Below are 49,154 nucleotides of genomic sequence, written 5' to 3'. Positions count from 1 at the left end.
TCCGGTCGCCTGGAGGCCGGCACCGCGGTGCTGAACTCCGTCAAGGGCAAGAAGGAGCGCATCGGCAAGATCTACCGCATGCACGCGAACAAGCGCACCGAGATCGACTCGGTGGGCGCCGGCGACATCGTCGCCGTCATGGGCCTCAAGCAGACCACCACCGGTGAGACGCTGTGCGACGACAAGAACCCGGTCGTCCTGGAGTCCATGGACTTCCCCACCCCGGTCATCCAGGTCGCCATCGAGCCCAAGTCCAAGGGCGACCAGGAGAAGCTGGGCGTCGCCATCCAGCGTCTCGCGGAGGAGGACCCCTCCTTCCAGGTGCACACGGACGAGGAGACCGGCCAGACCATCATCGCCGGCATGGGCGAGCTTCACCTCGACATCCTCGTCGACCGCATGCGTCGCGAGTTCAAGGTCGAGGCGAACGTCGGCAAGCCGCAGGTCGCCTACCGCGAGACGATCCGCGGAACGGTCGACCGGCTCGACTTCACGCACAAGAAGCAGACCGGTGGCACCGGTCAGTTCGCCAAGGTGCAGATCGCGATCGAGCCCATCGACGGCGACGACTACGCGTTCGTGAACAAGGTCACCGGCGGCCGCATCCCGCGCGAGTACATCCCCTCCGTGGACACGGGCTGCCAGGAGGCCATGAGCCTGGGCGTGCTCGCCGGCTACCCCCTGACGGGCATCAGGGTCACCCTGCTCGACGGCGCCTTCCACGAGGTCGACTCCTCCGAACTCGCGTTCAAGATCGCCGGTTCGATGGCCTTCAAGGAGGCCGCGCGGAAGGCGTCCCCGGTGCTGCTCGAACCGATGATGGCCGTCGAGGTCACCACGCCCGAGGACTACATGGGCGAGGTCATCGGCGACATCAACTCCCGCCGCGGCCAGATCCAGTCCATGGAGGACCGGCACGGCGCCAAGCTGGTGACCGGTCTCGTGCCGCTGTCGGAGATGTTCGGCTACGTCGGCGACCTCCGCAGCAAGACCTCGGGCCGCGCCAACTACTCGATGCAGTTCCACTCCTACGCCGAGGTCCCGCGCAGCGTCGCCGACGACATCGTCGCGAAGGCGAACGCCGCGTAGTCCTGTACTCGCCCCCGGGGCGAACGACGGCCGTGGCGGGAGACCCGATCCGGGTCTCCCGCCACGGCGTTCGCGCGTGTCGTGCCGTGGCGCCCTCAGTCCCGTACCGCTCCCGACCGCGCGTCGAGCCGCAGGCTCTCCTCGAAGCCGGGCAGAATGCCCAGTTCACCGGCCTCGGCGAGCGTCGGAGCCGTGCGGTCGCGCTCCGACAGCACCAGGTCGAGACCGTCCGGGAAGGGCAGGCCGAGCTCCGGGTCCAGGGGATGGATGGCGTGCTCCCGCTGCGGCTCGTATCCGGTGGACAGCAGGTACGAGATCGTGGTGTCGTCCTCGAGCGCCACGAAGAGGTGGCCCACCCCGATCGGGATGTGGACCGACCGGCAGTTCACGGGGTCGAGCTCGACGGAGTCCCACATGCCGAAGGTGGGCGATCCGACCCGGGTGTCGATGACGAAGTCCAGGGCCCTGCCGCGTGTGCAGTAGGCGTACTTCCCCATGCCCGGCGGTACGGCGGTGAAGTGGATGCCCCGCACGACCCCCCGCTTGGAGACGCTGTAGCTGGACTGCGCCACGGGGTAGAGCGGCCGCCCCAGGGCCTCGGTGAACACGTCCTCCTGATAGGGGGAGAGGAAGACTCCCCGCGGGTCCCCGAACACCTGCGGGGTGAACTCGTAGGCCCCTTCGATCTTCAACTCGCGTACCTGCAACGGTTGCTCCTCACATCGTGTGACGTACTCGTGCGGTGGGGGAAAGGGCGCTCAGAACGGACCCTGGAAGCCGGCGCTCACACTGGCCAGTTGCGGCAGCGCCGCACCGGACTCGCCGCACACGTCCAGGCAGGCCGACACGATGCTGCTCGCGTTCGGGTGGAACGCCTCCTCCAGCGGATGCGACACCGGCGCGGGGCTGTCGGGCAGCGACACGCGACGGACCGGGGCGCGCAGCGCGTGCGGGACGTGCTCGGCCACGACCGCGGCCACCTCGGCGGTGAACCCGTACCGGGCCCAGCTGGTGTCGGCGACGACGAGCCGGCCGGTCTTGGCGACGGACTCGCAGATGATGCCCTCGTCCAGCGGGCGCAGACTGCGCACGTCGACCACCTCGACGCTGATGCCGCGCTCGGCCAGCTGCTCCGCCGCGCGCTCCGCCTCGTGCACCATCAACGACGCCGCGACGACGGTGACATCGGTGCCCGCGCGCGCGATCCGGCCGACCCCGAACGGGATCGGCACCGGCTCCTCGGGCACCTCGCCGACGAGCGGGTACAGGTTGCGGTTCTCGATCAGCACGACGGGGGTGTCGCCTGTCAGGGCCTGCACGAGCATGCCCTTGGCGTCGGCGGGCGTGGCCGGCGTGGCCACGTGCAGGCCCGCGTAGTGGGCGAACGTCGCGTGCGGACTCTGCGAGTGGGTCGAGCCCTGCCCCCAGCCCCGGCCGACGACGCCACGGGTCACCACCGGCACGCCCCCCTTGTCGCCGCCGTAGGTGTAGCGCCACTTGGCCGCCATGTTCACCAGGGCGTCCATCGCCAGGAACATGAAGTCCGCGCGTACGTGCACCACGAGGGGGCGCTGGCCCGCGGCGGCCGCGCCGACGGCGATGCCGGCGGTGGCGTTCTCCGCGTTGGGCATGTCCACCACCCGGCCGGGGCCGAACCGGCGGAACGCCTCCTTCGTGGTGCCGAACGCCCCGGCCACGTCGTCGACGCCCTCACCGGCGACGAAGATCCTCTCGTCGCGTTCCATGCACTGCACGGTGGCTTCGCTGATCGCCTGCCAGTAGGTCAGGGTGCGCATGTCCGATCTCCTCTTGCCTGGAATGTGCCGGGGTCAGCGGGCCGCGGGCAGGTACGCGCCCGAGAGCAGCCCGGCGGTGTCGGGGAAGGGCAGGGCCTTGGCGCGGTCGACGGCCGCGTGGACCTCCCGGCGGAACTCGGCGCGCCAGGACTCCACCAGCGAGTCGATGCCGGGCGTCTCCCCGCGTACCGCGTCCGCGGCGCGCACGAGGGGGCAGGCCGCCGTCCAGGAGTCGATCTCCTCCTGCGAGCGGTAGCCGTGGTCGTGGTCCAGGCCGGGACCGACGTGCGCACGCCAGCGGTACGTGGCGAGTTCGAGCAGGACCGGGCCCCGGCCGTCGCGCGCGTGCTCCACCGCGTCGCGGGCGGCGTCCCGCACGGCGAACACGTCGTTGCCGTCGACCGCGAGCGACCGCACCCCGCACGCCTCGGCGCGACCGCGCACCGAGGTGCCCGGGGCGTGCCGGACACCGAGCGGCGACGAGATGGAGTACCGGTTGTTCTCGCAGACGAAGACCACGGGGATGCGGTGCACGGCGGCGAAGTTCAGCGACTCGAAGAACACGCCCTCGTCCGCGGCCCCCTCACCGAAGTAGGTGAGCGCGACCCTCCGCTCGCCGGCCCGGGCGAACGCCCATCCGGCGCCCACGGCCGCGGCGATCATCTCGCCGAGGATGGCCGCCGATCCGGCGAACCCGGCGGCCTGGTCCATCACGTGCATGGAACCGCCCCGGCCGCGCGAGCAGCCGGCCTCCTTGCCGTACAGCTCCGCGACGAGTGCTTCGAGGTCGCCGCCCTTGGCGAGGTAGGGGGCGTGCGAGCGGTGCCCCGAGTAGACCCAGTCCCGCGGGGTGGTCACCGAGCACACGCCCACCGCGGTCGCCTCCTGCCCGATGGAGAAGTGCGTGGGGGTACGCATCTCCTGCTCGTCGCGGTAGTAGTCGGCGAGCACCTCCTCCACGGTGCGGATGCGCACCATGTCCCGGATCAGCCGGGCGCGGGAAGACATCATCGTCACGTCCTTTCTCTGTGATGTCGTCGTGGGCGTCACTGCGGCACGACCAGGAGGCTGCGCAGGCACGCGATGAGGCTGCGGGCTTCCACGTCGAGGTAGTAGCTGTGGCGCAGCAGGGCGGTGAGCTGCCGCAGGGTCATCCAGCGGAAGCCCGGCGGCTCGCCCTGGTCGTCGTCCGCCTCGACGATCAGGTAGCGGTTGCGGGTGTGGTGGAAACGGCCGCCCTCCTCGGAGAGGGTGGTGTCGAACCTGATGCGCTCCGGTGCCGCGGCGAGCACCTCGTCGAGGAACGCGGGCCGGGCCGCGGGCGGCAGGACGGAGTAGTTGCGCGGATTGCACTGCACCGTCGGCGCGAGTTCGACCGTGTCGTTGTGCCCCGGCTCGTCCTTGGCCTGCACCAGTACGTGCAGCACGCCGTCGACGCTCCGGGTCAGGAAGGCGATGAGGCCCCTCCCCCCGGCCGCGACCAGGGGCTGGGTCCACCGGTCCACCTCGCGTCCGCGGGTCCGCACCCGGACGCCCATCACGTCGAAGAAGAGGCCGCTCTCGTGGCTGATCCTGCCGCCCTCGGTGCGCCAGCCGGCGGCCTGGTCCAACGGCACCGTGCGGGCGCGCAGTTCGGCGGCACTGCGGGCGTCCGTGATCCAGTGCAGGACCGAGGACATCGTGTGCGCGCCCTCGTCGACACCGGCGCCGCAGGACCTGAGCAGCGCGGAGCGGAACGTGTCCAGGCCCGCCGGCGCGTCCTCGTGGAGGCCGGGGCCTTCGAAGGGCAGACAGGACAGCACGGTGCGCGCATCCATGTTGACCACGTCGTCCAGGGCCAGCAGCCGGTGGATCTGCCCGAGCGTCATCCACCGGAACCCGTCCCGTACGACGACGCGTTCGCGGACCTCGACGACCATGTTGCGGTTGCGCTTGCGGTAGAACCAGGCGCCCTGCTCGGACTGGCGCACGTCCGCGAGGACCGTGTGCCGGGCGGCGTCGCGGAAGTACTCGACATAGGGGACCGGGCGGCCGCGGTGCGCGCCGGTGTAGTTGCTCCGGGTGGCCTGCACGGTGGGCGACAGCTGGACCCCGTTGTGGTTGCCCGGCTCCATCTTGGCCTGCATCAGGAAGTGCGCGACCCCGTCGATCTCCGTCATCAGCAGCCCGAGGATGCCGGTCTCCGGCTGGTTGATGACCGGCTGGCACCACCGGTCGACGGCCGCCCCCGGACGCTCGACCGACAGGCCCTCCACGGAGAAGAAGCGCCCGCTCTCGTGGACCAGGTCGCCTGTGTCGGGCCTGCGGTGCCAGCCGGCGAGCGCGTCCAGCGGCACGGGCTCCACCTCGGCGGCGAGACGCTCCGAGCACTCGGCGAGCCAGCGGGCGCAGTCCGCGTCCGTGCCCGCGCTCGTCGACAGGGTCGCGGCCGAGCGCGTCAGACGCAGGGCCTGCGCCGTGTGCGCCGGGAGGGCGGCGGGCAGCGCGGACACGGTCATCGGGCCGCCTCCGCCCACTCCTCGACCCGGCGCTCCAGGACGGCGACGAGGTCGGCGGGGGAGGGCTGGGCCAGCAGCTCGTCCCGCATGCGTGCGGCGCCGGCCGCGAAGCGAGGCTCGTCGAGGAGCCGCGCGACGTGGTCGCGGACGGAGCCGGCCGTGGCGTCCGCCGCCGCCAGGGCGAGCCCGGCGTCCAGCTCCTCCTGCCGCTGGGCGATCATCCACGTGTCGTAGCCGTAGCCGAGGACCAGCTGGGGCACGCCGTGGTGCACCGCGGTCAGCCGCGAACCGATGCCCCCGTGGTGCACGACGGCCGCGCAGGTGGGCAGCAGGTCGTGCAGCGGTACGAAGTCCACCAACCGGACGTTGTCCGGGAGCGGGCCGAGCCCCGCGGCCTCCTCGGCGCCGAGCGTGGCGACGACCTCCACGTCCAGCGAGGCGAGCCCGCCGAGGATCTCGACGACCGTGGTCCCCGTGTTCTCCAGCTCGTTGGAGCGCCCCAGGGTCAGGCACACGCGCCTGCGGCCCGCCGGCTCGCGCAGCCACTCCGGGACGACGGAGGCACCGTTGTACGGGACGTAGCGCAGCCCCTCGACGGGTCCGCCGGTGTCGAGCCGGGTGCTGGGCACCGACGTGTCGATGGTGAACCCGCCGGTGCGCAACCGCTCCGTCCAGGAGCCGCCGTGCCGGAGCATGACCGGCTCGAACCACTCGCGGGTGGGGTCCTCGCGGTGCGCCTCGGGCTGCTCCTCGTACCGCCGCAGGAACGCCTCGCGGGCCCGGCCGATGAAGTCGAGGCCGTAGACGAACCGGGCGTGCGGCACGCCGAGGAGCTCGGCCACCACCGCGCCCGCGACGGTCAGCTGCTCCCAGACGACCAGATCGGGCTGCCAGTGGCGGGCGTACGCCAGCAGCTCCTCGATCATCGGGTCGTTGTTGATCCCGGTGTACAGGGCGGGGACGAGCACCTTCTCCAGGCCCAGCAGCCCCTCCCAGCCCCAGACCGACGCGTCGGACATCGGCCAGTCGAACGAGCCGAGGAAGTCGGACGCGCCCGCGCCCATCAACCGCCCGTACAGCGCCGGCTCGTAGGGGTCGTCGGCGTACCAGGCGGGCGTGCCGACCGGCACCGCGGTCATGCCGGCCCCGGTGGAGGTCTCCGTCAGGTCCGGGTGCCCGGCGACCCGTACCTCGTGGCCGGCCGCGCGCAGCGCCCAGGCCAGGGGCAGCATCGGCTGGAAGTGCGTCGGGTGGGGCATGCTGACGAACAGGATCTTCACGCTGGGTACTTCCTCACTGGGACCGTCCGGTGGAGACGGGCCGTCGGCGATCAGCCCGTGACGACGGGGCAGGCGAGCAGGGACGGGGACACCGGGGCAGCGCTGCGGCGGAGCAGGGGTCCGGTGGCGGGGCGGGGGCGGAGCGCGGCGAGCGCGAGCAGGCCCCGCGCGGCGCACGTCACGGCGAAGGGCAGCGCGGCCGCGCCGGCCGCGCCCGGCACCAGTACGGCGGCCAGTTCGTCCCCGGAGCGGTCCGGATCGAAGCGATCCGGGTCGGTGAACACCTCGGGATCGCGGTTGGCGGCACCCAGGTGCGACACGACCCGCTCCCCGGCTTCGATCTCCTCGCCCGCCAGGACGCACCCGGTCTCCGCGGTCGCCGCTTCCAGGCGTACGGGCGGGGCCAGGCGCAGGGTCTCCAGCACCGTGCGCCGCGCGCGGTCGGGGTCCTGGTCCCACAGGTTCCGGGGGAGGCCGGGTGCGCCGCCCGGGGGGAGGCCGAGCGCGACGGCGCCGGTCACCAGGTCGGTCACCATCGAGGTCCCCGCGACGGCGACGGCCAGGCCCCCGGCCGCACCCTCGGGAACGAGTCGCCGCAGGAGCGCCACGGCCTGCGCGATCTCGCGGGTGCGGGCCTGGCTCTGTGCGTAGAAGGGGGCGTCGAGTGCTCCGGCGGCCCCCGCGACGGCGGTGCGCAGGGTCTGTTCGGCGTCCGCGCCGAGCCCCCACACGGCCGCCAGGGTGCCGACGGCCGCGTCGCGCGCGACGGCGACCAGGTCCGGCTCTTCGCCCGCCCGGCTCAGGGCCCGCTGCCAGGCCTGATCGGCGTGGTGCGCGGACGCCGCCTCGGCATCCGGCCACGGCGCGTCCTCGGGACCGCGGGTCAGGTCCGCGAGCGGGGCGAGGCGCAGGGCGGGGGCCGACTGCGCGGCGCTGACGGACGCGTGGCGCGCGGCGACACGATCGCCGGTGGCGCTGCGCGTCAGTGGGCGCTCGCGCAGCCGCCGCCAGTGGGCGCGGGGGTCGTCGTCGAGCCCCCGCAGCAGCGCCGCGTGGCTGTCGCCCCGCGCGGCCTCGAGCCACACCAGGGCCTGCCGCAACTGCAGTCGGCGCGCCGGACCGCGCTCGGTGGTGTCCACGCTGGGATGTCCTTTCTGGCGGGGCCCGGGAGCCCCCTGGTCATGGCTTGCGGAAAGGGCGGGCGGCCCCGTCGTGGTCACGACGGGCCCCGCGCGTCAGGTGAGTACGGCCGTGCGGGCGGTGCCGCGGTGGGCCGGGCCGCCGACGTCGTGGCCGTGGAGCCAGTCCACCGCCGCCATCAGGTCGTCCGGGGACAGCGCCGCGAGCATCGCGTCGCGCTCGGCGGCCGCGGCGCCCCGCGGGTGGTAGAGGGCGTGCCCCATCCACGAGGAGACCTCCTGGACCCGTGAGGCGCGCTCGCCGCGCAGGGCGGCGAAGCGAGCCAGGCACCCGGCCACGTCCGATGACGCGCCCTCCAGCACCTCGCCGAGCACGACCGCGTCCTCCAGGGCCATGCAGGCGCCCTGCGCGGCGTACTGGAGCATGGCGTGAGCGGCGTCGCCCGTCAGGCAGACGCGGCCCTCGGCCCAGGTCCCGGTCGGCGGCCGGTCGCACAGCACCCAGGTCCGCCAGTCCCGGCCGAGGCCGAGCAGGGCCCGGGCCTGCGGGTACAGGGCGGGGAAGCCCGCCAGGACCTCGTCGCGGCTGGTGGGGACGCCGGCCACGGCGGTGCGCGCACCGTCGTCGCGGGTGACGGCCAGGTTCAGCTTCTCGCCGTTCGCGATGGGGTAGTGGACCATGTGCCAGCCGGGACCCGCCCACAGGTTCACCGTGTTCCAGCGCAGTTCGGCCGGTACCTCCGTCATCGGTACGACGGTGCGGTGGATGGTGTGCCCCGAGACCCGCGGCGGCCCGTCGCCCAGCATCCGGGCGCGCACCCGGGAGCGGATGCCGTCCGCTCCGACCAGGGCGTCGGCCACCACGGTCCGTCCGTCCGCGGTGGTCACGTGGACCGCGTCGGGCGTGTCGCGGTAGCCCGTCACAGCCGTGCCGGGGTGCATGACGACCCGCTCGTGCTCCTGGCAGGCGCTCAGCAGCGCGCTGTGCAGGTCGCCGCGCTGCACGACGGCGTACGGATCGCCGAACCGCTTCAGGTAGGCGTCGCCCAGGGGCATCTCGGTCAGCAGCGCGCCCGAGCCCGCGTCCAGCAGGCGCAGCGCGTCCACGCGTACGGCGCGCGCCTCCACCGGACCGGCGACGCCGAGCCGGCGCAGTGCACGGAAGGCGTTGGGGGCCAGCTGGATGCCCGCCCCGAGCTCGGCGAACTCGGCGTTGCGTTCCAGTACGTGGGCGGTGTGCCCGGCCCGGGCGACGGCGAGGGCGGACGCGAGGCCGCCGATGCCGCCGCCCGCGACGGCGATGTTCAGCACGATGTCCACCTCGTGGTCGACGGTGACGGATGTGAGGATGCGAGGGCCGGCCCGCCCGTCGGGCCCTGGGCCGGCGGGGCGAGCAGGGCGGCCACCGTCTCGGTCAGGACGGCCACGCCGTCCCGGCTCAGCAGCGACTCCGGATGGAACTGCAGTGAGGCGAAGCCGGGTCCGCGCAGCCCGTGGACCTGCCCGGTGTCCGGGTCGCGGCTGATCTCGACGGGGGCGTCGAGCCCGGGGACCTCGACCACGCCCTCGGCGCTGCTCAGGGCGAAGGTGTTGTAGAAGCCCGCGACGACGGGCTCGCCGAAGTGGCTGATCTTCTTCTGCACGCCCTGGTTGGGCCGTTCGCGGCGCACCAGTTCCAGCCCGAGCAGCAGGCCGAGCACCTGGTGGCTCAGGCACACCGCGAGGAAGGGCGCCGAGGTGTCCAGCAGCCGCCGGATCGAGTCGCGCAGCGCGGTGATGCGGGCGCTTCCGGTGTCACGGGGGTCGCCGGGGCCCGGCCCCATGACCACCAGGTCGTACCCGGCGGTGCCGCCGGGGTCGTCGTACCGCCGTACGTCGACGCGGAGTCCCAGCGAGCGGAGCACCACGGCGATCATCGCCGTGAAGTCGTCCTCCGCGTCCACGACCAGGATGCGCCGGCCCTCGTACGGCCGCAGCGGGGCGGGGACGGCGGTGGTCGGCGAGAGGTCCAGCCAGAACGGCGCGAGATCCGCGTTGCGGTCCTCCAGGGCGGCGCGCACCAGCGGGTGGTCGGAGAGCCCGGAGCCCGTCGCCCGGCGGGTCGCCGAGGGCCCGGCCACGCCCAGGGCGCCGAGCACGCCGCGCGCCTTGGCGTGCGTCTCGGCCACCTCCGAGAGCGGGTCCGAGTCGCGCACCAGCGTCGCGCCGACCGCGAGGCGCAGTCTGCGGCCCGTGACGGCCGTCGTGCGCAGCATGATCGCCGAGTCCAGTGAGGGGTTGCCGTTGACGTCCCGGCTGATCAGGGCGACGGCGCCGCTGTAGTAGCCCCGCCCGCGCGGCTCGTACTCCCGGACGACCCGGCAGGCGCTCTCCAGCGGGCTGCCGATGACCGTGGGGGCGAACATCGACTCGCGGAGGATCTCGCGGACGTCCCGGGTGGTACTGCCCTGGATGAGGTACTCGGTGTGGGCGAGGGTGGCCATCTCCTTGAGGTACGGACCGACGACCCGACCGCCCCCGTCACAGATGCGGGCCATCATCTTCAGTTCCTCGTCGACCACCATGCGCAGCTCGGCCGACTCCTTGGGGTCGGCGAGGAAGCGCATCACGTCGTCGAGGCCGGGGCCTCCGGGCGGATAGCGCAGGGTGCCGCTGATGGGGTTCATGACGGCGGTGCCGTCGAAGAGGCTGATGTGCCGCTCGGGGGTGGCACCGACGAAGGTCCGGTCGCCGGTGTGCACCACGAACGTCCAGTACGCGCCGCGTTCGGCGCCGAGCAGCCTGCGGAACAGGCTGAGCGCCACGGTGGGCGACCAGTCGGTGAGGTCGGCGGTGAAGGCGCGGCTGATGACGAAGTTGGCCCCCGAGCCGTTGCCGATCTCCTCCTCCAGGACCCGGCGCACGAGCGAGGCGTACGCCTCGTCGTCGATGTCGAAGCGTCCGTTCGACAGATGGGCCGGTACGTCGGGCAGCAGGGCCAGGGCCTCGTCGAGAGGGTGGGCGGCCTGGTCGGAGATGCTCAGGGCGAGCAGGGGGGAGCCGTCGTCGTGGCAGACGAAGCCCCGCTCGACGACCTGGCGGTAGGGCACCAGGACGAGCGTCTCGTGGCCCGGTCCGGCCTCCCGCGGCCGGGGGGTCAGCGGGATGTCGGCGAGCCGGGTCACCTCGCTCACGTCTCCGAGCAGGAGCTCCACCTTGTCGCCCACGGCCTCGGGGCGGTGCAGCAGGGCGAAGTCGGGGGCGTCCCCGGTAAGCACGCGGCCCAGGAGCTCGCTGAAGCGACGGTCCTCGGATGTCATCGCCTCAGCCCTGTCCGACGAGTTCTGCCGCACCGAGTCCGGCGAGGACGGAGTCCGTGGGGAGGACCACCGAGCACCGGGCGGCGGCGTACTCCAGGGCGGACCGGTGGTGGGCCTCGGAGAAGTCGGCGACCGCGTCCGCGACGAGGAAGGTCTCGACGTCGTGGGTGAAGGCGTCCACCGCCGTCATCAGGCAGCCGACGTGGGCGTACACGCCGCAGATGATCAGCTGGTCGCGGCCCAGGCTGTCGAGGTGGTCCCGCAGGCCGTTCCCGTGGAAGGCGCTGTAGCGCCACTTCGTGAAGACGGAGCCCGGCGCGTCCTGCGGGGCCGGCGCGACCTCGTCGATGATCGCCCGGTGCTCGGGCGCCGTCTGCATGCCCGGGCCCCAGAAGTCCTTGAGCAGACCGCGCTGGCTCTCCGTCATGTCCCCGGGCTGCGCGGTGTAGACGACCGGGATGCCCAGGCTGCGGCTCCGCTCGACGAGCCTGCGGGTGTTGCCGACCAGACTGAGCGCGGGCTCCTGCCCGGCGGGGAAGGGAGCCACGAAGTAGCGCTGCATGTCGTGCACCAGGACGGCGGCACGTCGCGGATCAGGGCGCCAGGAGGCCGTGTTCGCGGGGAGTTCGTCCTGCTGCGGCATGGGGTAGGGGGCGATGCCGGGTATGGCCATGGGGATGTTCTCCTGGGGGAGTCGGACCGGATGTCGTACGGCCGGCGCGGACGCGGACCTGGGGTGTCCGGAAGGTTTCGCCGTCCGCCCGCGAGCCGGGCGGGACCTTTCCGGACACCTCCTAGGCCCTGTCGTCGAACTCCCGTCGTCGCCCGCGGGCCAGACGGGAGTTCGACGACAGGGCCTAGCGCCCCAGCGCCGCGCCTCCGTCGACCTGGAGGTCGTGCATGGTGATGTGCGCGGCCCGCTCGGACAGCAGGAACGCCACGGCGTCCGCGATGTGCTCGGGGGTGGCGAACCTGCCGAGCGGGATGCCGACGCGGAAGTCCTCCAGGGACCCGTGCAGCGACCGTTCGGGACCGCTGTCGTCCGACCAGAGGGAGCGGAGCATGGCGGTGTCGGTCGAGCCGGGGCAGACGGCGTTGCAGCGCACGCCGTGGCGGGCGAGTTCCAGACCGAGGTTCTTGGTGAAGGCGACCGCGGCGGCCTTCGACGCGGCGTACGCGGCCATCCCGGCCCGGGGGACGACGGCCGCGTTCGACGCCACCGTCACGATGGAACCGCGGCCGCGCCCGGCCATGCGGCGCGCGACGGCGGTGGAGACCCGGAAGACGCCGGAGGCGTTGACCGCGAAGGTGCGCTCCCAGTCCTCCTCGCTGAGCGCCAGCACGGGTGCGGCGAGCATCACGCCGGCCACGTTGACGAGCCGGTCGATCGGGCCCAGCCGTTCCTCCGCCGCGGCGACGACCGCCTCCACCTCGGACGGCGAGGTGACGTCCGCGGCGAACGCGGTCACCGCAAGGCCTTCGTCCCGGGCCGCCCGCTCCAGTTCGGCGAGGGCGGGGGTGTCGAGATCCAGGGCGGCCACGTGGACGCCCGCCTCGGCGAGGGTGCGCACCACGGCCTCGCCGATGCCACCGGTCGCGCCGGTCACCAGCGCGACGCCGCCGGCGAGTCCGGCGTCCGGTCGCTTCCCGGTGTCTTCGCTGTTCTTCAAAGCTGCTTCTCCTCACATCACTTGGGGCCGGCCGGGGGCCGGACGGGCTGCCGGCCGACGCCGTGTCAGGCGTGCCAGGACCTGGCGAGGTGGCCGGCCTGGGTCAGGTTGAGCCGGGGGTCGCAGAGCGTGGTGTAGGGACCCGCGGGTGCCTCGCCGGGGTACCACACGCACTCGGCGACCTCCCGGGCGGTGGCCTCCAGATGCAGGCCGCCGGCGACACCGCGCTCGGCGAGCACCACGTCCTGGAACGCCTCGACCTCGTCGACGAGCTCCGCCACGACGCGCGTCTTGCGGCCGTCGGCGGCGGTCACGGTGTTCCCGTGCATGGGGTCGCACAGCCAGATCACCGGGTGTCCGGCCGCGCGTACCGCCCGTACCAGCGGGGGCAGCGCGGTGCGGACGCGACCCGCGCCCATCCGGGCGACCAGGGTGAGCCGCCCGGGGCTGCGACCGGGGTCCAGCGCGTCGCACAGGGCCAGCAGTGCGGCGGCGGTCGTGGTGGGGCCGACCTTGCAGGCCACCGGGTTCACGACCCGGGAGAGCAGCCGGACGTGGGCGCCCTCGGGCTGCCGGGTGCGTTCGCCGATCCACGGCAGGTGGGTGGAGGCCAGGAGCAGTGCGCCGTCCGGTAGTTCGCGGAGCATCGGCTGTTCGTAGTCGAGCAGCAGCGCCTCGTGGCTGGTGTACACGGACGCGTCGCCGGCCGGAGCCGGGGCGCGTCCCTGCGCGGCCAGGGCCGAGTGGACGGTGGCGGCGAGGTCGTAGCACCGGAGCAGTCGGCGGGGGTCGGGGCGGCGTGCCGACGGATCGGGTTCGGGCGCGTTCACCATCGGCCCCCGGTAGGAGGGAAGTTCGCGGTCGCCGACCCGTTCCACGGGGTGCGAGCGCGGCTTGGCGAACTGGCCCGCCATCCGGCCGATGCGCAGGACGCCCCGCCCGGTACCGTCCTCCATCGCGGCGGCCAGCCCGTCGAGCAGGCGCACGGTGCCGCGTACCCCGTCCGGGGTGCAGTGCGCGGGGTCCTCCGCGCAGTCGCCCGCCTGCAGAACGCGCAGGTTCCCCGCGGCGACCTCGCCGAGCAGGGCCCTGAGCCGGGCGGTGTCCTCGGCGGTGACCAGGCCGGGGCGTCCGGCGAGCGTCGCGCGGACGTGTCCCAGCAGCCGTCGGTCGGGCCAGGCGGGCTGCTGTTCCGCGAAGGGGTGCGGGGCCGACTCTTCGGTTCTCACCGTGTGGACCCCGGCCGTACTCTGCCCCACCTGGTTTCCCCTCCTGGATATGGCGACGTGGCCGTGCGGGCGTCTCTTGCATTCGAGTCAGAAGAAATTCAAATCGAATTCCGGCCGCGACTTCCGCCGGTGCGACACGCAATTGATCCGCAAGGTACGTGCCCCTCGCGGCTTCGGTCAAGTGTCCATAGCTGCACGTCAGGTGCTATTTACTTGCATTGTCGATGCGGTTGTCTGCAACGATTCCAGGAATGTGTGGTTACACGCATCGCTTTAGCTCTAATTGTTTCCGGGCTCAACTGGACGGGGCTTTACAGGCCTCTTCCGGTTGATTTATGTTCCTGCCGTCGCGCTGTTCTCTGGCGGCCGGTCGCCATGCTCGATTCCCAGGAGGAGTACATGAAGAAGGGCACGCACCTGCTCGTCACCGGGGGCGCGGGCTTCATCGGCTCCCACTACGTCCGCATGCTGCTCCGGTCGGCCGACGCGGAGGTGAGCGCGGTCACCGTCCTGGACAAGCTCACCTACGCGGGCAACCCCGCCAACCTCGCGGACCTGGCCGGCGACGACCGGCTGCGCTTCCGGCTCGGCGACATCTGCGACCGCGACACCCTCGACGCGGTGCTGCCCGGCGTCGACACGGTGGTGCACTTCGCGGCGGAGTCCCACGTCGACCGCTCGATCGAGGACAGCGGCGCGTTCCTGCGGACCAACGTCCTGGGGACCCAGAGCCTGCTGGACGCCTCGCTCCGCCACCGGGTGCGCACCTTCGTGCACATCTCCACGGACGAGGTGTACGGGTCGATCGAGCACGGCTCCTGGGACGAGGACCACCCCGTACGGCCCAACTCCCCCTACTCCGCGTCCAAGGCGTCGTCCGACCTGCTGGCCCTGGCCTGCCACCGCACCCATGGCCTCGACGTGCGCGTCACCCGCTGCTCGAACAACTACGGGCCGATGCAGCACCCGGAGAAGGTCATCCCCCGCTTCACCACCCGGCTCCTCGACGGACTCTCCGTGCCGCTCTACGGAGACGGGGCCAACGTGCGCGACTGGCTGCACGTCGAGGACCACTGCCGCGGCATCGACCTCGTGCGCCGCGCGGGCCGCCCGGGCGAGATCTACCACCTCGGCGGCGGACGGGAACTGAGCAATCGCGAGCTCACCGGGCGGCTCCTCGCCGCCACCGGGCGGACCTGGTCCTCGGTCGAACGGGCGGCCGACCGCAAGGGCCACGATCTGCGCTACTCCGTCGACTGGAGCAAGGCGCGGGACGAGCTCGGCTACCGGCCGCTCCACGACTTCGACACCCAACTCGCCGCCACCGTCGACTGGTACCGGGACAACCCCGGCTGGTGGCGCCCCGGTGCAGGCCTGCCGCCCCGTACCCGACGACCCGACGTGCCGGCCGGCACCGTCGACTGACCGCTCCCAGGCAAGGAAACCCATCGCGATGCGCGGAATTCTGCTGGCCGGCGGCTCCGGAACCAGGTTGCTGCCGCTGACCACCACCAGCTCGAAGCAACTGCTGCCCGTCTACGACAAGCCCCTGGTGTACTACCCCCTGTCGGTGCTGATGCTCGCCGGCATGCGCGAGATCCTGATCATCACCACCAGCAGCCACCTCGAAGCCTTCCGATCCCTGTTCGGCGACGGCAGCCACCTCGGCCTCGACCTGCGGTACGCGGTGCAGGACGAGGCGCGCGGCATCGCCGAAGCGCTCGTCATCGGACGGGAGTTCGCTGGTGACGAGGACGTCTGCCTGATCCTCGGCGACAACATCTTCTACGGCCAGGGCCTGCCCGCCACGCTGCACCGGGCCGCGCAGGACGTCGACGGCTGCACCGTCTTCGGCTACCCGGTCTCCGACCCCGAACGCTACGGCGTCGCCGTGCTCGACGCCGACGGCGAGCTCGTGGACATCGTGGAGAAGCCCGCGGAACCACCGTCCAACATCGCCGTCACCGGGCTGTACATGTACAGCAACGACGCCCTGGCCTACGCCGAGAAGATCTCGCCCTCGGCCCGCGGCGAACTGGAGATCTCCGACGTCAACCGCCTGCTCGTGCAGGAGGGGCGCAGCCGGATCGTCCAGCTCGGCCGGGGCAACGCGTGGATCGACGCGGGCACCCACGACAGCCTGATGGAGGCGAGCCAGTACGTACAGGTCCTCCAGAAGCGCCAGGGCATGCAGATCGCCTGTCTGGAGGAGACCGCCTTCCGCATGGGCTTCATCGGCATGGACCAGCTCAGGGAGCTCGCCGACCAGCTCACCGCCGGCTCCGTGTACGGCAGGCACGTCAGAGCCCTCGCCCGGGTCTGACCCCCCACCACCCCGATTCAGGAGATCCCATGGACAGCGCCACGGGTGCCGTGCGCCGCTCACGACTCGATTCCCTCACCGGAGCCCGGTTCATCGCCGCGGCCCTGGTGTTCGTCTGCCACCTCGCTACGGCCGGCATCTTCGCCCCGGGCACCGGCGCCGCCGAGGGGCTGATGACCGCAACGAAGACCGCCGGGACCATCGGCGTCTCCTTCTTCTTCGTCCTCAGCGGCTTCGTCCTGACCTGGTCGGCGCGCCCGGGGGAGTCGTACGCCCGGGTGCTGCGCCGCCGCCTGGTGAAGATCTTCCCCAACCACGTGGTGACCTTCGCCCTGGCGATGGCCGTGTACGCCGCGGCCGCCACCCCCGTCGGCACGGCCGTGCTCAACCTGCTGCTGCTGCAGTCCTGGTCGTCCGACCCCGCGGTCTTCCTCAGCGTCAACGGGGCCAGCTGGTCGCTCTCCTGCGAGCTGCTCTTCTACGCCCTGTTCCCGCTGCTGCTCCCTCTGGTCGGCCGGATTCGCGCGGGCCGTCTGTGGTGGTGGGCCGCGGGCTTCGCCGCCGCCGTCATGCTGCTGCCCCTGGCGGCCGCCCACCTGCTGCCGTCGTCGCCCGCCTTCCCTGCGGTGGGGGCGTGGCTGGACGGTGTGTCCGTCGAGGGCCTGTGGTTCGTCTACATCTTCCCGCTGTCCCGGCTGCTGGAGTTCGTCCTCGGCATGCTGATGGCACGCGTCGTCCTCAGCGGCCGGTGGATCGGCCTGGGCGCGCTGCCCGCCGCGGCGCTGACCGTGGTGGCGTACGTCGTGGGCCTGTACACCCCGATGCTGTTCACCGCCGCGGCCGTGACCGTCGTCCCGCTCGCGCTGTTCATCGCCGCGCTCGCCGCCGCCGACGCCGAGCACCTGCGGACGGGCCTCACGTCCCGCGCGATGCGTCGCCTGGGCGAGGTGTCGTTCGCCTTCTACCTCCTTCACGGCATCGTGCTGGCCTCCATCGGTGAGCAGATCGCCGGAGCGGCCCACCCGTTGACGATCGCGCAGAGCGTGCTCGTCTCGCTGGCCGCCCTGGTGGTCAGCCTGCTGCTGTCCCTGGCCCTCTACCACGGGGTGGAGACGCCGGTCATGCGCCGCTGGGGCGGACCCCGGCGCGTCGCGGACGCCGCGCCGCCCGTGGCGGCGCAGCTCCCCGAGCCGGCCGGGGAAGGCGCCCTGCCCCGAGCCTGAGAAGGCCGCGCGCCCCGGGGCGCGCGGCCGACGGCACGCGCCGCCGGCCACCACCGAGGACCGCGCCCCCGGGCGCCCCAAGGCCTCTTCCCTCCCCCCACCCGTTCCCTTCCGACTCCGAGTGAGGTTCTCCCTTGCGCATCCTCTTCGTCACGGGCGGCAGCCCTGCCACCGTCTACGCGCTCACCCCGCTGGCCACCGCGGCCCGCAACGCCGGTCACGAGGTGCTCGTGGCCTCCAACCGGGAGACGATGGCGGCGATCGCCGGCGCGGGGCTCGCCGGTGTCTGCGTCTCCGACGTCCCCATCCGCCACCACATCACCACCGACCGGGACGGCACGCCGGTCCCTCCGTCCGACGACCCCGACGTACGGATGCGGTCCATCGGCCACGCCTTCGGCCGCATGGCGGCGCTCTACCAGGAGCCCCTCCTCGAACTGGCCCGCACGTGGCGCCCCGACGTCGTCGTGGGCGGCACCCTCACCTACTCGGCCGCCGTCCTGGCCGCGCGCATCGGCGTGCCCTACGTACGCCAGGCGTGGGACTCCGGCGAGCCGCAGGCCGTCGACGTGGCGGCCGGGATCGAGATGCGCCCCGAACTCGAGGCCCTGGGCCTGGACGGCATCCCGGCCCAGTCGCTGTGGATCGACGTCTGCCCGCCCAGCGTGCGCGACCCCGAAGCCCCGCAGGGCGTCTCGATGCGGTGGATCCCCTGCAACGAACAGCCCCTGATCGAGCCGTGGATGTACACCAAGGGGGCGGCGCCCCGGGTCGCCATCACCGCCGGCACCAAGACCGCCCCCGGCTACTTCTTCGACTACCTGGTCGAGCTGGTCCGCAAGCTGGCACCTCTCGAAGCCGAGCTGCTGGTCAGCGCACCGGCCGCGGTCGCCGACGAGCTGAGCGCCGCGACCGGCACCAAGGTCGGCTGGCTGCCCTTCGACACGGTGGCGAGGACATGCGACCTGCTCGTCCACCACGCGGGCGGCGGCACCGCGCTGACCGGCATGGTCTACGGCATCCCGCAGCTGCTCGTCCCCAACATGCCGAAGCTGGTGGCCCCTTCGGAGCGACTGGCCGCCTACGGCTCCGCGCGCTGCGTCATGCCGGGCGACGACACCCCGGACGCGCTGGCCGGCGCGGCGGAGGACCTGCTGACCCGGGAGACCTACCGGGAACGGGCCAGGGCGCTCGCCGACGAGGCCAGGGCCATGCCCGTACCCGCCGAGGTGCTGAACGTGATCGAGAAGCTGGCCTGAGCCGTGTTCTACCACGTGTGCTTCGTCGTGCCCGACATCGAGCGGGCCATGGACGACCTGACGCGCGGCGTCGGTGCCGAGTGGTCGGGAATCCTTGAGGACTCGCTCGGCGAGTGGGACTACCGGCTCGCCTTCACCCGGGGCGGGCCGCCCTACATCGAACTCGTCCAGGGCCCCGAGGGCAGCCCGTGGGACTCGACCCTGGGCGCCCGCTGCCACCACCTCGGCTACTGGACGGAGGACGTCACGGCGAGCTCCGCGCGACTGACCGAAGCGGGCTTCGCCCAGGAGTTCAGCGCCTGCCCGCTGGGCCGGCCGTACACCTACCACAAGGTCGAGAGCCTCGGCGTCGGCCTGGAGATGATGGACGCCTCCCGTCAGCCGCGCTTCGTCGCCTCCTGGGACCCGGGCGCCCCGCACATGCCCGCCTTCGACGCGGCCCCCGCCACCGAACTCCCCTGACCGGAACGGAACACCCATGCCCAACGAGAACCCCGGCGTACTGGTCGTCGGGGGCAGCACGGTGGGGCTGTGCACCGCCTTGTTCCTGTCCCGGGCAGGCATCCCCTGCACGGTCGTCGAACGGCGCCAGGCCCCGCCCACCCACCCGCGCGCGATGGGGATCGGCCCGCGCACCGTGGAGATCCTGCGTGCCGCGGGCCTCGCCGACGCCGTGGACGCCCAGTGCGTGGACATGACCGGCAGCCGGCTGCAGATGTTCGCCGCGCCCACGCTCGCCGAAGCCGCCCTGGACGAGGAGGCGCTGCGGACCCCGCCCCGCGACGACCCCTACGCCGGCCTGACCCCGCAGAGCCTGCGCGGCACCTGCCCCCAGGGGCGGCTGGACCGCGTGCTCCTCGAGGCGGCCCGGGAGGCCGGGGCCCGCATCGAGTTCGGCACCGCGATGCGGGCCTTCACGCAGGACGAGGACGGGGTCACCGCACAGGTCACCGACGACCGGGGGACCCGCGAGATACGAGCCCGGTACCTGGTCGCCGCCGACGGCGCGCGCAGCGGTGTACGGGAGCGGCTGGGGATCGGCAGCAGCGGACCCGGCGTCATCGGCGACCCGCTGATCAGCGTGCTCTTCCGGGCCGACCTGTCCGCCGTGACGCGCGGTCACACCTTCGTGGTGTGCGACATCACCACCCCCGAAGCGCCCGGCGGGCTGCTGCCCGTCGACGGCGACACGGAGTGGATCTACCACTTCCGCTACCCCCGGGACTCCGGCGCGAAGGCCGCCGACTTCACGCCCGAGCAGTGCGCCGAGCGCATCCGGGCCGCGATCGGCCGCGGCACCGGTGTGACCCCCGAGGTGGTGAGCATCCTGCCCTGGCAGGTCCGGGGCCTGGTCGCCGACCGGTTCCGCTCCGGGCGCGTCTTCCTCGCCGGGGACGCGGCCCACGCCATTCCGCCCGTCGGCGCCTTCGGAATGAACACGGGAGTGGCGGACGCCCACAACCTCGCCTGGAAGCTGGCCCACGTCCTGCACGGGACGGCGCACGAGGCGCTCCTCGCCACCTACGAGGCCGAGCGCCTGCCCGTGGCACGGTCCGCGCTCGAACAGTCGACCCTGCGCCTGGGGGACCCCTCCCTGCACTGGGCGACGGGGCCCGGGGGACGCGAGCGCAGGGCGGCGGCCGGGGCGCTCAACGCCCCGGTGGTGCACCTCGGTTACCGCTACTCCTCCGCCGCCGTGCTCGACGCCGTGGCCGAGCCGCCCTCCACCGAGGACCTGCTCCGCAACCTCGACGGGGCGCCGGGCTCGCGCCTGCCGCACCGCTGGCTGCCCGGCCAGGAGGGCGTCCGCTCCACCCTCGACCTGGTCGACGGACGGTTCACCCTCCTGACCGGCCCCGCGGGCACGCCCTGGCTCGACGCGCTCGGCAAGGCCGCGGCCTCCCTGGGGGGCGTACCGGCCGACGGGCACCGCATCGACGACCGCTCCTGGGCCGCCGAGGCGGGCGTCCGGGACGGCGGGGCGCTGCTCGTGCGCCCGGACGGCTTCGTCGCGTGGCGGGCCGAAGACCTCGCCCCGGAGCCGGAGGCGTGCCTGGAGCGCGTCCTCTCCGCGCTCCTCGCCCGCCCGTGACGACGCCCGTCGTCCTCCCCCTCGACAGGAGGCACCCTGTGACAGCGGACACCGCACCGCGCACCGCACTGGTAACCGGTGGCAGCCGGGGCATCGGCCGGGCCGTCGTCGAACGGCTCGCGGGACCGGGCCGCGTGGTGGCCGTCCACTACGGACAGGACGACGCGGCGGCCGAGGACACCGTGGAGGCGGTGCGCGCCGCCGGCGGCGACGCCTTCGCGGTGCGCGCGAACCTGGCGGACGAGGACGCCATCGCCACCCTCGCCGCCCGCGTCGAGGAAGGCCTGGTGGAACGCACCGGGGACCGCGGGCTCGACGTCCTCGTCAACAACGCGGGCATCGGCTGCCGGGCCGACATCACCACCCTCACCGGCGCGGACCTCGACCGGGTCTTCGCCGTCAACGTGAAGGCCCCCGTCTTCGTCGTCCAGCGGCTCCTGCCGCTGCTGCGCGACGGGGCACGGATCGTCAACGTCTCCTCGGTCGCCAACCGCATCGCCCACCCGCACGTCCTGCCGTACGCCATGAGCAAGGGGGCGCTGGAGGCGTTCAGCCGCTCCCTCGCGGCGCAGCTCGGCCCGCGCGGCATCACGGTCAACACCGTCGCCCCCGGGCTGATCGAGACGGACTTCCACCGCGCGCGCATGCGCGCGCACCCCGAGGACGCCGCCGCGGCGGCGGCACTGACCGTCTTCGGACGGCTCGGGCAGCCCGAGGACGTGGCGGACGCCGTCGCCTTCCTCGCGTCGGAACAGGCCAGGTGGATCACCGGGGAGCGACTGGAGACCACCGGGGGGGCCTATCTGTGAGGCACTCCGCGCGGCGGACCGGTCCCACCGGCCCGCCGCGAAACCACCGTTGCACGTCCGAAAGGTCCCCACATGATCCTCAACGACATCTACCTCACCTCCCTGGGTGTACGGCTGGGCCGCCGTCTGGACCTCGAGGAGGCGGTACGGGACGGGCGCTATGCCTCCACCGAGTACACCGCCAACGCTCTCCTCGGGGTCACGGTCTCCGATGACACGTTCGCCCCCGACCTGGCCGTGGCCGCGGCCCGCCAGGCCCTCGAACGCGCCGGGGACGCGACGTCACCGGACGACGTGCGCCTGCTGCTCCACGCCAGCGCCTACTTCCAGGGCCAGGACATGTGGACGCCCTCCTCCTACATCCAGCACCACACCGTCGGGGGAAGCGCCCCGGCCGTCGAGGTCGACCAGAAGTCGAACGGCGGAATGGCGGCGCTGGCACTGGCGGCCGGGCACCTCGCGGGACACGACGAGGACGCCACCGTACTGATCACCACGGGCGAGCGGTTCTGCGCGCCCGGCTTCGACCGCTTCCGCACCGAGAGCGGCACGGTGATGGCGGACGGCGGCACGGCGCTGCTCCTCGGCCGCAAGCCCGGCTTCGCCAAGGTGCTGTCCTGTGCACTGACCTCCGACTCCACGCTGGAGCACATGTACCGCGGCCGTGGCCTCAAGGACGCCCCGGCCTCCGGGGACAAGCCGCTGAACATGCGGGCCCGCAAGACGGACTTCATGCGCAGGAACCTGGACGACCTGGAGGCGATCTCCCTGCGGATCGCCGGCGGCATCGGCGGCTGCATCGAGCAGGCCCTGGACGAGGCGAAGACCGACGTCGCGGACGTGCGCAGGTTCGTGATGCCCCACAACGGCCGGACCGTGCGCTGGTGGAACATGCTGGCGGATCTGGGCGTGGGCCAGGAGCGGACCACCTGGGAGTTCGGGCGCCAGGTCAGCCACCTCGGTTCCGGCGACCAGGTCGCGGGCCTGAACCACCTGCTCGTCACGGACCAGCTGCGGGCCGGGGACCGCGTGGTGCTCGCCGGAACCGGCTACGGCTTCAACTGGGGTGCCGCCGTGCTGGAGATCCTGCACGTCCCCGCCTGGGCCGCCGAGGCCGACGACCAGCAGCCGTGACCGCTCCCGGACACCCACAGGAGACCCGCATGCCGCTTCACCCGCTGGCGCGACCCGCCACCGGCCTCCCGGCCGACGAGACGAGCCGTCAGGCACACCAGTTGATCCTCGCAGGACACGGGTCCGAGGGGCAGCGCCGGCTGGCCGGAGGCCGGGTCCTGGTCGTCGGCGCCGACGAGATCGGCGCCCCGCTCATCGCCCATCTCGCCGACTCCGGCGTGGGTTCGATCGGCATCGCCGACGGCTCGCCGATGAACCCGTGGGACCGGTACCTCGGACTGCCGGACGCGGAGCCCGCGGACCGGGCCACGGCCTGGACCCGCGCGCTCGGGCGCACCCATCCGTTCGTGCGCACCGTCGCCGAGGGCCGCTTCGAGCTGCCCCGTGCGCGCGAACTGGTCAGTGACTACGACCTCGTGGTGTGCGCGGGGGAGGACCTCGCCCGTTGCCAGCTCGTCGACGACGTCTGCGCCGAGGCGGGCATCCCCTTCGTGTGGGGTTCCATGGACGCCACCGGAGGGCGCGTCTCGGTCTTCTGGGACCGGCACGGCCCGGGTCTCAGGGACTTGTTCGCGACGCCTCCCGCCCCCTACTTCCGCGGGATGTCGGGCACGCTGAAGGTGCTCGGCGCCTGGCTGGGGATCGCCCTGGCCACCGAGGTGGTCAAGCTGCTCACGGGCCGGGGCGAGCCACTGGTCGGCCGGGTGATGAAGTACGACGCCATGGCCGGCACGTGCGCGACCGTACCGCTGCGCCCGCACGAGCGGGCCGCGCGCCCGGCCGAACCCGCCGCCGCCGAGCCCTTCTTCGGGCTGCTGTCGCCCGAGGCGACCGAGGCGGCCCGGGAGTCCACGATCTCCGTGGAGCAGCTGAAGGAGCTCCTCGACGCGGGCGGGCCGGTCCACCTGGTCGACGTCCGCGAGCCGGACGAGTACGCCTTCGCCCACGTACCGGGCTCGGTGCTCGTGCCCCAGGGCGAGTTCCTGCACGGCGACGCGGCCGCGCGGCTGCCCGCGGACCGCAGGACCGTGCTGCTGTGCCGGGCCGGCATCCGCTCCGCGGAGGTCCTCGCCGTGGTCAAGCGCGGCGGTCACCCGGACGCGGTCCACGTGGGCGGGGGCATCCTCGCCTGGACGCAGCGGATCGACCCCGCGATGCCCAGCTACTGAGCCGTCCGGCTCGCGCCGACGACTACCTTCGGTGACCGGATGCTGCGGGAATTCATCCCTGCGGAGCCCACCGGAACAGCAATTCATGTGTGTGCCGATGAATTGTTTGCGGAGTCGAAATGCGCGGGCGGAAAGAATGCGTGCGCACACAACAGGAAACCCCGATGGAAACAGTGTGCCCGCCTGCCGTCCGGCAGGCGGGCACACCGCGCGATTCCCCGGTTCAGCGCACGGGGACGCAGCGCCCCGCCTCGGTGCGGTAGGTCCAGCGGGCCCCGTCGCGGGCGAGGGCCGCCACGGCGGCCACCAGGCGGTCCAGGTGCTCCACGGGCGTGCCCGCGCCGAAGCTGGCCCGGACCGCGTTCACCGGCCGCTCGCCGGGCGCCAGCGGCTCGGGGGCCCCGCACTCGTCGGAGTGGTCGGGCGCGTTGCCCAGCAGGCCGCGGACCAGGGGGTGGGCGCAGAACATGCCGTCCCGCACTCCGATGCCGTACTCGGCCGAGAGCGCCGCCGCCAGGTGGGCACTGTTCCAGCCCTCGACCACGAAGCTGATCACGCCGACCCGCGGCGCCGAGCCGCCCAGCAGGGACAGCACCCTGACCTGCTCGATCCCGGCCAGACCGGCCAGAGTCCGGTCCAGCAGGGCCTCCTCGCGGGCCGCCAGCGCGTCGAAGCCCGCCGCCGTCAGCGCCCGGCACGCGGAGGCCAGCGCGTGCACACCGACCACGTTCGGCGATCCGGCCTCGTGCCGGGCCGCCCCCTGCTGCCACTCGACGGACAGCGCACCGTCCCCGTGCACGACGCGCCTGCTCGCACCGCCCCCGGCCAGGTACGGTGCCGCCGCACCGAGCCAGTCGGCGCGCCCGGCCAGCACCCCCGCCCCGAACGGCGCGTACATCTTGTGCCCCGAGAACGCGACGTAGTCCACGCCGAGTCCGGCGACGTCCACCCGGCGGTGCGGTACCAGCTGGGCGGCGTCCAGCGCGACGCGCACCCCGGCCGCGTGCGCGACCTCCGTGATCGACTCGACGGGCCATATCTCGCCCGTGACGTTGGAGGCGCCCGTCACGCAGACGAGACCGGGCAGCCGCGGGTCGTGGCGCGCCAGCGTCTCGGCGACGATCTCGACGGCCTCGTAGGCGCTGCCCGGAGCCCGCATGACGGTGCGCTGCGCCCGCGGCCACGGCAGGAGGGCGGCATGGTGCTCGGTCTCGAAGACGTAGACCTGGGTCCCCGCCGGGAGCGCCGCGGCCAGCAGGTTCAGGGAGTCGGTGGTCGAGCGGGTGAACACGACCTCGTCGTCGGCCCGGCAGCCGAGGAAGTCGGCGACCGTCCGCCTGCTCTGCTCGAAGAGGTCGGTGGACAGCTGGGACAGGTGGCCGGCCCCGCGGTGCACGCTGCCGTAGTAGGGCATGTAGGCGCTGACGTCGTCCCAGACGCTGCTGAGGACCGGGGCGCTGGCGGCGTAGTCGAGTGCCCCGTAGGACACCTCGTCCCCGGTGATGAGGGGAACGCGTACGTCGGCGCCGAGGACGGGCAGCGGCGGGCCGTGGAGCGCGTCGACGGCGGACGGGGCGGGGGTGGTGGACACACGGACTCCTCGATGGTGTGACGCGATGGTGTGAAGGAAGGGTTTCTGCGGACCGGGGCAGGGGGGCGGCGCGTCAGGCGGGCAGGGGCGGATGCCCCGCCTGCTCCAGGAGCCGGGGCGAGCGGGCCGCCACGACCCCGGCCTCGAAGCGGCTGTTCACGCCGAGCCTGCGCAGCAGCGCCGACACCATGCGGCGCAGGGTGCGGGGCGACACGCGCAGTTCACGGGCGACCTCGGCGTCCTGCCGCCCCTTCGCCCACAGGCGCAGGATGACCGTCTCCTCCTCGCTGAGGACGATGTCCTGACCGCCGCTTCCGACGACCGGTACGGCCGTCTCCCGGCGTGCGGCGGGCGCCGGCGGGGTGTGCAGCTCGCGGGCGTCGTCCCAGCAGAACTCGAAGACGCGGCCGAGGAGTTGCAGCAGTGCGGGCCGCCGGATCAGCAGGGTCGTCGACGGCGGGCAGACCAGGGCGAACGCCTCGTCCACCAGGATCAGGCGGAACGGCAGCAGTGGCGCGACCCGCACGTGGACACCGCGCCGCGAGAGCCGCTCCAGATAGCAGGCAGCCTGCTCGCTGCGCAGCAGGGAGCTCTGGTGGATGGTCCGGACACCGACACCGCCCCCGGGCTCGTACGCGTCCCCGACCGGCCACTCCGCGATCAGCCGTCGGGCGACCGCGGACGGCTGGATGACCCGGATCTGCTGCCGCGCCATGGTGGCCACGGAGTCCAGCAGGGCCCGGACGCGGACCGCGTCCGTGATCTCCTCGACGTCCGTCGCGGCCGCCTCCGCGGGCCCGGCGGCGTGCACGGCGAGGGCGGACAGCTGCGTCCGCAGGGAGCGGGTCGCCTCGTCGGCCGCGAGCAGTGCGCGCTCCTGCGTGGCGATCAGTTCGGACAGTGTTTCCACCGGAGAAATCTCGGTCCCCGAAAATGTCTGCAACAGCATCTGATTGAATTCCCGCCCTGCATGTCCTGAGCCGGTCACGGCCGTTATCGGTCACCAAATGGTCTACACGGAACGGAACTCTTCTGGCAAGGTTGAAGTCGCTGCCGGGAATGGGTGAATCGACTTCCGTTCATTACTCTGCGTATTCACCACGCGGGGTGGCCCATTCGCAAGAGACAGCTCGGACGCCGAGGCCGAACCCACCTCGGCAGGAAGGAGAAGCGAAACCGGTGAACGACAAAGCCTCCGTGATGGAAGGCCGGCCGACCGGGCGCGTCGAGGCCGACAGCGCCGACGACAAGGACGCGGCCGCCCGCCCCGGCCCCCGGTCCGCCGACGCGGCCGTGGACGACGCCCTGCGCTTCTGGCAGCAGATGTCCCTCGCCGCCGTCCCCGACGGCGTCCCCGAACCCCAGCGCATCGACCTCCCCGAGGAGTTGCACGGTGCGCTCGCCCTGCTCGAGACCTCCGCCGAGGGCTCGCTCCACGGTGGCCCCTCCGCACCCTCGGCCGGCGCGCTGTACCCGTACGAGACCTACGCCGTCACGGACGGCCCCCGCGGGCCGCGGGTCTTCTCGGTGGACGTCACCCGGCGCGGCTGCCGCCTGCTCCACGAGGGGGAGAAGGTCGCCGACGCACTGGCCCGCGGCGGGCTCGCCCTCCCCGCGCCCGACTGCTTCCTGATCCTCATCGCCGTACGACCGTGGATGTCCATCCGCAAGTACGACGACCGGGGCTATCTGTACGCCCAGCTGGACGCCGCCCACCTCGGCACCCACCTGCTCTGCCTGGCCGGCCGAAGCCACCGGCGTGCCCAGTGGCTGACCAGGGCGGCCACCGGCCGCCTCGGTTCCCTGCTGCGCCTGGACGAGCACCACGTCGTCCCCCACAGCGTCCTGCTGGTGGCCGACCGCGTCGACGCCGGGCAGCCGTCCGTGTCCGCCTGGACCTGCACGGACTGGCGGGGCGTCCCGCCGGTGACCCGCGCCGGCAACGGTTCCGAGGAGCGATGTTGGCGCGGTCTGCTGCCACGCCTGCAGAGCCCGCCGGCATTCTCCTCCACCCCTCTGCTGCGCCCCCTGCTCGGCCCGGAGCCCGAGGGCGAGGCACTCCCGCCCGGTTCCGGCGCGCTGGCGGACCTCGCCCGCCGGCGACGTTCGGCGAGGGACTTCGGCGAGGCCGAACTCCCCCTGCCGCGCCTGCGGGAGGCCCTGTCCGCCCTGGGGACCGCGCTGGCCACCGACCTGCCCGCGTCCGGCGGCTTCGGCGCCACCCTGGTCGCCCGCCGCGTCACCGGGCTCGCCCCCGGCGCCTACCCGGTCCTCGGCGGCGGTGAGATCGCCGCCGAACCCACCGGCACCACCCACGCGACCGCCGAGGACATCGTGCGCATCTGCATGGGCCAGGAACAACTGCGCCACACCTGCGCCGCCGTCGTCTTCCACGCACGGCACCAGGACATCTTCCGACGCGGCATGCGCGGCATCGACGAAGCGCTGCTGCGCTCCGGCGCCCTGGCCCACCTCCTCTACCTCGGAGCCACCGCGACCGGCACCGCGGTCACCACCATCGGTGGCTTCGACGCGGGCCGCTGGCACTCCCTGGCGGGTCTCGCGGACGAGGACGAGGTCCTCTACGTCGCCATGCTCGGCACCCCCGGCACCTCCACGGTCAAGGTCGACCGCCTCCAGCCCGCCCACGCCCACGGACAGCGGTGACGGCCGTGCTCACCGACATCCTCGCCTGCGCCCTGCGGGAGCACGGCGACGCACCCGCCGTCGCCGACCGGCACGCCGCCCTGACCTACCGCGAACTCGACGCGGCCGCGGACCGGCACGCGACCGGGCTCGGCGCCCTGCTCACCGGCCGCGACCGGCCGCGCGTCGGCATCCAGGCCGCCAACTCCACCGACTACGTGGTGGCGTACCTGGCCGCCCTGCGGGCAGGCTGCGTCCCCTTCCTCATCGACCGGGCCGCCGGGCCCCAGGAGACCGAAGGCATCCAGCGCGACTGCGGGCTCGACCTGCTGGTCCACGAGGAAGCCACCCCCGTGCCCGGCCACGGCACCCGGCTCGCCGCTCTCGGCTCGCTGCACGTCACCCGCTTCCCCGAGGTGCCGGACCGCCCCGAGCTGCACCGGGAGACGGAGGTCTGCCGCTTCACCTCCGGCTCCACCGGCCGTCCCAGCTGCATCGAGTTCCGTGGCGACGCCGTGTACCGCGCGGCCGTCAACTGGGCCGAGGGGACCCGTCTTTCGAGCCGGGACACCATCCTGTGCTTCGCCTCGCTCTCCAACGGCCTGGCGTTCAACACCTCCCTGCTCTCCGCGTTCCTCGTCGGCGCCTGCCTGCGCCTGGGCAGCGGACTGCCGACCGCGGGAGCGGTCACCCGCACCCTCCGCGACAGCGGCGCGACCCGCCTGATCGGCTTCCCCGCCCTGTACGAATCCCTGGTGCGCAACGGATCGGGCCCCGGACGGCTGCCCGAACTGCGCATGGCGATCTCGTCCGCCGCACCCCTGAACCCCCGCACGAAGCGGCTGTTCGAGGAGAGCACGGGCGTGCCGCTGCAGAACTACTACGGCATCGCCGAGGCCGGGCCGCTCACCTACGCCGCCGACCCGCGCACCGACCCCGGCCTCGGGCAGCCGCTGCCCGGCGTCGAACTGCGCGCGGGCGCCGCCGGAGAGCCGGGCGTCGTCTCGGTCAGGAGCCAGTCCATGGGGACCCGCTACCTCAACGCCCCCGGCGCACTGGAGCGGCGGATCGACCGCGACGGCTTCTACCGTACGGGCGACGTGGGGCACCTGCGGGACGGCAGCCTCGTCCTGACCGGGCGCACCAGCCAGGTCATCAACATCGGCGGTCGCAAGATCGACGCGGTGGAGGTCTCCACGGCCCTCGCCGGGGCACCGGGAGTGGACGACGCGGTCGTCCTGGAGATCACCGACCGGCACGGCACGGCCGCCCTCGCGGCGGTACTCGCCGGAGCCCCCGGCCTCGACCCCGCCGCACCGCGCCGGCACGTCGCCGAGCGCCTCGCCCCGTACAAGGTGCCCAGTCTCGTACGCATCGTGCCCCGCATCCCCCGCGGCACCAGCGGCAAGCCCGCCACCGCCGAGCTGCGCCGCCTGTTCGACACCCCGCAGGACTTCCAGTGACCACACCCAAGGAGAACGCAGCCATGACGGCCTCCCCGGACCACATCCGCCCGCACCTCGTGCGCATTGTGCTCAGCTCGGCGGAGGGCGACCTGACCGAGAAGGAACTGGCGGCCGCCGACTGGTCGCTGCCGCAGGTCAACTACTCCTCGCTGGCCTACATCCGCATGATCGACACCGTGGAGAACGAGCTCGGCGTCTACCTCGACCCCGAGGAGGAGAGCCAGCACTTCGAGACGATCGAGACCCTGGTCGAACTGGTCTGCCGCCACCTGCGCGAAGAGCAGGCCGTCGATGCCTGAGACCGCCATCGGGGTCTTCGGCACGGGCCGCCTCGCCCGCGCCGTGCACCGGCTCGCCACGGAGGAGGGACTCACCGCCCACCTCCTCGACCCGCGGCGCCCCGAGCAGTGGGACACCGTGCCCCCGCCCGGCGTCCTCGTCGACTGCTCGGCGCCCGAGGCCGTCGCGCACGCCGCCGACCTCAGCGCCCGCCTGGACGTCCCCCTCGTGGAGTGCGTCTCCGGGCTCGACGAGCACCACCTGCGGGTGCTGGAGGAACGGGCCGCCGGCACCGTCGTCGTCCTCGCCCCCAACCTGTCCCTGGGCAACTACCTCCAGACCCGCGCCCTGCGCCTGGTCGCCGACGTGGTCACCACCATGGACCGCGCGGGGATCACCGGCGCGGTCCCCGAGGCGGCCGTCCTGGAGCGCCACCCCGCCGCCAAGCGGCACCGGCCGAGCACCACGGCCTCCCGGCTCGCCCGGCAGTGGCTGCGGCACACCGGCAGGCCCGCCGCCGACGTCGCCTCGCTGCGCTGCGGCCCCGCGGTCAGCGACCACGAGGTCCGGCTCACCTGGCCCGAGCAGACCCTGACGCTCACCCACCGGGTGGACTCGCTCGACGCCGCCGCGGCCGGTGCGATCGGAGCGGCGCAGTGGGCCGCCGGACACGCCCGCGGCGGCACGTACACCATCCACCAGGTCTTCGACGACCTGCTGGCCACCATGGCGGCCCGGACCGCCGACGACGACGACCGGGAGGACACCCCGTGACCACCGGCACCGCAACCCGTCCGGCCTCCCGCGCCCCCCTCGCGCGGGTGCCCGCCCGGCTGGCCGGCCAGATCGCCGCCGGCGCGCGCATGCTCTCGCTCGACGGCCACGACGACTTCAACCAGGGCCAGATATCCGCCAGGACACCCGGCTCCGACACCTTCTTCATCAAGAACGCACTCTGCGGGTTCGACGAGGCCACCCCCGGCCAGGTAGTGGCCGCGTCCATCGACCCCGACGCCCCCGTCGACCCGCTCGCACCGCCCGAACTCCCCCTGCACCAGGCGATCTACCGGGCCCGCCCGGACGTCAACGGCATCGTGCACAGCCACGCCCCGCACACCCTCGTCTTCGGCGCCACCGACCTCGAACTGCGCCCCGTCTCGCACGACGGCGCGCACTTCACCGACAACCTCGCCCTGTTCACCCGGACCAGCAACACGGTCCTGGACCAGGCCACGGGCGACGCCATCGCCGAGGCCCTCGGCGACGCCGAGGGCGTGCTGCTGCGCAACCACGGCGGAGTGATCGTCGGCAAGAGCGTGCGGCACGCCGCGGTCTTCGCCCAGGTCCTCGAACGGGCCTGCCGCCTGCAACTGCTCGCGGAGCAGAGCGGTGTGCCCTACACCTGGGCCACCGACGACGACGTCGCCCTGAAGCGGGACTTCATCTACGCGGACCTGTCGGTGCGCTCCTACTGGGAGTACGCGGTCAGGCGCGTCAGGCGCGTCTGGCCCGAAGCCGCCACGTGGAGATGAGCCCCGGCCGCCACGACATCCTCGTGGCCTGCGCCACGGCGGCGGCGGCGGTGGCCCACGCCCACCTGCTCAGCTCCGAGGAACTGCGCCGGGCCCGCAGGTACGCGCCGCACAGGGCACACGAGTTCACCGCCGGACGCGCACTGCTGCGCTGGGCGCTGGAACGCTCCCTGGGACGCTGGACACGGACCTGCCGCATCGGAGCCACCGACCGCGGCAAGCCCGTCCTGATGGACCTGCCGGGCACCGGCATCAGCGTCTCGCACAGCCAGGGGACGATCGCCGTCGCCGTGGCCGGCGGCCGCACGGTGGGCATCGACGTCCAGGGCCCCGTACCGCCCACCCCGGGGCTGCTGCGCCGCTGCTGCTCACCGGCGCAGCAGCGCGAGCTGGCCGCCCTGCCCGCCGAGCGGCAGGCCGTCGCGGTCGCCAGGCGCTGGGCGATCCACGAGGCCTGCGCCAAAGCCACCGGGACCACACCGATCAACCTGCCCGCCCCGCACCCGGGGCCGCTGCTGGCCGACAGCGGAAGCCGGCGGGGCCTGCGCTGGCGGGTGCTGCACCCGCTGCACGGCGCCGCCGTCTGTGTCGCGTACGACGACCGGCCACAGCCCCCGGCCACGCTCACCCTGGCCCTGCTCGCACCCCACCGGGCGCCCGCACCCCGCACCCACCCACCGGAAGATGGACCGACGTCACGATGACAGCCCTGCCCCTCACGGAAAGCCTCCCGAGGCACCTGCCGACGGAACAGGACGAGGTCGTCCGCGACCTGCTGGCGCTGACCGAGACCCTGGCCGACAGGGAACTCGCCCCCCACGCGGACGAGTTCGAGGCCGCCTCGCGGTTCCCGCGCGACATCCTGCGCACCCTCGGCCGGGCCGGACTCCTGGGCCTGCCGTACCCCGCCGAACACGGTGGCGGCGGCCAGAGCCACGAAACGCACGTGCACGTCCTGGAGATCCTGGCCAGGCGATGGCTCGCGGTCGCCCAGTCGGTCAACATCCACGCCCTCGCGTGCTACCCGCTGGCCGCGTTCGGCACCGAGGCCCAGCGCGAGCGCTGGCTGCCCGGCATGCTCGGCGGTGAGCAGCTCGGCGCGAACTGCATCTCCGAGGCCGAGGCGGGCTCCGACATCGGGGCCATCTCCAGCACGGCCCGGCGGAGCGAGCAGGACGGCACCTACACCGTCGACGGCACCAAGGCGTGGACCAGCCATGCCGGACAGGCCGACTTCTACAACGTCTTCTGCCGCACCGGAGGCCCGGGCGTGCGAGGCCTGTCGCTGCTTCTCGCCGACGCCGCCACCCCCGGCCTCGAAGTGCAGCGCGCGGAGAAGAAGATGGGCGTGCGCTCCTCGCCCACCGCCTCGGTGGTGTTCGACGGCGCCGAGGTCGGGGCGGACCGGATGATCGGCCGGCCCGGCAAGGGGTTCCTGATCGCCTCCGGACTCTTCGACCGGGGCAGGCTCGGCATCGCCGCCTGCGCGGTGGGCCTCGCCTCCGCGGCCATGGAGCACGCCGTCGCGTACGCGAAGACCCGGCACCAGTTCGGCCGGCCGGTCATCGACTTCCAGGGACTGTCGTTCCTGCTCGCGGACATGTCCACGCAGATCGCCGCGGCCCGCGCCCTGGTGCGCGAGGCGGCGCGCACGCTGGACTCCGGTGCGAGCCCGTCGGCGGTCACCGCCGCCGCGGCCCGCGCGAAGCTCTTCGCCACCGACACCGCGATGCGGGTCACGACGGACGCCGTCCAGGCGCTCGGTGCCTACGGCTACGTCGAGGACCACCCGGTCGAACGGTGGATGCGCGAGGCGAAGCTGCTCCAGATCATCGAGGGCACCAACCAGATCCAGCGCGTCATCGTCGCCCGGTCCCTGTGACCCGCCGACCCGAGCTCCGAGGGAGGAACAGCATGTCCACACACCTGGCCCAGGCGGCGGCCGAAGGCGCCGGCGACGTCCCGGCCGCCGTCGACGTGGTCGTCGTCGGCAGCGGACCGGCGGGCGCGACGTACGCCCACCAGATCCACGCGGCGCACCCCACGGCACGCGTCCTGCTCGTCGAGGCGGGCCCCGTGCTCACCGACCCGCCCGGCCGGCACCTGACCACGATCACCGACACCGGGGAACAGCAGCGCGCCCGCGTCGCCGCCCAGGGCCCCCACCAGCGTCCGTACGCGACGGCCGCCGCGTCGGCCGTCGCGCACAACCAGAGCCCGCGGGAGCGCGCGCGTGCCCTCGTCGACAGGCCGGGCATGTTCGCCGTCGGCTCCGGCGACCTCACGGCCGACGGCCTGCCCGCCGCCCAGGAGATCTGCGGCGTGGGTGGCATGGGCACCCTGTGGTTCGGCGCCGCACCGCGCGCGGGTGAGGACGAGCGCGTCGACTGCCTGCCCCGCGCCGCGCTCGACGAGGCGTACACGACCGCGGAGCACCTGCTCGGAGTGGACAGCACCCAGTGCGACGACTCCTCCTTCGCCGCGTACGTGCGCCAGCTGCTGGGCCGCGATCTCGACGAGGGGCGTGCCCCCGACCGCACGGTGCGGCCCATGCCGCTGGCCGCCACCCGAGTCGGCGGCGAACTGCTGCGCCACGGTACGGACGTCATCCTCGGGGACATCCCCATGGGCCCGGGCGGCCGGGTCGAGCTGCGCGCGAACACCCTGTGCGAGCAGGTGCTGGTGCGTGACGGCCGGGCCGTCGGAGTGCGCCTGCGCGACCGGAGCACCGGAACCCGCCACGTCGTCGGCGCCGACTACGTCGTGGTGGCGGCCGACCCGCTGCGCACCCCGCAACTGCTGTTCGCCTCGGGGGTGCGCCCCCCGGCGCTCGGCCGCTACCTCAACGAGCACCCGCAGGTCTCGGTCCTCACCGAGGTCCACGGGTACGCCGCGGCCGCGAGCGAGAGGGAAGCGCCCGGCGGGGTCACCTGGATCCCGTACGAGGGCCGGCGTTACCCCTTCCACGCCATGCTGACCCGGATCGACCCCGCCACCGTGGCGAACGGCGCACGGCCCCGGGAGGCGGACGCACCGCTGGTCGCGGTACACCTGTTCACCTCACAGCGCCCGCGGCCCGAGAACCGGCTCGAGTTCAGCGAGACCGAACGGGACTGGGCAGGCATGCCCGCCATGACGATCCACCACACCCTCGACGGCGAGGACCGCGCGACGCTCGCGGAGGCCGAACAGGAGGCGCTGCGGCTGAGCAAGGTCCTCGGCAGCCCCGCCGAGGGCGAGCGGGCCTGGGTCCTGCCCTCGGGCAGTTCCCTGCACTACCAGGGCACCGTGCGCATGGGCGCGGAGGACGACGGCACCAGCGTCTGCGACCCCGCCTGCCGGGTGTGGGGCGTCGACAACCTCTACGTCGCGGGCAACGGCGTCATCCCCACGCGTACGGCCTGCAACCCCACCCTCACCAGCGTCGCGCTGGCCGTCATCGGGGCCCGCGACATCGCAGACCGCATCAGCGACACCGAGACCGCCGCGTCCGCGGTCGCCGCCACGCCGCACGGAGGGCAGGACACGTGATGCACACCCAGCTGGGCCGCACCGGCCTGCGCGTCAGCCGCCTGGCGCTCGGCACCGTCAACTTCGGCGGCCGGGTCGAGGAGGAAGAGGCGCACGACCTCATGGACCACGCCCTCGACCGGGGCGTCAACCTGCTGGACACGGCCAACACCTACGGCTGGCGCGTCCACAAGGGCCACACCGAGGAGGTCATAGGCCGCTGGCTCGACAAGGACCCGGGCCGTCGCGACCGCGTGGTCCTGGCCACCAAGGTGGGCGACCCGATGGGCGACGGGATCAACGACGGCGGACTGTCCGCCCGGAACATCGTCGCGGCGTGCGAGGCGTCGCTCAGGCGCCTGGGGACGGACTGGATCGACCTCTACCAGATGCACCACATCGACCGCTCGGTGCACTGGGACGAGGTGTGGCAGGCGATGGACCTGCTGGTGACCCAGGGAAAGGTCCGCTACGTGGGGTCGTCCAACTTCGCCGGCTGGGACATCGCGACCGCCCAGGCGGCCGCCCAGCGCAGGAACACCCTGGGCCTGGCCTCGGAGCAGTGCGTCTACAACCTGGTCAGCCGCTACGCGGAACTCGAGGTCATCCCCGCGGCCCGGGCCCACGGACTCGGCCTCCTCGTCTGGTCCCCGCTGCACGGCGGCCTCCTGGGCGGCGTACTCGCCAAACAGCGCACGGGCTCGGCCGTCAAGTCCGCCCAGGGCCGCGCGGCCCAGGCCCTCGCCGAGCAGCACGACACCATCCACGCCTACGAGCGGCTCTGCGCCGAACACGGCCTCGACCCCGCCGTCGTCGGCATGGCCTGGACGCTCGCGCGCCCCGGCGTGACCGCGGCGGTGATCGGTCCCCGCACGCGGGCCCACGTCGACGGCGCGCTCCAGGCCCTCGAACAACCCCTGCCCGAGTCGCTCACGTACCGGCTCGACGAGCTCTTCCCTCCCGTGGGCCGGGGCGGTCCCGCCCCGGACTGCTGGCTCTCCTGAACCTCACGCACCCGAAACGAAGCGAAGGGAAACACACCCCATGAGCGAGAACACGTACACCGACCCGCGGATCGTCCCGCACGAGTCGGCGCAGGACCGGGACGCCCGCGAGCGCCTGACCAAGCTCCTCGTCGACACGCCGATCCCGCCGGAGTACCTGATCGACAACCTGCCGGTGTACCTGCGCCGCCAGCAGCTCGCCGACCTGCTCTCCATGGACGCGCTGTACCGCATGCTGCCCGAAGTGCCCGGCACCATCATGGAGTTCGGCGTGCTCCACGGCCGTCACCTGGCGACGCTCACGGCCCTGCGCAGCATCTACGAGCCCTACAACTCGCTGCGCCGCATCGTCGGCTTCGACACCTTCACCGGCTTCCCCGACGACATCAAGGACGTCGACAAGGTCAGCACCAGCGCCGTACCGGGCCGCTTCGCCACCCCGGACGGCGAGGTCGACCACCTGCGTGAGGTGCTGGCCGCCCACGAGGCCACCGAACCCTTCGGGCACACCCAGCGCTCCTTCGTCGTCCAGGGCGACGTCCGCGAGACGGTCCCGCGCTACCTGGAGGAGAACCCGGAGACGGTCATCGCGATGGCCTACTTCGACCTGGACCTCTACCAGCCGACGAAGGAGCTCCTGCTGGCCATCAAGCCGCACCTGACCAAGGGCAGCATCCTGGCCTTCGACGAGCTGGCCCACCCCAAGTGGCCGGGGGAGACCACCGCCCTGCGCGAGGTCTTCGGCCTCGACATGGCCCCGCTGCGCCAGCTGCCGGGCCGCGAGCCCCCGGTCATCTACATGAAGTGGGGCGAGTGACCGCAGGCGTTCGCGGTGGGGAGGGCGCGCCCGAGGTCACGCTCCCCTCACCGCGCCCCCTGGTCGGCGCCACGGACCGGAGTCCGACGACGGGACCCGGCCCGGCACGCGCGGCCGCCGGCCGGGTACGAGGACGCCGCGCCCCGCGTCCCGGAAACGGCAACAAAGATTGTTCTGGTCTCGGGTGGGCCGCACCCTGGCGGCGGAGGTGATCGCCATGACCGGCGCCCACAAGGAAGACACTGTTCGGACCTCGTACGACGTGATCGTCATAGGCGGCGGGGCGGGTGGGCTCAATGCCGCGCTCGTGCTTGCGCGGGCGCGGCGCAGTGTCGCCGTCGTCGACGCCGGGGAGCCCCGTAACGCTCCCTCGGCTCATATGCACAGCTTTCTCTCCCGCGACGGAGTGTCGCCGCTGACCGTGCTCGAGACCGGGCGGGCCGAGATCGCGCGGTACGGAGCCGTGCGGGTCGAGGGGCGCGTCGACCAGGTCGAGGCGCGGGACGAGGGGGGCTTCGTCGTGCGGCTCGACGGGGGTGCCTCGCTCGACGCGCGGCACGTCGTGCTCGCCACCGGGCTGCGCGACCAGCTGCCCGAGATCCCCGGAGTGCGGGCACTGTGGGGTGGCGACGTGCATTTCTGCCCCTACTGCCACGGTTACGAGGTGCGCGACCAGCGGATCGTCGTGCTGGGGGTCCATCCGGCCTCCGCCGGGCAGGCGCTGCTGCTGCGGCAGTGGTCGCACGACGTCGTGTACGTCTCCCACGACCGGCCGCTGAGTGACGACGAGCGTGAGCTCATGGACGCCCGCGGGGTCGAGGTCATCGAGGGCTCCGTGGCCACCCTGCTCAGCAAGGACGGGAGCCTGCACGCCGTCGAGCTCACCGACGGGCGCACCGTCGACTGCGCCGGGGTCTTCCTCTTCCCGAAGATGAGCCCGAACGACTCCGCCTTCGACGGGCTCGGCTGCGAGCGCGACGAGCAGGGCTGGCTGGTCACCGACCGCGCCGGGCGCACCAGTCGCCCCGGCCTCTGGGCCGTCGGCAACGTGGTGGACTCGCGGGCCCAGGCCGTCACCGCGGCCGGCATGGGAGCCGCGGCCGCGTTCGCGCTCAACCACGACCTCGTGGACGAGGAGGTCCAGCGGGATCTTCTCGCCCATCGGACCTCCCGGAACGAAGGGGCCGTTCCCGCCGCCTGATCCTCCCCTTCGGCGTCCCTCCCCGCGCCGCCTCCCCCTCCTCGCCCGTCTCCGGCTCAGCCGCCGGAGGCGGGCGTTCGGCCTGTCGGCCTGGCGCGGATGTGCATGCGCTCGCCCTGGCGTCCGAAGAGGCTGAGCACCTCGACCGAGCCCTGCCCCGTGCTGCCGAACCAGTGCGGCAGCCGGGTGTCGAACTCGGCCACCTCGCCCGGGTCCAGGACGATGTCGTGGTCGGCCAGGACGAGCCGGAGCCGGCCGGAGAGCACGTACAGCCACTCGTATCCCTCGTGGGTGCACAGCTCCGGGGTGTCGCGGCTCGCCGGGAGGACCATCTTGTAGCTCTGCAGCGGTCCCGGCTGCCGGGTCAGCGGCAGCACCGTGTTGCCGTTCACCGCGTGTGGCTTGAGCCGGACCCTCGGGTCGCCCACGTCGGGGGCGCCGACCAGTTCGTCGATCGGGACCTGGTGGGCCTGGGCGATGGGCAGCAGCAGTTCCAGGCTGGGGCGGCGCTGGCCGGCCTCCAGGCGCGAGAGCGTGCTCTTGGAGATGCCGGTGACCTCCGACAGAGCGGCGAGGGTGACACCGCGGGCGGTACGCAAGCGCTTCAGTCGGGGACCGACGGCGGACAGGGCCTGGGCGATGGACGAGGGCTGCTCCACGTCCGTCATTACATGCACTCGTTCCGGAATTTGCAAAGAGAGGTGCTGTTTTCGGACGTCGATCCGATCCCCCGAAGGCGTGCCCTCACGCGAGCGCCCCGCCCGTCGCGCGCCGGGGGGTGGGGCGCGCGGCGGACGGGGCGGGTCTTGCGGGCCGAGGCCTTGAGGTGCAGGCCATGCGGTGGAGACCTTGAGGTGCAGGCCTTGAAGTGCAGGCCTTGCCTCGGAGGACCTGTCTCACAGGCCCAGCGAGCGGCCGATCAGTTCCTTCATCACCTCCGTCGTCCCGCCGTAGATGGTCTGCACCCGGCTGTTGACCCACTCGCGGGAGATCGCGCTCTCCTTGAGGTAGCCGAAACCGCCGTGGATCTGGAGGCACCGGTTGGCGATGTCCACCTGGAGTTCGGTCGTCCACCACTTCACCTTCGCGGCGTCCGTCACCGACAGGCGGCCCGCGTCCAGTTCCGTGATGCAGTGGTCGAGGAAGACCTGGGCGATCGTCAGTTCCGTGTCCATCGTCGCCAGCTGGAAGCGGTTGTGCTGGAAGGTGCCGATCGGCCGGCCGAAGGCCTCGCGTGTCTTCGCGTACTCCAGCGTGTCGGCGAGCATCCGTTCCGCCGCTCCCACCGCCACGGTCGCGATGCTGAGCCGCTCCCGGGGCAGTCCGGCCATCATGTAGGCGAGGCCGGCGTTCTCCTTGCCGATCAGGTTCCCGGCCGGTACCCGGCAGTCGTCGAAGAACAGCTCGCAGGTGTCGCTGGCGTGCCAGCCGAGCTTCTCCATGCGCCGGCCGCGGGTCAGGCCGGGCGTGCCGCGCTCCACCACCAGCAGGCTGATGCCCTGGGCGCCGCGCTCGGGGGCGGTCTTCGCCGCGACCACGACGACGTCGGCGTTCTCGCCGTTGGTGATGAAGGTCTTCTGCCCGTTGAGGACGTACGCGTCCCCGTCCCGTACCGCGGTCGTACGGATGTCGGCGACGTCGGAGCCGGCGTCCGGCTCGCTCATCGCGATGGCCGCGATCAGCTCGCCCGCGCACAGTCCGGGCAGCCAGCGCTTGCGCTGGTCCTCGGTGGTCCGATCGGCGAGGTACGTGGCGATGACGTCGTTGTGCGCCACGAAGCCGGGCGCGGTGGCCCGGGCCCACATGATCTCCCGCTGGAACACCGCCGGGTAGCGGTAGTCCGGCTCGCCGCCTCCGCCGTACGCCGGGTCGACGCCGATGCCGAGGAGCCCGGCCCGGCCCGCGGCCCGCCACACCGAGCGGTCGACGATGCCCTCCCGTTCCCAGCGGGCGTGGTGCGGGACGACCTCGCGGTTCAGGAACTCGCGGCAGGTCTGCCGGAACTGTTCGTGCTCCGGCCCGTATCCCGGGCGCGGGCCGTTGGCGCTCCGTGCCATGGCTCAGCCCTTCCCGGTGCGCGTGTCGGTGTCGTCGCCGATGATCGCCAGCGTCTCCTTCGGGTGCTGGACCGCGGCGAAGTGGCCGCCCTCGATCTCCACCCGGCGGACCGGGGCGGAGCTGTGCGCCGACCACGGCCACACCCGCTCCGGCGGGGCGTGCACGTCCTCCCGCGCGGCGATCAGGGTGAGCGGGAAGTCCACCCGAAGGCCCGCCGCCTCCCGGGCGAACTCCGCCCGCACGCAGTCGTCCTCGCGGAGCATCCGCAGGAGGATCCGGCTCATCGCCGGTTCGGCGAGCACCGCGGGCGGAGTCCCGCCGTCGGCCGCCGTACGGGCGAGGAGTTCGTCGTCGGGGACGGTGGCGAGCAGGGCTCCCGGCCGCTGGAGCGCCGGCGGCACCGCCCCCGAGAGCACCGATCGCACCGGTGCCAGACCGGTCTGGCGGGCGACGTGCTCGGCCACCGCGAGGCTCATCGTGGCGCCGAAGCTGTGCCCGAACGTCGCCCAGCACAGCCCGGGGGACCGTTCGCGCTCGGCGAGCAGATCCGCCACCACCTGCTCGGCCATGGCCCGTACCAGACCGTGGTAGTTGACCGCCTTGCGTTCCTGGCGGCGCGCGCCGCGGCCGGGCGCGTCCACGCCCCGGATCCGCAGCCGCGGCTCGCCGAGGGTCTGCCAGCCGCGGTAGACCTGTGAGGTCGCCCCGGCGTGCGGGAAGCAGTAGAGCCGCACCGGAGGGCTCGTGACAGGGTGCACGGTCATTCCTTCATGCTCCGGGCCAGCTTCTCGGCCAGCATCAGGGTGGTCAGATTGGTGGGGGCGCTGGGGATCACGGGGAAGAGCGAGGCGTCGGCGATCCGCAGGTTCTCGGTGCCGTGCACCCGGCCCTCCTGGTCGGTGACGGCGTACGGGTCGGAGTCCGGGCCCATCCGGCACGAACCGGCCGCGTGCCAGCCGGGGTTCATGATGTGCCGGACCCCGCTGCGCAGCACGCCGTCGTTGGCGACCATCCGGTCGCTCCAGAACTGCGTACGCGTCAGCCGGGCGGACAGGCCCGGGGAGCGCAGGAAGCCCCATGCCCTGCGGACGCCGTGGCAGAGGCGGTCGATGTCCTCGGGGTCGGTCCCGAGGCCGAGTTCGATGACGGGGGAGGCGAGCGGATCGGCGCTGTCGAGGAAGACCCGGCCGCGGGAGCGGGGGCGCAGCAGCATCACGGACATGCCGACGACCAGGGGCCAGCCGAGCCGGTCGACGAAACCGGGGATGGTGTGGCTCTCCACGTTGTTGAGGAGCCCCATCTGGACGTCGACGTCGTCGTCGAAGCCGCTGCTCATACGGGCCGCCACCTGCCGCCAGGGCAGGCCCGGCGTACACACGCCGTCGGCCGGCCGGGACCAGATGACGACGGACGGGTGGTCCACCAGGTCGCGGCCCACGCCGGGCAGGTCGGCGACCGGGTCGATGCCGAGGGCGCCGAGCAGGGCCGCGTCGCCGACGCCGGAGCGCTGGAGTATCACGGGGGTGCCGACGGCCCCGGCGGCGAGGATCACGTGCCGGGCCCGGACGGTGTCGAGCCGCCCGTCCCGTTCGGTCTCCACGCCGACGGCACGGCTCCGGTCCTGCGGGTCGAACAGCACCCGGGTGACCCGTACACCGGGACGGATGTGGAGCAGGGGCAGGTCGCGGGCGTCGGAGAGGAAGGCGGTGGCGGCGTCGATGCGTTCGCCGTCGACCGTGTTGCCGGGGATCGGGCCGATTCCGGCCTCCTCCCCGGAGTTGAGGTCGGGGAGGTCGGTGACGCCCTGGCGGTTGCACTCCTCCCAGAACGCGGCGTCCAGGGGATGGACCCGCTCCCGCGGGGTCCGCCGGATCGGGAGCGGGCCGCCGTCGCCGTGCGGGGGGCGGTCGGGGTAGTCGATGTCGTTCTCGATGGCCCGGTAGAAGGGCAGCACGTTATCCCAGGACCAGTCGGGGTTGCCCTGCGCCGCCCAGGCGGCGAAGTCACGGGGCAGCCCGCGCAGGGCGATGGCACCGTTGACGGCGGAGCCGCCGCCGACGACCTTGCCGAGCTGGTAGGGGAAACGTTCCCAGAGGGCGCGGGCCGGGGTCCCGGTGCCGTCACCCCCCTTGAGCAGGTCGTCGAGGCGGCCGCTGCTGCGGAGGTTGGCCCGGTAGTCCCAGTTGAACCCGGCGAGCACGAGCCGGCCTGCGTCGGCCAGCGGGTGGGCGCGGTCGCGGGGGACCGGCTGGTCGGGTCCGGCCTCCAGGAGCAGCACGGTGCCGGAGCCGCGGGCGGCCAGCCGTGCGGCGACGAGCGCGCCGGCGGAGCCGCCGCCGACGACGACGTGGTCCCACTCGGCCACGGCGGAGTCCTGGTTCGCGCCAGGCGTCGTGGTCATGCCGCGGACTCCTCGGACCGCTCGGACTTCGCGGGCTCTTCGGACCCGCCCAGGCGCTCCGACTTTGCCGCCGGGCCGATCAGTTCGGCGAAGGACGAGATCGACGCGTTCATGAACAGGCCCTCGACCATCTCCTGCTCCATGTCCGCCTCGATGCCGAACTCCGCGCGCAGCACCGTGAGCAGACCGACCGCGTGCAGCGAGTCGCCGCCGATGTCGAAGAAGCCCTCCTCGACGCCGAAGTCGCCGTGGCCGAGCTGCTGGGACCAGAGCGCGAAGAGCCGCTCCTCGACCTGGCTGCGCGGGGCGACCCGGGCCCCGGCGGTCTCGGCGTCGTCGTTCCACGGCGTGGGCAGCGCCTTGTGGTCGATCTTCCCGTTGGTGGTCAGCGGCAGGGTCTCCAGGGTGAGGAAGCGGCTGGGCACCATGTAGCCCGGCAGAGCGGCGGCGAGCGCCTCGCGCAGTTCGGCCGGGTCGGGCACCGCGCCCGCCTCGGGCACCACGTACGCCGCGATCTGCCGCTGTCCGGTACGGGCGTGGGCGGGCGCGGTGACGAGGGCGGTGCGCACCTCGGGCCGGCGCAGCAGCGCGGCCTCGATCTCGCCGAGTTCGACGCGATAGCCGTTGATCTTCACCTGGAAGTCCTCGCGGCCGAGGATCTCGATGTCGCCGCCGGGCAGATACCGGCCGAGGTCGCCGGTCCGGTAGATCCGCTCCCCGGTGACCGGGTGGACCGGGAAGCGTTCGGCGGTGCGCTCGGGGTCGCCGAGGTAGCCCTGGGCCACGCCGGTGCCGCCGATGTGGATCTCGCCGGTGACCCCGACGGGCGACGGCTCCTGCCACTGGTTGAGGACGTGCATGGTCTGGTTGGCGAGCGGCTTGCCGTACGGGATGCTCGACCACTCCGGCCGGACGTTCTCGACGGGGTGGTGGATCGACCAGATGGAGCCCTCCGTGGCGCCGCCGAGGCTGATCACCCGCATCGCCGGGAGCTTCTCGCGGATCCGGGCCGGCAGGTCGACGGGGATCCAGTCACCGCTGAGCAGGGCGAGGCGGAGCCGGCAGCCGCGGGGCACCGGGCCGTCGCCGAGGGCGTCGATCCACATCCGCATGGGCGCGGGCACGCTGTTCCAGATGGTCACCCCGTAGCGTCCGACGAGCTGGGACCAGTGGGCGAGGTCGTTGCCGCGCGCCGGGTCGGGGACGACGACGGTGCCACCGGCGCCGAGGACACCGAAGAGGTCGTACACGGACAGGTCGAAGCCGGCCGGGGCGAGCGCCATGGTGCGGTCGTCCGGGCCGACGCCGAAGCGGCGGTTGATGTCCTGGACGGTGTTGGCGGCGCTGCGATGGGTGATCATCACGCCCTTGGGCTCACCGGTGGAGCCCGAGGTGAAGATGACGTACGCGAGGTCGTCGGGTCCCTGGCGGCGCCCCGGCGACCACTCGGGGCAGGCCAGGGTCTCCGTGTCCTCGGGGGTCACTACGGTCACGCCGTCCGGCCAGGGCAGCGACTCGCGCAGTTCGGGGTCGGTCACCACGGCCCGTACGGAGCAGCGGGCGAGCAGCTTCAGGCGCCGCTCCTGGGGCAGTTCGGGGTCGATGGCCACGTACGCGGCGCCGGTGTGCAGGACGCCGAGCAGCGCGGCGAACTGGGCGGCGCCGGGCCGCATCGACACGGCGACGATCTCGTTGGGGGCCGCGCCGGGCGTGCGGAGCAGCCGGTGGGCGATCCGGTGGGCGGACTCGGTCAGCTGCCGGTACGTGGTCTCGGCGCCGGGCGTGATCACCGCGGGCGCGTCGGGGCTGCGCAGGGCGGCCTCGGCGACCAGTTCGTGCAGGAGCGCGGCCGGGATGTCCTGGGCGGTGGCGTTGGCCCGGGCGCGCTCCTCGGCCTCCGCCGCCGGCAGCGGCACGATGCCGCGCGTGGCGTCCCACAGCCCGGGCTCGTCGACGAGGCGGTCGAGCAGAGTCGTGTACGCCGCGAACATGGCCTCCAGGGTGCCGGCGGGGAACAGTCCCTCGACGGCGTTCCAGTTGACCGACAGCCGGCCGTCGAGCTCCAGGATCTGGTTCTCCAGCCACACCTGTGGCGTGCGGCTGTGGTCGTGGACCAGGGGACCGAAGGACTCCAGGCGGCGCGCGCCGGGCGCGCCGCTCCCGCCGGCCCCGAGGGTGCTGGAGAAGACCACCGGCAGCGACGCCCGGCCGTCGTCCCGGCGGCGGGCCAGGTCGCGCAGCACCCGGATGCCGCCGTGCGGGTGCGCCAGGTCCTGCAGGAGGCGCTGCTCCAGGTCACGGGCCCGCTGGACGAAGCTCTCCTCGGGGCGGCCACCGACGGCGAGCAGGCTCGGGTCGAGGAAGTTCCCGATGACGTCCTCGACCCGCGGGTGCAGTCCGAGCCGGTGGAACTGGGTGACGGTGAGGGTGAACTCCTGCCGCCGCGACCAGGTGCGAAGGACCTCCGCGTAGGCGGCGAGCAGCACGCCGGACGCGGTCAGGCCGTGCCGCTCGGCCGCCGCCCGCAGCGCCGCCCAGCGCTCGGGGGAGAGCCGCGCCCGGTGCCGTACGAAGCGGGGGGTGCCGAGCTGCTCCGGCGCGGCGGCCAGGGGCAGTTCGGGCGCGCCCGGCAGGGCGTCCAGGCGGTCCGCCCAGTAGGCGGCGGACTCCCGGCCCAGGGCGTCCCCGCGCAGCTCCTCCCGGGCGAGGACGTAGTCGCGGAACGAGACCTCCGGCGGCTCGGGCCGCCACGCCGGGTCGTCGTGACATCGGCGCCACTCGTCCATGAGCCGGTACAGCCCGCGCATGTCGAGGAACAGCAGGTCCACGGCGACGTGGAGGCGCGACCGGTCGTCGTCGAGCCGGGTGACCCGGACGTCGAGGAGCGACGTCCGGTCCAACGGCAGCACCTGACCGGTGAGTTCGGCGCGTACGCGTTCCAGCTCCGCCGTCCGCTCGGACTCCGGCCGGCCGCGCAGGTCCGTGACGCCGATGGCGTACGGCTCCACCTCGGCCGCGGGGACGACGCGCTGGGTCTGGTCGCTCCCCGCCACCGTGCGCAGGGCCTCGTGGCGGGCGATCACGGTGCGCAGGGCCTCGGTGAGCCGGTCGGGATCGAGGGCGGGACAGTCGAACTCCAGGTAGTACTGGCTGGAGATGCCGCCCAGTTCGAGCCCCTTGTGGCGGCCGATCAGGTACGCCTGCTGGATGTCGGTCAGCGGGAAGGGTTCGTGCCGGTGCTCCGGCCGCGGCTTGAGCTCGAGGAGCCGGTCCTCGTCCAGGCGGGGGTGACCGGCACCGCCGCGCAGCCTTGCGAAGAGATCCTCCATCGTCGTCCGTCCCTTTTCCTCGGATGCCCTGCCGGGCTTTCGGATGCCGTGCCCCGGGTCTTCGGATGCCCCGCCGGGCTTTCGCATTCCCTTGCGAGAAGCGACGTTATGCAGCGGGCCTGAACGGTCTCAATACGGTGGGACCGTAGGGACGACCGAAGGATTTCGGGGCCGCTGGACCGTCGCTGGACCGGCTCTGGACTCGCTCTGGACTGCCCCGCCGGGCCCCTTGACCTGCGGCGGGACGGCGGCGACATCATCGGCTCATGGGAATTCGAATCTCCCCGGAATCGACCGGGAAACGCATACTCATCGGTGCCACGGGATCCATCGCGGTGACCCGGCTTCCGGCGTATGTCGAGGCGATGCGCCGGCAGATCGAGGGCAGCACGTTCACTGTTCTGCTGACGCACACGGCGACCTCGTTCCTTTCCCCGGAGAGCGTCGCGCTCTTCGCCGAAAGGGTGGTGAGCGGGGAATCCCCGGCGGACTGGCCCACCGACAAGCCCTCCCGGCTCGCCGCCGACCACGACATCCTCGCGGTGCTGCCGGCCACCGCCCACACCCTCGCCTCCGCGGCCGCGGGCGCCGCCCCGAACCGGCTGCTCACGGTCGCGCTGTCGGTGGACTACCCGGTGGTCCACTTCCCGGTGATGGGCGCCAGGATGTGGCACAAGGCGGCCGTGCAGCGGAACATCGCGCGGATCCGCGAGGACGGCGGTCTCGTCAACGAGCCGGAGTGGCACGACGGCTTCGACCCGACCACCGGAACGGTCAGCCGGCATCCGGCCCTGCCCGCGCCGGAGACCGTGGCCACGGTGATCGAGGACCTCCTGGCCAAGCAGCGGCCTTCCACCTGACCTCCGTGACACACGTACAGCAGGGCCCCGCCGGATCCGGCGGGGCCCTGCCGCACGTACGTCGTGCGCGCGTCCTGCGAAGTGCGTCGTGCGGGGCGGTTCGGGGGGCCGGCGGCTACTCCGCGATCGCCGTGGCCTCGATCTCGATCAGGAAGTCGGGCTCGGCGAGGGTGGCGACCCCCACCAGGGTGGTCGGCCGGATGACGTCGGCGCCGAGCTTGGCCGCCGCGCGCTCGGCCCCCGCCGTGATGGCGTCCCATTTGTCGAGCGACCAGTCCACCGCGTAGATGGTCAGCTTCACCACGTCGTCGAACGAGGCGCCGGCCGCGGCGAGACCGGTGGCGATGTTGAGGTAGACCTGCTCGGTCTGCGCCGCCAGGTCGCCCATGCCGACCGGTTCGCCGTCGGCGGTACGCGGGGTCTGGCCGCTCAGGAAGATGACGCGGCTTCCGGTGCCGACCGCCAGCTGCCGCCAGCCGTAGGGCTTGGTGAGTCCGGGCGGGTCGATGTTCTCGACGGCCATGGGGTGTCCTTTCCGGAGGGAGGGTCTGGTCGTGGTGGTGGCGAGCCTGGGGTGCCGGTCGGTCAGCTGTGTTCGCGGCAGGTCGCGTAGTACTTGCGCAGCAGGCTGACCAGCTCGGGGTCGAAGCGGGAGGCGAAGAGCAGCTCGGCCGGCGGGGTGAACTCGGGGTCGAGCTCGTCGGCCCAGGCGAGGGTGGCCGGGCGCAGGTCCATCTCGATCCACTGGTGCCACTCGACGGGGATCGTCCAGTCCTGCTCGTACCCGATGCCCATCTGGTGGTCGATGAGGAGGTCGACGATCTCCTCGCGGGTCCCGGTCGAGTAGGGCTGCCGCAGCGGCGTGAACCGGTCCAGGTCGGCCTGCGGCTCCTCACCGAGGATGCGGGCGGCGAAGTCCTGGGCGAGCAGCGGCGACAGGTGCAGTCCGTCGCGGTAGGTGCCTGTCATGACGGTCAGGCCGACCATGCCGCCGTCGCCGAGCAGCGGGAAGCCGTCCATGGACACGGGGCGGTTGCCGACCTGGACCTTGGTGACCTCGCTGTTCCAGAGGTTGCGGCGGACCTGGCGGTGGGCGCACTGGAGCAGGAAGACCAGGTCGCGCATCTCGGCGGTGTCGCGCGGCTCGACGGCGATGACGTTGGTGGCGCCGACGTAGACATGACCGTCGCCGCGGGGCACCACGTGCAGGCCGCAGGCGAAGGAGCGGTTCGGCGTACGGATGACGCTGTCCGGGCTCGTGCCGTCCTGGGTTTTGATCAGCGAGGAGACCCCGTAGCCGCTGACCAGCCGGGGGATGCGGGGGCCGACGGGGAGACTGTCGAGGAGTTCCTGGGTGCGGGCGCCGGCGGCGAGGGTGATGTGGTCGGCGGAGATGGTCCGGCCGGAGGCGAGCGTGACTCCGCTGACCCGTTCGCCGCGGTACTCGACGCGGGTGGCGAACTCGGGGACGAGGGTGACACCGGCCCGGACGGCGGCCGATTCGAGCCGCTCCAGGAGTGCGGCGGCGTTGACCGCGTGCTCGCCGGGTATGTGGAACGCCTTCAGCGGGCGGGAGATGGGCTCGGCGTCCACCCAGTCGAGGTCGGTGGGCTCGACGTCCTCGAACGGCTCCTCGTAGCGGGTGAGTTCGGCGCGGATGGCGTTGTAGTTGGCGTCGTCGATCTCGGCGGTGCCGATGGTGTTGAGGACGACGGTGGTGCCCTGGGCGGTCCTGACCGGCGCGCCCTCCGTCTGCTCCTCCAGCTCCTCCAGCCACGGGCCCCACAACTCGGTCGCCTTGATGCCGAGTTCGAGCTTGTGGCGGCCGTGCTCGGTGGCCAGCAGCGAGGTGGTGACCTCGCCGAAACAGCCGAGCATGGCGCCGGCCGCGGCCGATCCCGCCCAGGGCCGGTGGGGTTGGCCGAGGACGGCGACGCGCTGTCCTCGTCGCGCCAGGACCCAGGCGAGCGACAGTCCCAGGACTCCGTTTCCGGCGATGACGATGTCGTAGCCGGTACCGTCCGCGTCTGCGTTCCTGTTGGCGTTCATCAATGTCCAATCTCCCGGGGCGCTGTCAGGTCGCCCCGATGGGTGTGGGTGGGTCGATGGCGTCGGAACTGCTGGTGCGAGTGGTGCGAGTGGTGTGTGTGGGGCCCCGGCGCAGGGGAGGTCTCGGTGCACGTGAGGCCTCGGTACGCGAAAGGCGCGCAAGCGCGCGAGGGTCAGCGGAGCCGGAACTCGTAGAGGGTGAAGTCCATGTGGACGATGCCGCGTTCGTCGGTGTGCGCCTTGACCACGGGGGAGTCGCCGAACTCGGCGGCGGGCAGCTCGACGGACTCGGTGCGGATCCGCTTGCCCTCGAACCCGGCCTCGTCGGCGGCGCGCAGCATCTTGAACGGGTTGCCCATGGCCTCGCTGGTGCCCAGGTAGACGCGACCGTCGGGGGCCAGA

The 49,154-nt window shown here is 73.0% G+C and carries 43 protein-coding genes (1 of these 43 cut by a window edge); 22 read left to right on the top strand and 21 right to left on the bottom strand.

The window, feature by feature from the left end; translation table 11 throughout:
- On the top strand, positions 1 to 1,089 hold a 1,089-nt coding region (locus ACIP84_RS33100; protein WP_401802996.1), incomplete at its 5' end, for an elongation factor G.
- Between the two features lie 95 nt (positions 1,090 to 1,184).
- Here the strand turns inward: ACIP84_RS33100 and ACIP84_RS33095 are convergent.
- The 11 genes from ACIP84_RS33095 to ACIP84_RS33045 all read right to left on the bottom strand — a co-directional run bounded on the left by ACIP84_RS33095 (position 1,185) and on the right by ACIP84_RS33045 (position 14,000).
- On the bottom strand, positions 1,185 to 1,796 hold the full coding sequence (locus tag ACIP84_RS33095) for a dTDP-4-dehydrorhamnose 3,5-epimerase family protein (RefSeq protein ID WP_355965065.1): 612 nt from the start codon (positions 1,794 to 1,796) through the stop codon (positions 1,185 to 1,187).
- A gap of 51 nt (positions 1,797 to 1,847) precedes the next feature.
- The gene (locus tag ACIP84_RS33090) at positions 1,848 to 2,885 is read right to left on the bottom strand and encodes a transketolase C-terminal domain-containing protein (RefSeq protein WP_355965067.1); all 1,038 of its coding nucleotides are present in this window, start codon (positions 2,883 to 2,885) and stop codon (positions 1,848 to 1,850) included.
- Between the two features lie 33 nt (positions 2,886 to 2,918).
- The gene (locus tag ACIP84_RS33085; RefSeq protein WP_355965069.1) at positions 2,919 to 3,896 is read right to left on the bottom strand and encodes a thiamine pyrophosphate-dependent dehydrogenase E1 component subunit alpha; all 978 of its coding nucleotides are present in this window, start codon (positions 3,894 to 3,896) and stop codon (positions 2,919 to 2,921) included.
- Between the two features lie 35 nt (positions 3,897 to 3,931).
- Complete coding sequence (locus tag ACIP84_RS33080; protein ID WP_401802992.1) at positions 3,932 to 5,383, bottom strand: NDP-hexose 2,3-dehydratase family protein; 1,452 nt, start codon at positions 5,381 to 5,383, stop codon at positions 3,932 to 3,934.
- On the bottom strand, positions 5,380 to 6,663 hold the full coding sequence (locus ACIP84_RS33075) for an activator-dependent family glycosyltransferase (RefSeq protein WP_401802991.1): 1,284 nt from the start codon (positions 6,661 to 6,663) through the stop codon (positions 5,380 to 5,382). Before ACIP84_RS33075 ends, ACIP84_RS33080 begins: the two co-directional genes overlap by 4 nt.
- 50 nt (positions 6,664 to 6,713) lie before the next feature.
- Complete coding sequence (locus tag ACIP84_RS33070; protein WP_401802988.1) at positions 6,714 to 7,802, bottom strand: cytochrome P450; 1,089 nt, start codon at positions 7,800 to 7,802, stop codon at positions 6,714 to 6,716.
- A 96-nt stretch (positions 7,803 to 7,898) separates the two neighbouring features.
- A complete protein-coding gene (locus ACIP84_RS33065) occupies positions 7,899 to 9,113 on the bottom strand; it encodes an FAD-dependent monooxygenase (RefSeq protein ID WP_401802985.1) in 1,215 nt (404 codons plus the stop codon).
- The gene (locus ACIP84_RS33060; RefSeq protein ID WP_401802983.1) at positions 9,107 to 11,101 is read right to left on the bottom strand and encodes an anthranilate synthase family protein; all 1,995 of its coding nucleotides are present in this window, start codon (positions 11,099 to 11,101) and stop codon (positions 9,107 to 9,109) included. The genes ACIP84_RS33065 and ACIP84_RS33060 overlap by 7 nt, the downstream gene beginning before the upstream one ends.
- 4 nt (positions 11,102 to 11,105) lie before the next feature.
- Entirely contained in the window at positions 11,106 to 11,774 is a 669-nt protein-coding gene (locus tag ACIP84_RS33055) for an isochorismatase family protein (protein ID WP_401802980.1), read from the bottom strand.
- Between the two features lie 184 nt (positions 11,775 to 11,958).
- A complete protein-coding gene (locus ACIP84_RS33050) occupies positions 11,959 to 12,771 on the bottom strand; it encodes a 2,3-dihydro-2,3-dihydroxybenzoate dehydrogenase (protein ID WP_401802978.1) in 813 nt (270 codons plus the stop codon).
- 65 nt (positions 12,772 to 12,836) lie between these two features.
- Positions 12,837 to 14,000: a 3-deoxy-7-phosphoheptulonate synthase gene (locus ACIP84_RS33045; RefSeq protein ID WP_401802976.1), complete on the bottom strand. Its 1,164-nt coding sequence runs from the start codon at positions 13,998 to 14,000 to the stop codon at positions 12,837 to 12,839.
- A gap of 375 nt (positions 14,001 to 14,375) precedes the next feature.
- On the opposite strand from ACIP84_RS33045, the gene rfbB reads away from it, so the two are divergent.
- From rfbB to ACIP84_RS33000, 9 genes are all read left to right on the top strand, one after another.
- The gene (gene rfbB, locus ACIP84_RS33040) at positions 14,376 to 15,425 is read left to right on the top strand and encodes a dTDP-glucose 4,6-dehydratase (protein WP_401802974.1); all 1,050 of its coding nucleotides are present in this window, start codon (positions 14,376 to 14,378) and stop codon (positions 15,423 to 15,425) included.
- Positions 15,426 to 15,453: 28 nt separating this feature from the next.
- The gene (rfbA, locus tag ACIP84_RS33035) at positions 15,454 to 16,323 is read left to right on the top strand and encodes a glucose-1-phosphate thymidylyltransferase RfbA (RefSeq protein WP_355965085.1); all 870 of its coding nucleotides are present in this window, start codon (positions 15,454 to 15,456) and stop codon (positions 16,321 to 16,323) included.
- A gap of 29 nt (positions 16,324 to 16,352) precedes the next feature.
- Positions 16,353 to 17,546 (top strand): acyltransferase, encoded by a 1,194-nt coding sequence (locus ACIP84_RS33030; RefSeq protein WP_355965087.1) that lies wholly within the window; start codon positions 16,353 to 16,355, stop codon positions 17,544 to 17,546.
- A 134-nt stretch (positions 17,547 to 17,680) separates the two neighbouring features.
- A complete protein-coding gene (locus tag ACIP84_RS33025) occupies positions 17,681 to 18,805 on the top strand; it encodes a glycosyltransferase (RefSeq protein WP_401802969.1) in 1,125 nt (374 codons plus the stop codon).
- 3 nt (positions 18,806 to 18,808) lie between these two features.
- Entirely contained in the window at positions 18,809 to 19,267 is a 459-nt protein-coding gene (locus tag ACIP84_RS33020) for a VOC family protein (RefSeq protein WP_355965090.1), read from the top strand.
- 16 nt (positions 19,268 to 19,283) lie between these two features.
- On the top strand, positions 19,284 to 20,897 hold the full coding sequence (locus ACIP84_RS33015; RefSeq protein ID WP_401802966.1) for an FAD-dependent monooxygenase: 1,614 nt from the start codon (positions 19,284 to 19,286) through the stop codon (positions 20,895 to 20,897).
- A 38-nt stretch (positions 20,898 to 20,935) separates the two neighbouring features.
- Positions 20,936 to 21,706 (top strand): SDR family oxidoreductase, encoded by a 771-nt coding sequence (locus ACIP84_RS33010; protein ID WP_355965093.1) that lies wholly within the window; start codon positions 20,936 to 20,938, stop codon positions 21,704 to 21,706.
- Positions 21,707 to 21,778: 72 nt separating this feature from the next.
- Complete coding sequence (locus ACIP84_RS33005) at positions 21,779 to 22,840, top strand: ketoacyl-ACP synthase III family protein (RefSeq protein WP_401802962.1); 1,062 nt, start codon at positions 21,779 to 21,781, stop codon at positions 22,838 to 22,840.
- A gap of 29 nt (positions 22,841 to 22,869) precedes the next feature.
- Entirely contained in the window at positions 22,870 to 24,009 is a 1,140-nt protein-coding gene (locus ACIP84_RS33000; protein WP_355965097.1) for a ThiF family adenylyltransferase, read from the top strand.
- A gap of 223 nt (positions 24,010 to 24,232) precedes the next feature.
- Here ACIP84_RS33000 and ACIP84_RS32995 read toward each other — a convergent pair whose 3' ends face one another.
- Both ACIP84_RS32995 and ACIP84_RS32990 read right to left on the bottom strand, forming a co-directional pair.
- Entirely contained in the window at positions 24,233 to 25,600 is a 1,368-nt protein-coding gene (locus tag ACIP84_RS32995) for an aminotransferase class V-fold PLP-dependent enzyme (protein ID WP_355965099.1), read from the bottom strand.
- Positions 25,601 to 25,673: 73 nt separating this feature from the next.
- The gene (locus tag ACIP84_RS32990; protein ID WP_401802958.1) at positions 25,674 to 26,510 is read right to left on the bottom strand and encodes a LuxR C-terminal-related transcriptional regulator; all 837 of its coding nucleotides are present in this window, start codon (positions 26,508 to 26,510) and stop codon (positions 25,674 to 25,676) included.
- A 269-nt stretch (positions 26,511 to 26,779) separates the two neighbouring features.
- On the opposite strand from ACIP84_RS32990, the gene ACIP84_RS32985 reads away from it, so the two are divergent.
- The 11 genes from ACIP84_RS32985 (at position 26,780) to ACIP84_RS32935 (ending at position 38,055) form a co-directional block, all read left to right on the top strand.
- Positions 26,780 to 28,267, top strand: coding sequence for a nitroreductase family protein (locus ACIP84_RS32985; RefSeq protein ID WP_401802956.1), 1,488 nt, complete (start codon positions 26,780 to 26,782; stop codon positions 28,265 to 28,267).
- Positions 28,268 to 28,272: 5 nt separating this feature from the next.
- A complete protein-coding gene (locus ACIP84_RS32980) occupies positions 28,273 to 29,709 on the top strand; it encodes a class I adenylate-forming enzyme family protein (protein WP_401802953.1) in 1,437 nt (478 codons plus the stop codon).
- Between the two features lie 23 nt (positions 29,710 to 29,732).
- A complete protein-coding gene (locus ACIP84_RS32975) occupies positions 29,733 to 30,011 on the top strand; it encodes a hypothetical protein (RefSeq protein WP_355965107.1) in 279 nt (92 codons plus the stop codon).
- Positions 30,004 to 30,765 carry a dihydrodipicolinate reductase C-terminal domain-containing protein gene (locus tag ACIP84_RS32970; protein WP_401802950.1) on the top strand — a complete coding sequence of 254 codons (762 nt, stop codon included), beginning with the start codon at positions 30,004 to 30,006 and terminating at the stop codon, positions 30,763 to 30,765. The genes ACIP84_RS32975 and ACIP84_RS32970 overlap by 8 nt, the downstream gene beginning before the upstream one ends.
- Positions 30,762 to 31,523, top strand: a complete 762-nt coding sequence (locus ACIP84_RS32965; protein ID WP_401802947.1) for a class II aldolase/adducin family protein — start codon at positions 30,762 to 30,764, stop codon at positions 31,521 to 31,523. Before ACIP84_RS32970 ends, ACIP84_RS32965 begins: the two co-directional genes overlap by 4 nt.
- Positions 31,520 to 32,227, top strand: coding sequence for a 4'-phosphopantetheinyl transferase family protein (locus ACIP84_RS32960; protein ID WP_401803008.1), 708 nt, complete (start codon positions 31,520 to 31,522; stop codon positions 32,225 to 32,227). The genes ACIP84_RS32965 and ACIP84_RS32960 overlap by 4 nt, the downstream gene beginning before the upstream one ends.
- Positions 32,224 to 33,405 carry an acyl-CoA dehydrogenase family protein gene (locus ACIP84_RS32955; protein WP_401802944.1) on the top strand — a complete coding sequence of 394 codons (1,182 nt, stop codon included), beginning with the start codon at positions 32,224 to 32,226 and terminating at the stop codon, positions 33,403 to 33,405. Before ACIP84_RS32960 ends, ACIP84_RS32955 begins: the two co-directional genes overlap by 4 nt.
- Before the next feature lie 32 nt (positions 33,406 to 33,437).
- On the top strand, positions 33,438 to 35,054 hold the full coding sequence (locus ACIP84_RS32950; RefSeq protein ID WP_401802942.1) for a GMC oxidoreductase: 1,617 nt from the start codon (positions 33,438 to 33,440) through the stop codon (positions 35,052 to 35,054).
- A complete protein-coding gene (locus ACIP84_RS32945) occupies positions 35,054 to 36,037 on the top strand; it encodes an aldo/keto reductase (protein WP_355965116.1) in 984 nt (327 codons plus the stop codon). The genes ACIP84_RS32950 and ACIP84_RS32945 overlap by 1 nt, the downstream gene beginning before the upstream one ends.
- Positions 36,038 to 36,077: 40 nt before the next feature.
- On the top strand, positions 36,078 to 36,854 hold the full coding sequence (locus tag ACIP84_RS32940; RefSeq protein ID WP_148005412.1) for a class I SAM-dependent methyltransferase: 777 nt from the start codon (positions 36,078 to 36,080) through the stop codon (positions 36,852 to 36,854).
- A 217-nt stretch (positions 36,855 to 37,071) separates the two neighbouring features.
- The gene (locus tag ACIP84_RS32935) at positions 37,072 to 38,055 is read left to right on the top strand and encodes an NAD(P)/FAD-dependent oxidoreductase (RefSeq protein ID WP_401802939.1); all 984 of its coding nucleotides are present in this window, start codon (positions 37,072 to 37,074) and stop codon (positions 38,053 to 38,055) included.
- A 56-nt stretch (positions 38,056 to 38,111) separates the two neighbouring features.
- Here the strand turns inward: ACIP84_RS32935 and ACIP84_RS32930 are convergent, their stop codons facing one another.
- The 5 genes from ACIP84_RS32930 to ACIP84_RS32910 all read right to left on the bottom strand — a co-directional run bounded on the left by ACIP84_RS32930 (position 38,112) and on the right by ACIP84_RS32910 (position 45,843).
- A complete protein-coding gene (locus ACIP84_RS32930) occupies positions 38,112 to 38,723 on the bottom strand; it encodes a helix-turn-helix domain-containing protein (RefSeq protein WP_401802936.1) in 612 nt (203 codons plus the stop codon).
- 228 nt (positions 38,724 to 38,951) lie between these two features.
- Entirely contained in the window at positions 38,952 to 40,112 is a 1,161-nt protein-coding gene (locus tag ACIP84_RS32925; RefSeq protein ID WP_401802933.1) for an acyl-CoA dehydrogenase family protein, read from the bottom strand.
- A gap of 3 nt (positions 40,113 to 40,115) precedes the next feature.
- A complete protein-coding gene (locus ACIP84_RS32920; protein WP_401802930.1) occupies positions 40,116 to 40,877 on the bottom strand; it encodes a thioesterase II family protein in 762 nt (253 codons plus the stop codon).
- Positions 40,874 to 42,514 (bottom strand): GMC family oxidoreductase, encoded by a 1,641-nt coding sequence (locus ACIP84_RS32915; protein ID WP_401802927.1) that lies wholly within the window; start codon positions 42,512 to 42,514, stop codon positions 40,874 to 40,876. Before ACIP84_RS32915 ends, ACIP84_RS32920 begins: the two co-directional genes overlap by 4 nt.
- Positions 42,511 to 45,843, bottom strand: coding sequence for an amino acid adenylation domain-containing protein (locus ACIP84_RS32910; protein WP_401802925.1), 3,333 nt, complete (start codon positions 45,841 to 45,843; stop codon positions 42,511 to 42,513). The genes ACIP84_RS32915 and ACIP84_RS32910 overlap by 4 nt, the downstream gene beginning before the upstream one ends.
- 266 nt (positions 45,844 to 46,109) lie before the next feature.
- On the opposite strand from ACIP84_RS32910, the gene ACIP84_RS32905 reads away from it, so the two are divergent.
- The gene (locus ACIP84_RS32905; RefSeq protein ID WP_355965127.1) at positions 46,110 to 46,703 is read left to right on the top strand and encodes a flavoprotein; all 594 of its coding nucleotides are present in this window, start codon (positions 46,110 to 46,112) and stop codon (positions 46,701 to 46,703) included.
- Between the two features lie 115 nt (positions 46,704 to 46,818).
- Here the strand turns inward: ACIP84_RS32905 and ACIP84_RS32900 are convergent, their stop codons facing one another.
- From ACIP84_RS32900 to ACIP84_RS32890, 3 genes are all read right to left on the bottom strand, one after another.
- Complete coding sequence (locus ACIP84_RS32900) at positions 46,819 to 47,226, bottom strand: RidA family protein (protein WP_266970090.1); 408 nt, start codon at positions 47,224 to 47,226, stop codon at positions 46,819 to 46,821.
- A 62-nt stretch (positions 47,227 to 47,288) separates the two neighbouring features.
- Entirely contained in the window at positions 47,289 to 48,752 is a 1,464-nt protein-coding gene (locus ACIP84_RS32895) for an NAD(P)/FAD-dependent oxidoreductase (RefSeq protein ID WP_401802922.1), read from the bottom strand.
- A 173-nt stretch (positions 48,753 to 48,925) separates the two neighbouring features.
- Positions 48,926 to 49,154, bottom strand: the 3' end of a protein-coding gene (locus tag ACIP84_RS32890) for a methyltransferase (protein ID WP_355965130.1). 521 nt of this gene lie beyond the right edge of the window; only the last 229 of its 750 coding nucleotides appear in the window; its start codon lies beyond the right edge, outside the window — the gene reads right to left on this strand; the stop codon is at positions 48,926 to 48,928.

This window comes from Streptomyces sp. NPDC088707 (assembly GCF_044752725.1).
GTDB lineage: Bacteria > Actinomycetota > Actinomycetes > Streptomycetales > Streptomycetaceae > Streptomyces.
The sequence above is the reverse complement of the archived record's forward strand: the minus strand, read 5'-3'. Positions and strand labels throughout refer to the sequence as shown.

Bases quoted from the DNA above. Each gene is read 5' to 3' on its own strand.
- ACIP84_RS33090 (WP_355965067.1), bottom strand. From the start codon at position 2,885: ATGCGCACCCTGACCTACTGGCAGGCGATCAGCGAAGCCACCGTGCAG.
- ACIP84_RS33085 (WP_355965069.1), bottom strand. From the start codon at position 3,896: ATGATGTCTTCCCGCGCCCGGCTGATCCGGGACATGGTGCGCATCCGC.
- ACIP84_RS33080 (WP_401802992.1), bottom strand. From the start codon at position 5,383: ATGACCGTGTCCGCGCTGCCCGCCGCCCTCCCGGCGCACACGGCGCAG.
- ACIP84_RS33060 (WP_401802983.1), bottom strand. From the start codon at position 11,101: ATGACATCCGAGGACCGTCGCTTCAGCGAGCTCCTGGGCCGCGTGCTT.
- ACIP84_RS33055 (WP_401802980.1), bottom strand. From the start codon at position 11,774: ATGGCCATACCCGGCATCGCCCCCTACCCCATGCCGCAGCAGGACGAA.
- rfbB (WP_401802974.1), top strand. From the start codon at position 14,376: ATGCTCGATTCCCAGGAGGAGTACATGAAGAAGGGCACGCACCTGCTC.
- rfbA (WP_355965085.1), top strand. From the start codon at position 15,454: ATGCGCGGAATTCTGCTGGCCGGCGGCTCCGGAACCAGGTTGCTGCCG.
- ACIP84_RS33030 (WP_355965087.1), top strand. From the start codon at position 16,353: ATGGACAGCGCCACGGGTGCCGTGCGCCGCTCACGACTCGATTCCCTC.
- ACIP84_RS33015 (WP_401802966.1), top strand. From the start codon at position 19,284: ATGCCCAACGAGAACCCCGGCGTACTGGTCGTCGGGGGCAGCACGGTG.
- ACIP84_RS33005 (WP_401802962.1), top strand. From the start codon at position 21,779: ATGATCCTCAACGACATCTACCTCACCTCCCTGGGTGTACGGCTGGGC.
- ACIP84_RS33000 (WP_355965097.1), top strand. From the start codon at position 22,870: ATGCCGCTTCACCCGCTGGCGCGACCCGCCACCGGCCTCCCGGCCGAC.
- ACIP84_RS32975 (WP_355965107.1), top strand. From the start codon at position 29,733: ATGACGGCCTCCCCGGACCACATCCGCCCGCACCTCGTGCGCATTGTG.
- ACIP84_RS32970 (WP_401802950.1), top strand. From the start codon at position 30,004: ATGCCTGAGACCGCCATCGGGGTCTTCGGCACGGGCCGCCTCGCCCGC.
- ACIP84_RS32960 (WP_401803008.1), top strand. From the start codon at position 31,520: ATGAGCCCCGGCCGCCACGACATCCTCGTGGCCTGCGCCACGGCGGCG.
- ACIP84_RS32955 (WP_401802944.1), top strand. From the start codon at position 32,224: ATGACAGCCCTGCCCCTCACGGAAAGCCTCCCGAGGCACCTGCCGACG.
- ACIP84_RS32950 (WP_401802942.1), top strand. From the start codon at position 33,438: ATGTCCACACACCTGGCCCAGGCGGCGGCCGAAGGCGCCGGCGACGTC.
- ACIP84_RS32945 (WP_355965116.1), top strand. From the start codon at position 35,054: ATGCACACCCAGCTGGGCCGCACCGGCCTGCGCGTCAGCCGCCTGGCG.
- ACIP84_RS32940 (WP_148005412.1), top strand. From the start codon at position 36,078: ATGAGCGAGAACACGTACACCGACCCGCGGATCGTCCCGCACGAGTCG.
- ACIP84_RS32935 (WP_401802939.1), top strand. From the start codon at position 37,072: ATGACCGGCGCCCACAAGGAAGACACTGTTCGGACCTCGTACGACGTG.
- ACIP84_RS32930 (WP_401802936.1), bottom strand. From the start codon at position 38,723: ATGACGGACGTGGAGCAGCCCTCGTCCATCGCCCAGGCCCTGTCCGCC.
- ACIP84_RS32925 (WP_401802933.1), bottom strand. From the start codon at position 40,112: ATGGCACGGAGCGCCAACGGCCCGCGCCCGGGATACGGGCCGGAGCAC.
- ACIP84_RS32920 (WP_401802930.1), bottom strand. From the start codon at position 40,877: ATGACCGTGCACCCTGTCACGAGCCCTCCGGTGCGGCTCTACTGCTTC.
- ACIP84_RS32915 (WP_401802927.1), bottom strand. From the start codon at position 42,514: ATGACCACGACGCCTGGCGCGAACCAGGACTCCGCCGTGGCCGAGTGG.
- ACIP84_RS32910 (WP_401802925.1), bottom strand. From the start codon at position 45,843: ATGGAGGATCTCTTCGCAAGGCTGCGCGGCGGTGCCGGTCACCCCCGC.
- ACIP84_RS32905 (WP_355965127.1), top strand. From the start codon at position 46,110: ATGGGAATTCGAATCTCCCCGGAATCGACCGGGAAACGCATACTCATC.
- ACIP84_RS32900 (WP_266970090.1), bottom strand. From the start codon at position 47,226: ATGGCCGTCGAGAACATCGACCCGCCCGGACTCACCAAGCCCTACGGC.
- ACIP84_RS32895 (WP_401802922.1), bottom strand. From the start codon at position 48,752: ATGAACGCCAACAGGAACGCAGACGCGGACGGTACCGGCTACGACATC.